40 protein-coding genes, 2 tRNA genes and 1 pseudogene (2 of these 43 only partly in view) are annotated in these 57,671 nt (G+C 46.3%); 22 read left to right on the top strand and 21 right to left on the bottom strand.

Annotated elements, in window-relative coordinates; genetic code table 11:
• On the bottom strand, positions 1 to 640 hold the 5' portion of the coding sequence (locus tag ACMVP2_RS27880) for a D-alanyl-D-alanine carboxypeptidase/D-alanyl-D-alanine-endopeptidase (RefSeq protein ID WP_416866050.1). 722 nt of this gene lie to the left of the window's left edge; only the first 640 of its 1,362 coding nucleotides appear in the window; it begins with the start codon at positions 638 to 640; its stop codon lies off the left edge, out of view.
• Between the two features lie 288 nt (positions 641 to 928).
• Here ACMVP2_RS27880 and ACMVP2_RS27875 point away from each other — a divergent pair, with 288 nt between their 5' ends.
• The 3 genes from ACMVP2_RS27875 (at position 929) to ACMVP2_RS27865 (ending at position 6,085) form a co-directional block, all read left to right on the top strand.
• Positions 929 to 2,005 (top strand): DUF1611 domain-containing protein, encoded by a 1,077-nt coding sequence (locus tag ACMVP2_RS27875; protein WP_416866049.1) that lies wholly within the window; start codon positions 929 to 931, stop codon positions 2,003 to 2,005.
• Entirely contained in the window at positions 1,986 to 3,053 is a 1,068-nt protein-coding gene (locus ACMVP2_RS27870) for a mandelate racemase/muconate lactonizing enzyme family protein (protein WP_416866048.1), read from the top strand. Before ACMVP2_RS27875 ends, ACMVP2_RS27870 begins: the two co-directional genes overlap by 20 nt.
• Positions 3,054 to 3,115: 62 nt before the next feature.
• Positions 3,116 to 6,085, top strand: coding sequence for a glycoside hydrolase family 3 N-terminal domain-containing protein (locus tag ACMVP2_RS27865; protein ID WP_416866047.1), 2,970 nt, complete (start codon positions 3,116 to 3,118; stop codon positions 6,083 to 6,085).
• Between the two features lie 69 nt (positions 6,086 to 6,154).
• Here the strand turns inward: ACMVP2_RS27865 and ACMVP2_RS27860 are convergent, their stop codons facing one another.
• From ACMVP2_RS27860 to ACMVP2_RS27835, 6 genes are all read right to left on the bottom strand, one after another.
• Positions 6,155 to 8,764, bottom strand: coding sequence for an NB-ARC domain-containing protein (locus ACMVP2_RS27860; protein ID WP_416866046.1), 2,610 nt, complete (start codon positions 8,762 to 8,764; stop codon positions 6,155 to 6,157).
• Positions 8,765 to 9,325: 561 nt separating this feature from the next.
• Positions 9,326 to 10,147: a CPBP family intramembrane glutamic endopeptidase gene (locus tag ACMVP2_RS27855; protein WP_416866045.1), complete on the bottom strand. Its 822-nt coding sequence runs from the start codon at positions 10,145 to 10,147 to the stop codon at positions 9,326 to 9,328.
• A gap of 197 nt (positions 10,148 to 10,344) precedes the next feature.
• The gene (locus ACMVP2_RS27850) at positions 10,345 to 11,253 is read right to left on the bottom strand and encodes a PorP/SprF family type IX secretion system membrane protein (RefSeq protein WP_416866044.1); all 909 of its coding nucleotides are present in this window, start codon (positions 11,251 to 11,253) and stop codon (positions 10,345 to 10,347) included.
• A 1-nt stretch (position 11,254) separates the two neighbouring features.
• Entirely contained in the window at positions 11,255 to 17,212 is a 5,958-nt protein-coding gene (locus tag ACMVP2_RS27845) for a gliding motility-associated C-terminal domain-containing protein (protein WP_416866043.1), read from the bottom strand.
• A gap of 189 nt (positions 17,213 to 17,401) precedes the next feature.
• Complete coding sequence (locus ACMVP2_RS27840; RefSeq protein ID WP_416866042.1) at positions 17,402 to 18,031, bottom strand: response regulator; 630 nt, start codon at positions 18,029 to 18,031, stop codon at positions 17,402 to 17,404.
• Positions 18,032 to 18,099: 68 nt separating this feature from the next.
• Entirely contained in the window at positions 18,100 to 20,112 is a 2,013-nt protein-coding gene (locus ACMVP2_RS27835; protein ID WP_416866041.1) for a tetratricopeptide repeat protein, read from the bottom strand.
• A gap of 318 nt (positions 20,113 to 20,430) precedes the next feature.
• Between ACMVP2_RS27835 and ACMVP2_RS27830 the strand changes: the two genes are divergently transcribed.
• The gene (locus ACMVP2_RS27830; protein WP_339793767.1) at positions 20,431 to 21,192 is read left to right on the top strand and encodes a ThuA domain-containing protein; all 762 of its coding nucleotides are present in this window, start codon (positions 20,431 to 20,433) and stop codon (positions 21,190 to 21,192) included.
• Between the two features lie 134 nt (positions 21,193 to 21,326).
• Here ACMVP2_RS27830 and ACMVP2_RS27825 read toward each other — a convergent pair whose 3' ends face one another.
• Positions 21,327 to 21,932, bottom strand: coding sequence for a hypothetical protein (locus ACMVP2_RS27825; RefSeq protein ID WP_416866040.1), 606 nt, complete (start codon positions 21,930 to 21,932; stop codon positions 21,327 to 21,329).
• Between the two features lie 175 nt (positions 21,933 to 22,107).
• On the opposite strand from ACMVP2_RS27825, the gene ACMVP2_RS27820 reads away from it, so the two are divergent.
• Positions 22,108 to 22,950, top strand: a complete 843-nt coding sequence (locus ACMVP2_RS27820) for a DUF3750 domain-containing protein (protein ID WP_416866039.1) — start codon at positions 22,108 to 22,110, stop codon at positions 22,948 to 22,950.
• Between the two features lie 290 nt (positions 22,951 to 23,240).
• Here ACMVP2_RS27820 and ACMVP2_RS27815 read toward each other — a convergent pair whose 3' ends face one another.
• From ACMVP2_RS27815 to hemN, 3 genes are all read right to left on the bottom strand, one after another.
• Positions 23,241 to 26,345, bottom strand: a complete 3,105-nt coding sequence (locus tag ACMVP2_RS27815) for a PQQ-dependent sugar dehydrogenase (RefSeq protein ID WP_416866038.1) — start codon at positions 26,343 to 26,345, stop codon at positions 23,241 to 23,243.
• 163 nt (positions 26,346 to 26,508) lie between these two features.
• A complete protein-coding gene (locus ACMVP2_RS27810; protein ID WP_416866037.1) occupies positions 26,509 to 27,408 on the bottom strand; it encodes a serine hydrolase in 900 nt (299 codons plus the stop codon).
• 62 nt (positions 27,409 to 27,470) lie between these two features.
• Positions 27,471 to 28,832, bottom strand: coding sequence for an oxygen-independent coproporphyrinogen III oxidase (gene hemN, locus ACMVP2_RS27805; RefSeq protein ID WP_416866036.1), 1,362 nt, complete (start codon positions 28,830 to 28,832; stop codon positions 27,471 to 27,473).
• 282 nt (positions 28,833 to 29,114) lie between these two features.
• On the opposite strand from hemN, the gene ACMVP2_RS27800 reads away from it, so the two are divergent.
• The 3 genes from ACMVP2_RS27800 to ACMVP2_RS27790 all read left to right on the top strand — a co-directional run bounded on the left by ACMVP2_RS27800 (position 29,115) and on the right by ACMVP2_RS27790 (position 33,338).
• Positions 29,115 to 31,184, top strand: a complete 2,070-nt coding sequence (locus ACMVP2_RS27800; RefSeq protein ID WP_416866035.1) for an alpha/beta hydrolase — start codon at positions 29,115 to 29,117, stop codon at positions 31,182 to 31,184.
• Positions 31,185 to 31,246: 62 nt separating this feature from the next.
• Positions 31,247 to 32,263 (top strand): NAD-dependent epimerase/dehydratase family protein, encoded by a 1,017-nt coding sequence (locus ACMVP2_RS27795; protein WP_416866034.1) that lies wholly within the window; start codon positions 31,247 to 31,249, stop codon positions 32,261 to 32,263.
• A 4-nt stretch (positions 32,264 to 32,267) separates the two neighbouring features.
• Entirely contained in the window at positions 32,268 to 33,338 is a 1,071-nt protein-coding gene (locus tag ACMVP2_RS27790; protein ID WP_416866033.1) for a dihydrodipicolinate synthase family protein, read from the top strand.
• A gap of 546 nt (positions 33,339 to 33,884) precedes the next feature.
• On the opposite strand, the gene ACMVP2_RS27785 is transcribed toward ACMVP2_RS27790, so the two are convergent.
• From ACMVP2_RS27785 to ACMVP2_RS27755, 7 genes and pseudogenes are all read right to left on the bottom strand, one after another.
• Positions 33,885 to 34,748 carry a GNAT family N-acetyltransferase gene (locus tag ACMVP2_RS27785; RefSeq protein ID WP_416866032.1) on the bottom strand — a complete coding sequence of 288 codons (864 nt, stop codon included), beginning with the start codon at positions 34,746 to 34,748 and terminating at the stop codon, positions 33,885 to 33,887.
• 1 nt (position 34,749) lies between these two features.
• A complete protein-coding gene (locus ACMVP2_RS27780) occupies positions 34,750 to 35,988 on the bottom strand; it encodes an MFS transporter (RefSeq protein ID WP_416866031.1) in 1,239 nt (412 codons plus the stop codon).
• Between the two features lie 243 nt (positions 35,989 to 36,231).
• A pseudogene (locus ACMVP2_RS27775) lies at positions 36,232 to 36,510 on the bottom strand (GIY-YIG nuclease family protein); the annotation flags it as partial.
• Between the two features lie 117 nt (positions 36,511 to 36,627).
• A complete protein-coding gene (locus ACMVP2_RS27770) occupies positions 36,628 to 36,993 on the bottom strand; it encodes a GIY-YIG nuclease family protein (protein ID WP_416866030.1) in 366 nt (121 codons plus the stop codon).
• The gene (locus ACMVP2_RS27765) at positions 36,986 to 37,351 is read right to left on the bottom strand and encodes a GIY-YIG nuclease family protein (protein ID WP_416866029.1); all 366 of its coding nucleotides are present in this window, start codon (positions 37,349 to 37,351) and stop codon (positions 36,986 to 36,988) included. Before ACMVP2_RS27765 ends, ACMVP2_RS27770 begins: the two co-directional genes overlap by 8 nt.
• Positions 37,344 to 37,601 carry a GIY-YIG nuclease family protein gene (locus ACMVP2_RS27760; RefSeq protein WP_416866028.1) on the bottom strand — a complete coding sequence of 86 codons (258 nt, stop codon included), beginning with the start codon at positions 37,599 to 37,601 and terminating at the stop codon, positions 37,344 to 37,346. The genes ACMVP2_RS27765 and ACMVP2_RS27760 overlap by 8 nt, the downstream gene beginning before the upstream one ends.
• Before the next feature lie 43 nt (positions 37,602 to 37,644).
• Positions 37,645 to 37,718: transfer RNA gene (locus ACMVP2_RS27755), tRNA-Met, on the bottom strand.
• Positions 37,719 to 38,038: 320 nt separating this feature from the next.
• Between ACMVP2_RS27755 and ACMVP2_RS27750 the strand changes: the two genes are divergently transcribed.
• The 8 genes from ACMVP2_RS27750 (at position 38,039) to bshB1 (ending at position 46,758) form a co-directional block, all read left to right on the top strand.
• The gene (locus ACMVP2_RS27750; protein WP_317492121.1) at positions 38,039 to 38,443 is read left to right on the top strand and encodes an START-like domain-containing protein; all 405 of its coding nucleotides are present in this window, start codon (positions 38,039 to 38,041) and stop codon (positions 38,441 to 38,443) included.
• Between the two features lie 79 nt (positions 38,444 to 38,522).
• Positions 38,523 to 40,262, top strand: coding sequence for an LptF/LptG family permease (locus ACMVP2_RS27745; protein WP_416866027.1), 1,740 nt, complete (start codon positions 38,523 to 38,525; stop codon positions 40,260 to 40,262).
• Between the two features lie 97 nt (positions 40,263 to 40,359).
• Entirely contained in the window at positions 40,360 to 40,635 is a 276-nt protein-coding gene (gene rpsO / locus ACMVP2_RS27740) for a 30S ribosomal protein S15 (protein WP_151996977.1), read from the top strand.
• 109 nt (positions 40,636 to 40,744) lie between these two features.
• Positions 40,745 to 42,895 carry a polyribonucleotide nucleotidyltransferase gene (gene pnp / locus ACMVP2_RS27735; RefSeq protein WP_416866026.1) on the top strand — a complete coding sequence of 717 codons (2,151 nt, stop codon included), beginning with the start codon at positions 40,745 to 40,747 and terminating at the stop codon, positions 42,893 to 42,895.
• Positions 42,896 to 42,990: 95 nt separating this feature from the next.
• Positions 42,991 to 43,854, top strand: a complete 864-nt coding sequence (locus tag ACMVP2_RS27730; protein ID WP_151996975.1) for a sigma-70 family RNA polymerase sigma factor — start codon at positions 42,991 to 42,993, stop codon at positions 43,852 to 43,854.
• 111 nt (positions 43,855 to 43,965) lie between these two features.
• Positions 43,966 to 44,910: a thioredoxin-disulfide reductase gene (gene trxB, locus ACMVP2_RS27725; RefSeq protein WP_317492118.1), complete on the top strand. Its 945-nt coding sequence runs from the start codon at positions 43,966 to 43,968 to the stop codon at positions 44,908 to 44,910.
• A gap of 5 nt (positions 44,911 to 44,915) precedes the next feature.
• Positions 44,916 to 45,947, top strand: a complete 1,032-nt coding sequence (locus tag ACMVP2_RS27720; protein WP_317492117.1) for a peptidoglycan DD-metalloendopeptidase family protein — start codon at positions 44,916 to 44,918, stop codon at positions 45,945 to 45,947.
• A 94-nt stretch (positions 45,948 to 46,041) separates the two neighbouring features.
• Positions 46,042 to 46,758, top strand: coding sequence for a bacillithiol biosynthesis deacetylase BshB1 (gene bshB1, locus ACMVP2_RS27715; protein WP_416866025.1), 717 nt, complete (start codon positions 46,042 to 46,044; stop codon positions 46,756 to 46,758).
• A 20-nt stretch (positions 46,759 to 46,778) separates the two neighbouring features.
• Here the strand turns inward: bshB1 and pdxH are convergent, their stop codons facing one another.
• Positions 46,779 to 47,420 carry a pyridoxamine 5'-phosphate oxidase gene (gene pdxH / locus ACMVP2_RS27710; protein ID WP_416866024.1) on the bottom strand — a complete coding sequence of 214 codons (642 nt, stop codon included), beginning with the start codon at positions 47,418 to 47,420 and terminating at the stop codon, positions 46,779 to 46,781.
• A gap of 209 nt (positions 47,421 to 47,629) precedes the next feature.
• Here pdxH and ACMVP2_RS27705 point away from each other — a divergent pair, with 209 nt between their 5' ends.
• The 5 genes from ACMVP2_RS27705 (at position 47,630) to ACMVP2_RS27685 (ending at position 54,197) form a co-directional block, all read left to right on the top strand.
• Positions 47,630 to 48,208, top strand: coding sequence for a YqgE/AlgH family protein (locus ACMVP2_RS27705; protein ID WP_339792287.1), 579 nt, complete (start codon positions 47,630 to 47,632; stop codon positions 48,206 to 48,208).
• Positions 48,209 to 48,391: 183 nt separating this feature from the next.
• Entirely contained in the window at positions 48,392 to 50,650 is a 2,259-nt protein-coding gene (locus ACMVP2_RS27700) for a DUF349 domain-containing protein (RefSeq protein WP_416866023.1), read from the top strand.
• Between the two features lie 66 nt (positions 50,651 to 50,716).
• Positions 50,717 to 50,789, top strand: a tRNA-Thr gene (locus ACMVP2_RS27695).
• Positions 50,790 to 51,467: 678 nt separating this feature from the next.
• Complete coding sequence (locus ACMVP2_RS27690) at positions 51,468 to 53,126, top strand: glycoside hydrolase family 28 protein (protein WP_416866022.1); 1,659 nt, start codon at positions 51,468 to 51,470, stop codon at positions 53,124 to 53,126.
• Between the two features lie 69 nt (positions 53,127 to 53,195).
• Positions 53,196 to 54,197 (top strand): LLM class flavin-dependent oxidoreductase, encoded by a 1,002-nt coding sequence (locus tag ACMVP2_RS27685; protein ID WP_339792281.1) that lies wholly within the window; start codon positions 53,196 to 53,198, stop codon positions 54,195 to 54,197.
• A 107-nt stretch (positions 54,198 to 54,304) separates the two neighbouring features.
• Here the strand turns inward: ACMVP2_RS27685 and ACMVP2_RS27680 are convergent, their stop codons facing one another.
• On the bottom strand, positions 54,305 to 56,524 hold the full coding sequence (locus ACMVP2_RS27680) for an ATP-binding protein (protein WP_416866021.1): 2,220 nt from the start codon (positions 56,522 to 56,524) through the stop codon (positions 54,305 to 54,307).
• Positions 56,525 to 56,813: 289 nt separating this feature from the next.
• Between ACMVP2_RS27680 and ACMVP2_RS27675 the strand changes: the two genes are divergently transcribed.
• Entirely contained in the window at positions 56,814 to 57,518 is a 705-nt protein-coding gene (locus ACMVP2_RS27675; protein ID WP_416866020.1) for a spheroidene monooxygenase, read from the top strand.
• 39 nt (positions 57,519 to 57,557) lie between these two features.
• On the opposite strand, the gene ACMVP2_RS27670 is transcribed toward ACMVP2_RS27675, so the two are convergent.
• Positions 57,558 to 57,671: the final stretch of a 2-hydroxyacid dehydrogenase gene (locus ACMVP2_RS27670; RefSeq protein ID WP_416866019.1), read on the bottom strand. Its footprint extends 849 nt past the window's final position; 114 of the gene's 963 nt are visible here — the last part of the coding sequence; the start codon falls outside the window, past its right edge — the gene reads right to left on this strand; it ends in the stop codon at positions 57,558 to 57,560.

The following is a 57,671-nucleotide window of genomic DNA, read 5'->3' as shown; positions in this document are numbered from 1 at the left end:
AAGGTCTCGCTTCCACAAACTGTTGGAAGAAGGGAGGGTTTACCTTGGGCGTCGTATCTCCCGGAAGCATGCTAAACCTCACGAAGTTGCCGTAGATAGGAAGGCCGGCTCTTTCTGGCTGATAATAATACAGGTAGTCGTCCCACGACCAGCCTGGGCCGAAGACAGGGTCTTTGTAGTTTTCGGGCTGCCATATCAGTGCTTTGGTGGTGTCTGATAGCAAGTCAAACGCCGGTTGGTATTCAAAGTCGGGATGCAGAAAAGTAGGATCGCCGGTCCCGGTAAAGAAAAGCGTGTCGTTGGCTTCGGCATATTTCAGGGCTGGGATGGAATCGCCGAGCAACCTGAGGCCGGAGTAGTAGGTGAATAGTTTGGTGTTGGAGGCAGGTGTGAAATACTTGTCGCCATTCTGCTCTGCGAGGTAAGTCTTCGTGTCGGGGTCATACAGCACAAAGCCAGTAAAATGATCGGCGAAATCCGGCGACTTGCTGACCATTTGTTTCAATACTATTTTTTTGCTGATCACAAGTTGCGGCGAGCAGGAAAACTGAGCGACCAGGAGCACTACTGTCAACGTAAGCCACAGGTAGTCAAGAGACTTCGACCTATCAGCAGGGAACGCTGTACTTTTTCTTTTCATATGGTTTATTGTAGCTGCTATCCTTACCATTGCCCGAATAAATAATGCTTCAATGAAAAATTCTAATTTATGAACGAAGAGTGTGGAATTTTAGTAAAATTTACACCGAAGACCGGAAACGCCAAATAACGAAAGACAAATGTCAAATAGGCGCCAATTCCGAAGCAATCGAACCATCTGCTGACCGCATGTGGCTGATTTACCTCGGATGTGCCATTTGGGTTTTTAAACTTTGGCTTTTGGAATTTCTTTGTGCTTTGGAGTTTGTTATTTGTCTTTTCACAATCTATGCAATTAAAATCAATCGTATTGTCCAATGGCAGCTTCGATACGAAGTCGGCCAAAACTGCCCACGGGCTTATCAGAGGATCTGTCAGATATGATATCCTCGCTGTCATCGATCCAGTGTTTTTTGGCCAGGATGCCGGCACGGTGCTGGACGGTAGAGAAAGAGGAATTCCTATTTACAAAACCGTTAAAGACTTCATAGCTGCAGGCGGCAAGGCCGAAAACTGTGTGGTGGGCGTGGCTCCCAAGGGCGGGCAGCTACCAAAACCCATGGAGGAAGACGTGGTGACGGCCATAGAGAATGGCATGGATGTCGTTAGTGGTTTGCATTCGTTCCTCAACGACAACGAAAGGCTGGCCACACTTGCCAAGGAAAAAGGCGTGACAATACACGACATCAGGCAACCAAGGGAACGGAAATACCTGAAGTTCTGGACGGGTGACGTATACAAAGTTAAATCGGCCAAAATTGCAGTGATGGGCACGGACTGCGGGCTTGGAAAGCGCACTACTTCCAAATTCATTGTGGAAGCCATCCGTAAGGAGGGTATGATTTCAGAAATGATTTACACGGGGCAAACGGGGTGGATGCAAGGCTGGAAGTACGGCTTTATCCTGGACTCCACCTACAACGACTATGTGTCGGGCGAGCTGGAAAATGCCCTCGTAACCTGTGACAGGGACCTGAATCCAGACCTGATGGTGATTGAAGGTCAGGCAGCCTTGCGCAACATTAGCGGGCCATGCGGTTCCGAGTTTTTGCTTTCTGGCGACGTGGACGGTGTGGTTTTGCAACATGCTCCCGCCAGGGTTCACTACGATGGGTTCGAGTACCTGGATGCCAAGATACCCCCAATTACTGAGGATATTGCTTTGATAAAAATGTATGGCAAGGAAGTCATTGGGGTGACGCTCAACACAAGAGGCCTTACTATTGATCAGGCGCTCCGGCACAAAGAGGAGTACGAGCAAAAATTGGGTATTCCGGTGGCTTTGCCGGTAGAAAGAGGAGTGGATGACATTTTAGGACCAATAAGAGAGTTGATCAAACGAAAGAATGCGAATAAAGGAAATTAATATCCGCAAGGAAAATCTGGAACTGGCTAAGCCGTACTCCATTTCTTACAAAACAGTGGATTCGGTAGAAAACGTGATTGTGGAGCTAGTGGCAGACAACGGTATGGTTGGCATGGGCGTGGCCAATCCCAGTAAGTATGTGGTGAATGAGGATGTAGGTGAATGTTATAAAACTTTAACCTCCAGTGATCTCTCCTTTCTGAAAGGTTCCGACGTTTCGTGCTTTTACGAACTGCTCAATGGAATACATACCCATTTTGCTTCCAGTGCGGGATGCAGAGTAGCACTCGACGTGGCCCTGCACGATCTATTCACACAATCCCTGGGTGTGCCATTGGTTCACTTTCTGGGTGTTCACCACAAATCGATGGCTACTTCGGTTACCATTGGTATTATGGGTATTGAAGAGACGATCAAAGAGGCAGATGATTTTATTAAAGGTGGTTTCAAAATTCTCAAGGTCAAACTTGGTAAGACGATAGAGGAGGACATCGAGCGAACAATTGCCCTTCGCAAGCATATTGGGAATAAGGCGCTGATAAGGATCGACGCCAACCAGGGATGGAATTTTGACGAAACGATCTCTTATGTAAGTGCGACAAAGGACCTTGACATTGAGCTGATAGAGCAGCCGCTGAAACAGTCGGCCATTGCTGAGTACCGGAAGTTTCCCGATTATGTAAAGAACCTGGTGGCTGCCGATGAATCACTGGTGGGCCCGGCAGATGCTTTTCATCTCGCTAATAATCCCAAGGCAGCAGGTATTTATAATATCAAGCTGATGAAATGTGGTGGCATTCGGCCAGCAAGGGAGATTGCTACGATTGCCAAGCAAGCGGGCATTGACCTGATGTGGGGCTGCAACGACGAAAGCATCATCAGCATTGCAGCTGGTTTGCATGTGGCCTTTTCGTGCCCTCACACAAAGTATATAGACCTCGATGGCAGCCTCGATCTGGCCAAAGATGTGGTGTCAGGCGGCTTTACCATCAAAGATGGCATGATGAGTTTGACTGATAAGCCCGGATTGGGCGTTAAGAAGCTTTAGTTAATGGGTTTTGCCTGCTGACTAACTTCTAAGTAGAATTATATTTTTAGTAAACCTGATCGATGATGTTTAAAACCTACCTGCGAGCTACCTTTTTCTTTTCTCTTGTCTTTTTTCATTTCACTTCGACTTATGCTCAGACTGCCATTCCCCGGCCCTTTGAGCAACTCAACGAAGTAGATAAAGCCAGGGCGTGGGTAGATTCGGTTTATTCCTACCTGACACTTGATGAGAAAATTGGGCAGCTACTCATGATAGCGGCATATTCGAACAGAGACGAAGCCCACACCCAGGAACTTATCCGACTTATCAAAGAGCGCCATGTTGGAGGCTTGGTGGTTTTTCAGGGTGGCCCGGTCAGGCAAATCAACTTGATCAACAAACTACAGCAAGAAGCCAAACTTCCTTTGTCCATCGCTATGGATGCGGAGTGGGGCGTAGGCATGCGGCTCGACAGCACTATGTCGTTCCCCTATCAAATGACGCTGGGCGCTATTGAAGACGTTACATTGATAGAGCAAATGGGGCAGGCGATTGCCCGGCAGCTAAAAAGAGTAGGGACGCAGGTCAATTTTGCGCCAGTGGTGGATGTGAACAATAACCCCAACAACCCAGTGATCAACTATCGCTCTTTTGGAGAGAACAGGGAGGAAGTAGCCAAAAGAGGGGTGGCTTATGTGAAGGGGCTCGAAAGCCAGGGAGTGTTGGCATCGGCGAAACATTTTCCCGGGCACGGCGACACAGGCACCGACTCTCACTACGACCTTCCGGTGGTGAAGCACGATATGCAGCGGCTTGACAGCGTCGAACTCTATCCCTTCAGAAAGCTGATTGAGGCCAATGTGTCGGGCATTATGGTGGCGCACATGTCAATTCCGACGCTCGACGACACGCCCAATTTGCCGACTACACTATCGAAACCAGTGGTCACGGACTTGCTGAAAAACAAGCTGGGGTACAAGGGAATCATTTACACTGATGCGCTCAATATGAAAGGTGTGACGAAGTATCATGCCTCTGGGGAACTCGAGAAAAAGGCTTTTCTGGCAGGTAACGATGCCCTTGAATTTTCTGAAGATGTAGATGCAGCGTTTGAGTATTTGAAGGCAGCTGTGACCCGGAAGGAAATCACAGAGCAGCGGCTTGCAGAGAGCGTGAAAAAGATTTTAATGGGCAAGTATGCCACGGGTATGACCAGGTGGATGCCAGTAAGTACTGAAGGGGTTTTTGAAGATTTGCACCAACCAAATGATGAGCTATTGAATAGAAGGCTTTTTGAGGAGTCGGTTACGCTTCTGGAAAACCGCAATAGTCTGTTGCCGCTAAAGCGCCTGGATACGCTGAAGCTTGCCAGTCTAAGCATAGGAGTAGAGTCCCTTTCCCCATTTCAGCAGCGCCTGAATGATTATACCGAAATGACGCACCTGACACTGCCCAACGAGGCCACGCCGGAAGAGATCGGGAGGGTGAAAGACAGCCTTAGCAGCTACAACATGGTACTCATTGGGTTGCACTCCGGGCTCCGGGCTAATAACCGGGAAGGGATGTCAGCCGACGTGCAGGCGTTTTTGAAAGAGCTTGTCGAAGGCAAAGTAACCGTGGTAGCGGCCATGAGGAATCCTTATACGCTTTCCAAACTCGACTGGATAGCAGAGGCAGATGCTGTATTTACGACCTATCAGGAGCACGCTATAGCCGAAGACATGGCAGCTCAGCTAATTTTCGGAGGCATTGGAGCCAAAGGACGCTTGCCTGTAACGGTGAACGACCGCTGGCCTGCTGGTTACGGATTGACGACAGAGGGTGGCGGGCGTTTTAAGTTTACATTGCCGGAAGAACTTGGGATCAACAGCAGGACGCTGGAAACCCGAATTGATAGCGCCATGACACTGGCTATTGAGAAAAAAGCCTTTCCCGGAGGACAAGTGATGCTGGCCAAAGAGGGGAAAGTATTCTTCCACAAAACTTACGGTTTTCACACCTACGACAGTCTGCTGGAAGTGAAGAAAACGGACATATACGACCTGGCCTCGGTAACAAAGATTACGGCGGCTTTGGCTGCGATCATGAAGCTGCACGATGATGGCAAGTTTGATTTGTATGCCAGACTCAAAGACTACTATCCGTACTTCGGCTGGTCAAACAAAGCCAAGCTGGAGTTCATTGATATTCTTACGCACCAGGCGAAGCTAAAGTCGTGGATTCCGTTCTATCAATCAGCGTACAAAAAAGATAGTAGCTACAAACGGCATACGTTGTCACTCACACCCTCTGCCGATTATCCGATCAAGCTCACAGATAATTTGTATGAGTACAAAGACTACAAAAAAACACTGCTGAAGAAGATCAAAAAGTCGAAGCTCAATCCAGAGCCCGGCTATGTCTATTCCGACATGAGCTTCTACCTGTATCCGGATATCGTAAAAACGTTGACTGGCACTGACTTTCAGGAATACCTGAATGCGAATTTTTATGATAGAATAGGAGGGACAACACTCGGTTACAATGCGGGAAGGAAGTACTCCCTGGATCGTATTATACCGACAGAGAACGACAACTACTTCCGCATGACACAGTTGCATGGCGTGGTGCATGACGAGGGTGCTGCCATGCTCGATGGTGTTTCGGGCCACGCCGGGCTATTCGCCCGCTCCTACGACCTGGCGGCCATGTGGCAGATGTACCTCAATGAGGGTACGTATGGAGGCGAGCGCTATATTTCGCCTCAAACCATCGAGAAGTTTTCTGTTTGTCAGTTCTGCGAGGAGGGCAACCGCCGGGCCATCGGCTTCGACAAGCCGCTGATTGAATACAACAAAAGAAGCAGCAGCGTCGCCCGCCAGGCATCTCCAAGCAGCTTCGGGCATTCCGGCTACACAGGCACTTTCGTTTGGCTTGATCCGGAATACGACTTTATGTATGTGTTCCTGTCCAACCGGGTGTACCCAACTAGAAACAGCACGGCCATCTACGACCTGGCCGTAAGACCAACGATCCATACGATAGTGTATGAGGAGATGGGGGTGAGGTAGGTTTTTTTATTTTTACCATTGTGTGCTGTTTAGTTTGCAAGGACAAAAATGTCTCCTGAACGGAAAAGGTCAGTCAATAATTTTGATTTTGAGCTTTAGTGTTTTTGCTAGATTAATTGCGTGACGATTTATTGGGTCTTTTTCAAGAGCCATTTTGGTTAGTTGGGTTGCTGTTTTCTTATCTTTACAATAAAGACTAACTCTTGCAAGTCTAGTGTAATCACTACTGGTTCCTTCGCCGGTACGAACTCTCTTGTAGGCTGAGTTTGTAACTTTTTTCAATAAAAAAATGCGTTCAGCCTCATGCAACGTGCTCGGTTGCCCTAGCCTAAGAATGTCATAGATTCTTTGAATCGCATTGTTTAAATCCGAGAACTGGACGCCGTCTAAGTCACAAATCTCAGCTAGAGCATGAAATTCACCGTTAAAGTCATTTTTGTTGCAACATAGATTCGCAAGTCTACTCCAGATCGATAATTTCTGATTGGCGGAAAGTGGAAGTTGAAGATAATTTTGCAAAGCCGACTTAGCTTTTTCAAATTCATTTAGTTCTTCAAATAAGTCAGCCAGAAGAACCCAGCCAGGAGCATATCTTCTGCAAAGAAACTCAAGAACAGGAGAGGTTTCATTTAGTGAATATTTGCTGAATCTGAGTTTGGTGGCAATTTCTTTAAAGAATCTTTCAACTCTAGGTTTTAGTCCATATTTTGTATCAATATTGTTTCCGGGGCCGAACAAATATAAGAGTTGTGTATCAACTTCAATTTTTGCTTTTAAATCACTCACACTTAGTTTTGTTTTTCCAAAAACGTATGCCGTCAATGGAACCGATACAAAAATACTGCCATCACTATTTGATTTTATGAGCTCTATAAAGGAGAATCTATGCAACTCTTCAATAGCCTTTTCAATATCTAGAGGAGCTTCTTCTTCCCGTTTCAGGACAGATTCAATGGCAACTTGCGGAAGTGTAGTTCGCCAATTGGTTAGCGTAAGAAAAACTCGCTTAGAAATTAGGGAAAGTTGATTGTAGGTGCGCTCAAATAGCGCAATCAGTATGTCATCTTTCCCAGCCAATACACGTTTAACCTTACCTATTTTTCCTTCTTTTGCGACTTCGCCAAGCATAATTTTGACCACGTATGGATGCCCGTCAGACTCCTTAAAAAGTTCATTAAGATATTCGTTAGTCAATAGTTTAGAAATTTCAAGTTTAGCGGTTGTCTTCTCCACTAATTGATCAAATTCATCTCTTCCCATTCCAGTTACCTCAATATGATAGTCCCCTTTAAATTCCCTAAATCTTGAAGTAATTAGAACCTTATTCGGATCCCGAATGTATGTATCCAACCATTGGTAGACTTGAAGAGGGTTTTTTACTGTTTCAAAATTGTCCATCACAAACAACGTTGGTCCGAAACTACTTTTTGTTAGTTCCGATTCTAAGAAAGCTTTAGTGTCATTGCTTTGCAAGTCCTTTTGCCCCAATAACCTCGAATACTCTAATGCAATGTCCTTTTCGTCTAGTACTTTTGGTGTAACTATTTTGGGCCCTTGATCAAGTAAATCAATGTCCCTAGCGCTAAACCATACAATTGCCGCATACCTCATGGTAAGGCATATTTTGTTCAGAACATTGATTGTTAAGCAAGTCTTCCCTATGCCTCCTCTTCCCAAAAGGGTCACGACCGGGTGCCGATCTTGCATTAACAGAACTCTTTCTAGCTCTTGTTCGAGTGTGACCCTATTGATATATATACCTGCATATGAGGGGATGTTCGAAAAAGTGTTTCCGATAATCTCTAGGTCTCCGTGACCTTCTGTCTCACTGCTTGGAAGCTTACCAGGAGGCCTCAGGAATGGCTTACAATCAATATATTCAATATTTCCTGTTATATAAGACAAGATTTCAAAAGTGTTGCCATTGAATCCTCCATTGGGAAGAAAAAAGTCAATAGCTTCTATACTGGAGTAAAGAAGTTCAATATGAAAAGGTTCATCAAGAAACAGGTATACTCCGTCTTTGAGCTCAGAGTTTTTAGTAGTAGCAAGATATTCTTCCATCTTGCTTTGCTTGTTGGAAATTGAGGTAATTCTGTACGTTCCCGATAGGTTTTGTTTTAGAATAAAATGATCCAGTCTGAATAAGATAAAATTTTCTGTTATAAGTTTTAATGACTTTTCAAGGTTGACTGATATTTTAGATAGTTTATCAACCTGAAGCGCCCCGTGCCCTTTTGTTTTATTCCTTATTCTTGCGAAATGAGAAAACCAATTTTTCAGTTGAATTTTAGTCCCAATTGATGGTGAATTTTCTGTTATTTCATTGTGGCATAGCTGCAACGCATATAGCGCTCCAAATTGCCATGACGGATTACTTAACTTTTGCGAAAGCTCTTTCTTAATTTCTGCAGCCTTGGGGCTAAGGAGGTGAGACGAGGGACCATTTATTATCTGTTCAATAATGTCGGCCCATTCACCAATCCCGTTAGCCCTTACCGCTTTATGTATTAGCGAGTACTTAATATCTTGGGGATCGACTTCGAGCAAAGAAATCAACGTGACCCCAACAAGTTTAGTGATTTGTTCACCACTATATAACAAATTACTGAAGAAGTCGGAATCTGATCCTTGTTTGGCAACATCAACTCTTTCAGCTAGTTTTTTTAAGGGTAACATATTTGTGACATATTTATATCATTTTCGTACTTTTTTATGTAAAAGGTATGACCATAAATATATGAAATATTGATATTTTATCTACGAAGCGATTCTGAAACATCCACTAGTAGAGATTAAGCGACGTAAGAAGCTTGTGGCTTGAGTCGGATTTGACAATTCGAAAAACCATTACGGACCGAGAGAGGGGTATTGGGAACCAATAACGACTTAAAGACGAAGGTACATTCAGCATCTACAATCAAAAAAAAGCCAGTTTCCTCCACAACTTTCCAAAGCGCATACGCAAATAAATTGACTGAAGAATCGGGAGTTTTTTCTTCGTCATGTCCACCTTTTTCTCTGACACCCTTTGATTTTGCTTGGGGGTGATGCCAATGCAGAGTAGTCAAAGTCAGTGCTTCATTCTTGCAGTCTTTATACAATTACTGTTAGGATGGTCGTCCGTTTCCAAGGCTTGGTTTTGGGGTCTCACACAAATTAAATTGGGTCATTGAGTACCCAGATGAACTAGTCGATCCAGCTATCATATCCTTGCAAGTGAAGTGATTTTAAGTCTGATCATTGTTTATTCTTGGTTCTTTTCATTTCACTCCACTTCTCAATAAAGCGATAGCCAACTACAAGTGTTGCCAGGGCAATAGCAAGTATGGCCAGGTATACCACATCATTCCCGATCAAATTAGGCAATGTCATGTCCTCTACATCACCGCTAATGAATGCCATCAGGGCGAAGGCAAACAGGTTGTTGAAAAAGTGTATGATGATACCAGGGATTAAGGAGTTTGTTCTGACATAAGCCCAACCAATCAAGACGCCTGCTGCTGTGGCGCCAATTGCCTGCCAGGGGTTGAAGTGTGCGATTCCAAAAATAAGTGCGGACCAAATGATGGCTTTTTGTGGGCTGTAGTTTTTAAGAAGTCCTTCAAGAATAATACCTCTGAAAAGAAGCTCTTCGAGAATAGGCGCAGCAACAACTAATGTGAGAAAGCTAGTCAGATCCGGCTTCATAAGCTCTTCGAAAAGCCGTTTGAAGTATTCCGGCATGGGAATAAGCTCTATAATTGGATCGACAATGATGATCGTGGCAATCGTCATTGTGAGTAGTACTGCAATTATTTCCATGCCAACCATTTGCCGTTTAGGAGTTGGATCCCAAAGCCCTTGTTTCCGAATCTTTTTCCAGGCCAATTCGATAACAAGAGCAAACGAAATCACATACATAGCCAGTTGGGCTACCTGCTCATAAACACCGTTGTTCAAATGCATTCCTTTGATAATGATCATCGGAATAGCTCCGGCCAGAGAAAAAAGCAGGAGGAGGCCTATTAATCCAAACGATTGCTTGAGGGTGGGATAGTAGGTTTGGGTGGTCGATTCCAATATATCAAGGGTATTAATGAGGAAAAGTTGTCTGTTTATGAAAATAATTTGATCTCCTTATTAAGTCTGATTTACTGAAGATAGTGAATTAGGTGCAATTATATTTTAATAGTAAACGAAGATAATAACTCCGTTGGCAATGAGTTTGCTTAGAAGTGATAATTCATGATAAACAGTCTGTCGGCTTTTTTAATTTCCTAATAATACCTCACCTTTGGCACCTGCTTAGCAAACAGACTGAGGTCATAGCCAAGTGTGATTTCATGAGTGCTGAAGCTCGAGGGTGCCAAACTGTTGGTGGCGAGTTCTCCCGAATAGCCCAGCCTGATGCCACCCTCGGCCATAAAGAAGACATTCAAGCCAACTGTATTAAAGCTCCTTGTGTAGAGGCCGGCCCACACTACATCCAGCATCAGTACGCTGGCTCCAAGATCAAGGGAGAGGGGAGTGTCGGCACTATAGCGTACGAGCGTCCATGCTTTTAGCTTTACCGCCTGTATTTTGTCGAAGATGAGTCCGCTGGAGGCATACAGCTGCCTGTGGTACCGTTGGTCGCCACCGTCAAGGTCTTCGGTTACCTTGAGGAGCCTTGGGGCAGAAAGCCCCAGATAAAAATTTTTGGAGGAAAGAAAGATGCCGGTACCAAAATTGGGCTTGGAGTAGGACTGGCCACTGAAAACAAAATCCTCGTCAGAAGGATCATCCAGATTTAGTTTGCCAAAATTATAGTTGAGCGCATTCACACCACCTTGCAAACCAAACGACAAACTGTAAGTGCTGTCCAGCTTGATTTTATAGCCCAGCGCCAGGTTGATGTCGGACTTTTCGATCACACCAATATTGTCGTGCTGCAACGACACACCCAACCCTACCTGGTTGTCGACCAAGGAGGTATTCCCTGAAAAAAGCAATGTTCTTGGGGCTCCTTTCAAGTTGCCCCACTGGCTGCGGTAATGCAAATCGAAGCTGGTGATATCGTTCACTCCAGCGTACGATGGATTAATAAATAGCTGGTTCAGCTGATAGGTGCTCATGAGCGCATCCTGCTGGGCAAGGCAGCATTGAACAACAAATAAAAGGCCGGATAAGCAGAGGAGGTTCTTCATTTTATCTTCTTAGGTGTAAAAAGCCTGTCAGTTTTTGCCCTGAGGCCTGAACAAGATAGAAATAGGTGCCTTCAACCAGATTGAGACTGCTCCCAACATTGGAGCGTCCCTCAAACCTGGCATTTGAGTCCTGGTTATCGTAGTTGGATACCTCAAACACCTTCACGCCCCAGCGATCGTAGATTTCTACGGAATTACCCGGGTGACTTTCGATGTTGGCTATTTTGAGAAATTCGTTTTTGTTGTTGCCATTGGGTGCTACAGCATTGTAGACGATGATCTCATCCCCGTTTTGGCCTACAACGGGCTCCAATACCGTTAAAATGGCCGCCTCGCTGACCAGACTGCCGCAATCATTTGAAATAATACATAAATAGCTTCCCTCACTCTCGAGACTTACTGCTGGCAAAGCAAGGTCGGCGCTTGTTTCTCCTTCCAGATTCACCAGGTCTTTTTGCCACTGGTAGGTTAGGTTACTGCCTGAAGCAGTGACCGAGAAGGAGGCAGGCTCACCCACTTCCACCGTCTGGTCGGCAGGCTGGTCAGTGATTGCTACTTCCTGTAGCAGCGAAATCGCCACTGGCACCCGGGTACTCTCACACGTGCCATCGTTAATGGCGACATAGTAAGTAGCATCGGAAGACAGGGCAGGAGTGACCAACGTACTATTGACTTGATTGGGTACACCAGTGCCACCAGTGGCCACCTCATACCATCGGTAGCTTCCGTCGGTTCCTCCGGTAGCCGTAAGGGTCGCACTTTCGTCAGGGCATGTGCTTACTTGGGCAGCGGTTGGTGGCGTGACGTCAGAGCCAATCTCGACGGTAACAGGTGTTCGGCTGCTTTCGCAAGTGCCGTTGGTGATAGCGACGTAATAGCTAGTGGTCGCTGATAAGACGGGAGTTGTGAGAGTGCTGTTTACCTCGCCGGAAATAGCAGTTCCCGCTGTTTCGACGTCATACCAACGGTACTCACCATCCGCACCACCGGAGGCAGTAAGGGTGACACTTTCCGGCGCACAGATAGAAACATCCGTCGTTGTCGGGGGCGTCACGTCTGGGCTTATACTAGCAGTTACGGCCGTTCTGGCGCTTTCGCAAAAACCATCATTGATGGAAACATAATAAGTTGTTGTGGCTGTTAAGATAGGAGTGGTGTAGGTGCCGTTCACTTCATCCACAATGGCAGTTCCACCCGTTTCTGTGTCATACCAACGGTATTGCCCGTCTGAGGCTCCCGAGGCAGTTACGGCAGCGGAACCTGATCCACAAATCACCGCATCGGTTGTGGAAGGTGCGGAAGGAGGCGAGTTTACCGTGGCGACAACCGCCGTCCTTGTACTTTCGCAGTTTCCATCGTTTAGAGCTACATAATAAGTGGAAGTGGCTGAAAGAGCAGGAGTGGTGTAGATGCCATTTGTTTCTCCACTGATGGCAATACCGCCACTTTCAACGTCATACCATCGGTATTGCCCGTCGGCACCACCCGAGGCCGTTAGCACGGCAGCCTCATTGGCACATACTGTGACATCAGATGCTGAAGGTGGAGCCAGCGCAGCATTGAGTGTAGCGGTTACCGGAACCCTTTCGCTTTCACAAGAGCCGTTGTTGATCGCTACATAAAATATGGTCGTTTCTGAAAGCTCAGGCGTGACGAATGAGCTGCTCACTTCTCCCTCAATGGCTGTGCCACCCGTTTCAACATCGTACCATCTATACTGGCCGGCGGTGGCGCCGGAGGCAGTGAGCGTTACGCTTTCGGGCGTGCAGGTGCTTGCGTCGGTAGCTGTTGGGGTCGCCAAAGGGCCGATGGTCAGCACAGCACTGGTTGAAAAGTCATCGATGGTTGTATTGCCCGATACTTTACATCGGTAGGTACCAGCACCAAAGTCTCCTGTGGTATTAATGGAAAGCGTGGAAGTAGTTACTCCTGAATACCCACCGGCGTTGGAAATGTCTTCGTAGATCGAAGTTGAGGTATTCAACTTCTGCCACTGGAAGTTATATGGGTCGGTACCAAGTACCGTGGTGGCAAATGTGGCAGTCGAGCCGGTGCAAGCAAATTTATTAACAGGTTCTGCGTCAAAACAAACAGTGGGCACAGCCGGGCTTACTTTCCTGACAAAGAAGTCGGTGCCGTTTACGTTATTCATTTCGAAGACGCACTCACTTGGATCAAAATCGATGTGGCGGGCGAAACCACCCACCAGGTAAATATCGCCTTCGGGGCTTAGCGCTAATGGGCCGGTACTCGTTGAAGTAAAACCCCCGTCGATTTTCCGCATGTCAATCACCCATTTGAAGTTGACATCTTTGTCCAGTTTCAGAGTGAAAGTGTTGAGAAAAAGGCCGTTACTTCCCCTGCTTTCCACCAGATCAGAGGGGTCAAAATCAGTGGTGCTTTGGAAATACCCCGAGGCGAAAATGTTGTCGTCAGCATCGATCATAATATTACCCATTGCAAACGAGTTGTATTGACCGCCGAATGACAAGCCCCACACAAAATTCCCGGCAGAGTTCAATTTTACCAGGTACGAGCTTACATCTCCTGTCCCCGTCACTTCGAAGGTGGCGGGGCCAGGGTCAATATCGATGGTTCCAGCGAACTGGCCGCAAACATATATATTGCTTTCGCTGTCGATACCAATGGAACCTGAAGCACCACTGTTTTCGATTACCTGGTGGCTTTGATAGATTCCGTCGGAATTCAGCTTCAAAATAAAAGTGGTGCCTGATGTTAACGTGTAGTTAGCGGTTCCAGCACCCGGATCAAAGTCAACAACGCCACTGCCGTGTAGCCTCCCGGTTATGTAAAGGCTGGAGCCGTCCAGCGCAACCCCGGAAGCATTGTCGCTGTAAAGATTACCAGCAGTAGTGGCGTCCGACCCAATGCTTTTGGCCCATAAAAAGTTGCCATCTGTGTCAAGCTTGGAAAACAGTGCATCGGTACTACCGCTCCCCCTGGCCGTTAGCGTGAAAACGCCGCCAACACTGGTGGTGCCCCGGAAGGCTCCTGTTACATAGGCATTTCCATCTGCATCGGTTGTAATTTCACCTCCAAATTCGTCGCTATTTCCGCCAATTTGCCGCACCCAGATAAAGTTGCCGTCGGCATCGTACTTCCCTATGGCCAGGTCACTTTTATTGTTGGGAGAGCTTGTCACGCTTGTGAGAAAGGCTTCCCCTGCACCCGGGTCAAAATCCGTGGTACCATAGAACCTGAACTGGACATACAGATTTCCCACTTCGTCTTCGGATGCAGCAGCCACACTGGTTACTCCGGTTCCCTGGGCGGTTTTTACCCAAAGGAGATTACCATCAGGGTCTAATTTGAACATATATGCATCGCTGCCTGTAGCTGTAACGATAGCTTCCCCGGGTCCGGTATCAAAATCGATGGTGCCTCCGTATGACCCAAATACAAGAAGGTTGCCATCGGATGTGTAGATAGTTTCTGAAGCAGCCGATGTACCTCCACCAGAGCCAGCGCCAAGTGCCCAAACAAACCCAGGTTCAGGCTCACAGGTGCTAATGCCAGCCTGGATTTCGCTTCGTTCGCTTTCGCATGTGCCGTCGTTAATAGCAACGTAGTAATAAGCTGTGCTGGTAAGGGGAGGTGTGGTGTACGTACTGCTCGTCTCTCCGATAATAGGTGAGCCTCCGGTCGAGGTTGTATACCACCGGAATTGCCCTTCAGCACCTCCAGATGCTGTGAGCGTAAAAGAAGTCGGCCCGCAATTGACCACGTTAGAAGCAGCAGGTTTATCTGGTCCGATCTCGAGATATACCTCATCAGCGAATGCATTAGATGAGAGGTCTCCAGAAACCATGCACCGGTAATAATTTTGACCAAAATATGCTGCAGTATTCACTGAAAGAACAGAAGTGCTGGTGCCAGAAAAACCATCGGCATCAGTCAAATCATACCAGCCACCTTCGTAGTCTGACTCCTGCCACTGATAGGTGAGGTTGGTTGTACCGCTCGCTGCGACCCCAAAAGTGGCTATGTCACCTACGCAACCAGTGTAGTTCAGAGGTTGGGTATCGATGGTAATCTGGTCGGTTACACACGAAACCAGTGCTTCCCATCCAGGTCTTTCGCCATCGTTGTCGGAGTGAAAGTAAAAAGTGACCTCACCAGTAGCACTCGTTGCTATGATTTCCTTTGGTACAGTGGATCCACTCATATAGCTCAGGAATGGAGAGGATGTATCTGGCCCGTCGTAGGCGATTAAATATTCGCTGGTTTCCGTATCAAAAGACAAAAAGGAGACTTTAATTTTCTCCCCGGGATTTTCAGGGGCGAAAGTATAGGTGAAATCCTCGCTCGATCCGTAATCGTCTTGCCCGCCAGAGTCTGTAAATTGAAAATCACAACCCTGGGAATTTCCATCGCCCATGGCAATGGATGCTGCGGTGACATAAAAATCGCCGTCTGATGCCACGGTATTGCCTGCTACTGTCACCGTTATGGGGCCGCTGCTGGCCCCGGCGGGTACCGATGTGGTGATGGTCGTGGCTGTGCTTGCAGTTACGATGGCCGTCGTTCCATTAAAAGCGACTGCATTGTCGGCTGGGGTTGTGCTAAACCCGGTTCCTGTGATAGTAACCTCAGTGCCAACAACGCCCGATAGGGGATAGAAGCTTGTAATCGATTGGTCGATGACAGCAATGTAACGGGCGAGCGCCATGTCCCAGGTTGAGGCGTTGGTTCTCCCGGCAAGGACGATTTTTTTATCACTTTGAATGCCTATGGCATAGGCATGGTCGTTGGATGCGCCGAAAGGGGTAATTACTTTTCCCGCAGTACCAAAGCTGCCATCCAGCGAGCCGTCGGTGTTATAGCGAACCAATGCGAAATCGTAGTTGGAGCCATTGTTACTCCAGCCCGCCAGTAGTATTTTACCATCGGCTTGAATAGCAACGCTACGTCCGGTTTCGTGTGAGATACCGACAGCGGTAATGACCTTTCCGGCTGTGCCAAACCCGGTATCAAGAGAGCCGTCGCTATTTAAACGAGTCAGAGCGAAATCCAGGTTTCCGGAATTGTGGGATCCGCCCACCACTATTTTGCCATCAGTTTGCAAGGCAACAGAATAGGCCTGGTCATCTGCAGTCCCTGATCCAATGTTCACCGTCACCTTTCCGTCGGTATCGAAGCCAGTATCTAAGGAGCCGTTTGTGTTGTATCTCACCACGGTAAAGTCCGCCTGTAAATTGGTGCTTGTACCGGCCAGAACAATCTTGCCATCCGGCTGAATAGCAATCGACCAGGCCTCGTCACCGACACTCCCATTGGGGGTTGTCAGTTTGCCATCGGTGTCAAACGAAGTGTCCAGGGAACCATCGGTATTGTAACGCACCAGCGCAAAGTCAAAATTTGAACCATTGTGGCTCCTCCCGGCTGCCAGTATTTTGCCGTCGCTTTGAATAGCTACGGCAAAAGCCTGGTCATCGCCTGTACCAATAGCCGTTGTCAGAATTCCGTCGGTATCGAATGAAGTATCCAGGGCACCGTTGCTTGTGTAGCGCACCAACGCAAAGTCTTCGTTGGAACCATTAAATGAATAGCCACCCACTATTATCTTATCGTCCGACTGAATGGCCAACGACCACCCATAGTCGTCAAAACTTCCAATAGGAGTGATCACCTTTCCCGCAGTACCAAAAGTGGCATCCAGCGACCCGTCGGTATTGTAGCGGGCAACCGCAAAATCGTCGGTGGTGACGAAAGAATAGCCTGCAACGATAATTTTTCCATCGCTTTGAAAACCGACAGCATAAGCCTCGTCGCTAAAACCCCCAAAATCCGTCGTTTGCTTTCCATCTGCTGAAAAACCTGGATCGAGGGAGCCTGGTTGGGCAAGTAAATTTTTTGAGCATAGGGTCAGAAGAGAAAACAACAAGATACTGAGGGACAGTGACTTGCAGATAGTGAGCTTTCCGGTAGCACTTTTCATAAAAAGTTATCGGTTTTTACTTACTTGAAAAAATGTATTAGTCCTCTGATAACCAGAGAACTAACTTCAATCAAAACTCACCAAAACAGAGAAGGAAGTAAATCGCATGATGATGTGACGGGATTGTGAAGGTAGTTTGCAGAAAATTGAGCAGGCAGTTCTAACAGGGGACAACAGGTAATAATAAGCCTAGACCAGCCCCTCATTGATAGCCTTACTCACAGCTTCGGTTTGGGAATGCACCTGAAGTTTTTCGTAGATTCTTTTGATGTGGGTTCGAACGGTATCAAGGCTGATGTCGAACTCAGCGGCAATCATCTTGTAGCTGTTGCCCTGGCTAAGGGACGTAAGAATCTCTTTTTCCCGTGAAGTGAGCTTGTAATTGTTTTCAGCTGGCTTTTGCCTCATCGAGTCAATCACCATTCGTGCAATGCTGGGCGACATGGGAGCGCCCCCGTCCAACACCTCTTCCACTGCCTCGAACAGACGGGTTGAAATGTGTTTTTTCAATAAATAACCCGATGCACCCGCAGAAATGGCGTCCAGTACGTGGATGTTATCGTCAAACACTGTCAGCATAATGATCGGTAAATCCGGGTTCGAACTCCGTACTTTTTTCAACGCCTCAATGCCTGTCATATCTGGCATATCGATGTCCATAAAAACTAAATCGGGCCGATGCCGTTCTATCTGCTCCACTGCCTGCAATACGTTCCCATAAGCACCTACACAGCGAAAATTCTCATTCAGACCGATCATGCTTTGCAGGCTGCTGCGAAGGAGCTCGTCATCTTCATATAGCAGCACAGATAAGGGCATAATGACTGCGGGCGATTATTAGTAAATGATAAATGTCGGTTAATATCGAAATTGAAACAATACCCTGATCATGTGATAGGGAATTCAAAACTGATTTGCGTGCCACTTCCAACGGCACTGGTGCGGCTAAGTTCGCCGAACAAATTCTTTGCCCGAACTTCCATGTTCTTCAGCCCGTTTCCAGGCTTCACCTTCTCAGGGTCAAAGCCTTTGCCATTGTCGCTAATGGAGAAAATAATATTCCCATTTTGTCCTGCCACCTGAATGACAATTTCTGAAGCGTTACTGTACTTGGCGGCGTTGTTAATGGCTTCCTTGAAGATGAGAAACACATTTTTTCTCTTTTCAGAAGCCAGCTCTATGTTTTTTACTTCATCAATCCCCTGAAATAAAAAAGCGATCCCTTTTGGCTCGAGTATTTCGGCAGCGAACTCCTTCATTTTCACCAGAACCTGCTCCAGTGAGTCATTGTTGGGGTTGATAGACCAAACAATGTCCGACATGCTCTCCATGATCTTGGACGAGTGCTCATGGATACTTTGAAAGTATTGCCCGGCGTGCCCGTTATTTTCTTTGAGGGCAAGTTGGCTCATAATATTGATGCTGGATAGCGTTGAACCAATGTCATCGTGAAGGTCTCTGGCAATGGCATTGCGCATCCTTTCCATTTCTATAGTTCTTTTTGCCAGGGCTACCACCCTGTACCTATTGACAAGCAAAAAGCCGGTCAGCACTACAGATGCCAGTACAACTGCTATAATGATCACATTGGCACGTTCCCGATCCAGCGCCAGCGCCTGGAGCTCCTGATCTTTTTTCAAAAGCTCAATTTCCCGCTCCTTTTTTTCGGTTTGGTATTGCCCTTCGAGTTCTCTCAGCTCAAGCAATACTTCCACGCCTTCAATCTCATCTTTGAGCTGGTCATACTTTTTAACGTATTCAAATGCTTTTTTGTACTGCCCGTTCAAAGCATAGTACTCACTTAACCGGCCATATTCCACCATTTCCCCGTTTCTGTCGCCGGCCTCGGTCACCGTTTTTAAGCTAGCAACTAGGGTGTTTTCGTCGTCCTTTTGAGACTGTTCAACCAGAGTAATTCCTACCAACTCCGACCTGGCTTTGGCGCTTCCTGTACTGTCGCCCATGTGCATCGCCAGAACGAGGCTCTGATCAATATTTTGACGAGCTATGTCAAATTTTTTCATTCTTTTATAAAGCAACCCTATTTGGTAGAGTGCCCTCATTTCTTCGCTTGGCAGCTTCATTTCTCTGGAAGCGGATATTGCCTGCAGATAGTATTTTTCAGAAAGCCCATACTGCATCAGCTCTTTGTACACGTCGCCAGCGCCAGACCAGGTAGTGATCAGCCCCCGTTTATCGTTGAGCTGCTCCTTTAGTTTCATCGCTTGCTGGTAGTATTTTTTTGATAGCTCGAACTGACCGAGATGAAAGAGATCGTTGCCCAGACTTTGCAAACAAAATGATTGCCCTCTTAAACTGTTGACTTTCTCAAAGGTGACCAGGCCCTCCAAATGATAATGCATGGCGTTGCGGTAGTCGGAGAGATTGAAATAGGCATTTCCAATATTAAGATAAAGACCAGCTGTACCTTCACTATTTAGCTTCGCAAATTTGAGATTCTCCAGAAGGTAAGGAAGGGCCTTCTTAACGTCACCCTGATTTTTGTAGTACAGTCCTGCCGATTGATTATAGTTAGCTGTCAGTTTCCAGTTCGAGGGGTTGGCTTCTGCCAGCATTTGCAGTTGACCCAGGTAGTGCCGGGCGCTGTCCTGGCGGCCAGAATTCTGATAGAGGGCTACCAGGTACAGATAGGAGGCACTTATGCCACTAAGATGGTGAAGGGAGTCAGTAAGAGAAATTGCTTGAAAGGCATATAGTTTGGCTTTGTCAAAATCAACTCTTAAAAATTCGCTGACTAGCCCAAGCAAGGCATTCGAACCAATAGTGTCATTCGGGTGAAGCTTCACAATTTGAACAAGGCTGTCTACCCTGGAGCTCTGTGCAAAGGAGCAAAAGGCACCAGTGATCCATAGACAGCAGATGATGATCGCCTTCTTCAAAATGAGACTTTCTTGTGAATTTAGTGAATAAAATGATAGATAGGCTGCAACAAATGACGGGAATTTAGCAGCAATACTTCAAAATGGCAGGTTTCTCAGGGAGCTGTAGCAGGAGGGAGGCCATTCATCCCTTTCATGGGTGTCTGCTGCACACCATTGTAGGTAAATTCATAGTTTCTGGCGTAATTACAGTCGATACTTAAGCTTTGTTTGAGCAGGAGCCTGAGCACTTTTCATAGCCTGAAATGTGCAGGCGTGATATACTCGCATGTTTACTTACTATCAATTATTTACGAAGACCTAAAACCCCTAAAAACCATGTTGAAAAACATACTTTCATTGCTTTTTGCCATTTGCATTGTGTCTGTTTCGCAGGCTCAGCAATTCAAGGTACTCCTTTTTACCAAAACAGCCGGTTTCCATCATGTGTCTATTCACGAAGGAGTAGATGGCGTCCGTGCCCTGGCAGCTCGCCACAATTTCAGTGTCGACTGGCAGGAAAATGCTTCTGTTTTTAACGACAAGCAGCTGGCCAACTACGATGTCGTGATCTTCCTCAGCACTACCAGCGACATCCTTAATGATGAGCAGCAGGCGGCCTTCGAAAAGTACATCAAATCCGGTAAGGGCTGGGTAGGCATTCATGCCGCAGCCGACACCGAATACGAATGGGAATGGTACACCAAAATGGTCGGGATGATGTTTCAGGTTCACCCCCAGCAGCAAACTGCCTATTTGGATGTGGTAGATAGTAATTTTCCGGGAATGGAGCGCTTTCCCAAAAGATTACTATGGACTGATGAATGGTATGAGTACCAAAAGCCATTTAAATCTGATGACCTGAAGTTTCTGCTCACTGTTGATGAAAAAAGCTATGATGCGTCAACCAATTGGGGTGGCACAGCAAGAAAGGGCATGGGCGATTTCCATCCAATTGCCTGGTACCACAACTACGATGGAGGCAGGGCTTTCTACACAGGCCTGGGCCATATTGGCGCTATTTACTCTGATCAAACCTTCCTTGATCACTTATATGGTGGTATTTATTGGGCCGCTACTGGAAAAGGGATAAAAAAATAAGGCTTAGCATATTGAATACACAAAGCAGCTTTCGGATACGAGGGCTGCTTTTTTATGTTCATAACAAAGCCTTCAACTTGGCTGCAAACTGGACGGATGACTCATTTGTGCGAGGAGTGCCTGGAGTCCATTGGCTATCTTTTGCCGAATGAGTATTCCAGCGTAAGTCTGTTCAGGTGTTTGCTGGCAGAGATGTCTATTCCGAAGCCAACAATGGAAAACAACCCACCTGCAATAACCATGGAACTGGCGATATTCGAGTCTGACCCATGTTTTGCATAAACCAATGCTGAGCCAAGACTCAAAACGATTCCAGCCGTTTGAAGAAACTTTCCAGTCAAGCGTGTATTGTTAAACCTTGTCAGATGGTAAACAATCAGATCGTCTTTGCTCAATAAATCTGATGAAGCCAGCTTTTCCCTACTGACTACTTGGGACTGTCCCTCTGGCTTCCTGAAAGTAACTGAACTAGGATCGGCATTCGGATTAATGAACCTCACAATGATCCCTCTGTTGGCATATTCAGAATAATCTTTTGACCGCTGATCATCCTTTGTCGGAAAGACCATCATCGTCAGGTCACCGTATTTATAATCTCCCCTATCAGTCTGAATTTTGTAAGTGTTGTGAGATAGAATTCTTACTGTGTCTACATTTGTGTTTTTTAAATAGAAAAAAGCCGGTTGGGCAAACGAGCACGTTGTTAGCAACATGAAAGAGATGAAGAGAACTTTTTTCATGATTTGATATTTATTGGAGCCATACTAGCCAACAATATACCATCATTCACCAAATATTAGGCCAGTCCCAATCTGAAAGGGCACTTTGACGATAAATCTCCCTTAGTAAATAGGTTAGATTTAGCCTAATGTCACTTTTTGTTCGTTTAACCGTAAGCAGACTATATTGAAACCTATGGATCGTCAACTCAATGTCAAGCCAAAGAAAAAATTCCGCTTATCGAAAGTGGCCTGGTTGGTATTTGGGCTATGCTATGTTTATGGTATCTACCTGATCGAACCTTTTAAGATTAGGCGGGAGCCCCTCGCTGCCTCTGATATTGGTGGCTCGGCTTACAGCTATGGTTTGGCTCCTAAACCCGAGCAGTATGAAGGTGCGGTGATCCAGGTGTATGCCGCTCGCACCTGGGGCGCCAAAAAAATACTTGCTGTACACTCCTGGATTGCGACAAAATGGCACGGTGCGGATCACTATCAGGTCAGCCAGATCATTGGTTGGGCGCTAAACAGAAATGGAACGGCTCTGTTTACAGAGGCTGGCATTCCCGACAAAAGCTGGTATGGCAATGAACCCACATTGCTGCTGGATAAAAGGGGAAGCGAAGCAGAAATGCTCATCGGCCAGGTGGAAGAGGCTATTGAGAGATACCCATACGCTGATACTTATACAGTTTGGCCAGGGCCTAATAGCAATACGTTTATCGCATGGCTTGGTCTTGAAGTACCCGGACTTGGTCTCGACCTTCCATCTACAGCCATTGGAAAGGACTGGCGGCCATGGAAAGAAACGTTTGGGTGGTCGGCAAGTGGAACAGGTATGCAGGCTTCCGTATATGGCTTACTGGGTCTGACAGCAGGTTTTCAGGAAGGATTGGAGGTGAATGTACTGGGTTTAAGCATGGAGCTTGATGTGTTTGATTTGGCGCTTGAACTGCCCGCTGTGGGAAGAGTAGGGACAGCCCCTGTGGATGTGGATTTGAGCTCTTCGCTCTCAGAACCAGATGCTGCCGGGCGGTGACAGTAGCAGTAAAGTCAAATTTAATTGGGCCCTTAATCGGTTTTCTGAATTTGGGTGGTGCATAAATGAAAAGCCTTATTTCATGTGTATATAATTGTTTTTCAATGGCCACATGGAATAGCTGAACCGTTTTGGAATTGAACATTTCTCGTGTTAGAGGTATATTCATTCTGTTGGGTAAGGTATTCCTTATGGCTATTTCACCAGGTCAATATCATTTGTTAGAAACAAAAAAGCACCCATCTCATTAAGACAGGTGCTTTCCTATTCGACGATGACTTACTTGCTATTTATTTAAAAAAGCTGATTTTATCCAGACTCATCAGATTAGTTTCCTTGTCTGGGTGAGAGACAACAAAATACAAATCGCCAATCTGATCCGCTTTATCAATAGTGATGTCAGCATTTGTCCACTTGCGGTCTCTCCACGAACCTTCAAACGCAGGTACATCCACACTGCCTATTACCTTGCCTGTGGGGCTACCTGAAACAATATTGATCGTTCCGCCTTTCACTGCCATCAAGGTCACGGAAATTTTGCTGATTCCCTTCAAGTCAATGTTTTTGTAGCCAATATATGACCCATCATTGATATTGCTCAGGAAGGCAAAGTCACCACCGTTGGGCCGCTGCTGTTGCACGTCGTTGAAGAAATTGTAGTTTTCAGCCTCAAGTACGGGCGTCTTGATCATAATTATCTTTGACGACTCGATGGCGGGAATGGTGCCGTTTCCTTTGTCGGTATACCGAATGCCGACAACATAAGCGCCTTGGTTTTCAGCGGTCTGTTTATTCAGCGTAACACTGCCCGCCAAAGGCAAACTTGTCGTTGGGCTTTCCTTCACCAGCGACAGGATATAATCCACCATTACCCTTGTTTCGTCGAGTGTAAGTTGTGGGTGGGCTGCCATCAGGCTGTGGCCCCAGTTGCCATTGCCGCCTTCAATGATTTTGCCTGCCAGCATGTCTCGTGATGATGGATCATCGGCGTATCTTTTCGCAATTTCGATATAGGCCGGACCAATCGACTTCTGATCGACGGAGTGGCACGACAAACAATCGCTGTTGGCGATCATGTTTTTTCCTTTCATATTGATAGCCGGATTTTTGAAGAAATCCTCACCCAGGTTGGCCTGGTCATAGCCGCCTTCGAGGTAGCTGAAGTTGACGCTTACTGCCTCGCTGGTGATACTGCCGTCCTCTGTGCTGCCGTCTTCTTTGTCGGTGACGATTACTTTGTAAGAATTGGTTTCCTTACCAAAATAGAAGGATTGGTTACCGCTGTAGTCAAATACGATATTGGAAGGCTCATTACCGGCTATGATCTTGGCAAAGGCTGATGCAGTTTCGCCTTTGGAGTCGGTAACAGTAAGCTCCACTTCTTGTTCACCGGGCTGATCAAAAGTAATGCTCACTTCACGGCCCTCATACTTCTTGCCGTCTTTGGTTGTCCAGCTAAATACCAAAGCATCGTCTTTGTCGTAGTCAAAAGAGCCCTGGGCTGAAAAGTTGACGGCGAGGGGCACAGCGCCTCTCGTTTTGTCCGACGCTATTGCTGGCACAGGCGCTCTGTTGCCTTCGGCGTACTCAATCCTTACCAACCTTGCGTCCACATTATTGGCAAAGTAGTTGGATCCGTACTCCAGCAGGTACATCACGCCATTTTTATCGAACTCCATGTCGATCGGCTTCACGAATGTTTCGTCAGGCAGAAAAGACTCAATTTGCGTCGGGTTCCAGTCCTCGTCAAACGACACCACCTTGATCCAGCTACGTGCCCACTCATAAATGAAGAGCTTGCCATTGTAGTACTCAGGAAACCCAGCTTTGGAAGCGCCAGCTGGCTTGTAGTACATGGGGCCAGACATCGCACTTCTGGAGCCAGTGCCCAGCATAGGCCAAATGTCCGACTGGCCGTAAGGATACCAAATCATGGCAGGCCTTGCAGGAGGCAATTCTCTTGAGCCGGTATTATTGGGCGATTCATTAATAGGGTGGGCAGGATCCTGCTTGGGGCCAATTTCATCCGTGGCGAAATCAACCATAGGGAAAGCAATGTTGTTCGCTTCGAAGTAAGGCCAGCCATAAAAGCCAGGTGTTTTTGCCTGGTTCCATTCGTCGTAGCTCTGAGGACCTTTTTCGCTGTCTCTGCCAGAGTCGGGCCCCACATCGCCCCAATACACGTAGCCGGTTTTCATGTCCACCGTGAACCGAAATGGGTTTCTGCAACCCATCACGTAAATCTCGGGTCGTCCCTGCGAACCGTCCTTCGGAAATAGATTGCCATCGGGAATGGTGTAGGAGCCGTCCGCTGTAGGTTTGATCCTTAGAATTTTACCACGAAGATCATGCGTATTGGAAGAGCCCTTCTGTGAATCGAAAGGCCCACGGCCAGGGCGTTCGTCAAGAGGGGAGTAGCCGCTCGATTCCTTCGAGCTGGTGTTGTCACCGGTGCTGAGGTAAAGATGGCCGTTAGGCCCAAACACAATACCACCACCTGAATGGCAGCAGGTTTCCCGTTGCACGCCTACCTCAAGCACAATTTTTTCACTGCCCACTATCAGGCTGTCGGCCAGCAGTGTGAACCTGGACAGGTTTTGCCGGGAGGCACCACCCAGTGGAGAGTAGTAGATGTAAATCCAGTTGTTTTGATCATAGTTCGGGTCTACTGCCAGGCCAAGCATGCCGTCTTCGTAGTTACCTTCTGTGTTTACTTTGAAGGTGTGAAGTATCTTTGTTTCGTTCGATTCGGGGTCAAACATTTTCAGGTTGCCTTCTCTCTCGATAAATAGCAGCTTGCCATCAGGCAGTATATCCAACTCCATGGGTTCGTTGACCTCAGCGTCGAGAATGATTTTTGTAAACCGACTCACGTCAGGTGCTGGCAGGCTCCTTACACTTTTTTTATTGATAGCGTTGTCCGCTAACGAGGAAGCGATCATTTCACTAGTCAAGTCGCTTGCTGTGAAAAAGGTAACTTTGCCACCATCATAGTTTTTTGACCCGGTTCCTCCTGCCGCAAATAACCAGGGCCATTGATATTGGTTAACTGTGTCGCTGGGGGCGAGGAGTGCTCCACCGGTTTGCACATAGCGTTCAATATCGGTTTGCCACTGTAGAGTAAGGTGATTTGTATTGGCCAGTAAAAGCACGCCCTTGTTCTTCCAAAGATTGTCGCCAGGGCGGTCGCTTGTGATGGACACACTATCGGTTTTTATGCCCTTTGTAGTGGCATCGGCCATCAGTTGGCTAATTGATGCTGTCAACGCATGATTTTTTTCGTAGACAACCAAAAGCGAGCTGTCACGTGATTCGCTGCAAGAAAATCCGATGAGGGTGATAAAGACGAAAGGCAGAAGCTTCAACGATGCCTTTTCAAGTAGGTGTTGTTTCATCAATATATGTCAAATTAATTTCAGCAAGCAAAATAGGTAGATACCCGGCAACACTGGTAGACAAATGTCTCAAAGGAGGGCGGTAAATATGTTAACCTGGAGACAGATTGCTTTTGCCCGAGCGATTCGGTTGCAGTCTTTTTGAAACTAAAGCTGTTGCCGACTATTGATTCAAATAGCTGTATACCTTCTCCGACACCCTTGCCAGCACCTCAGTACCTTCTTCCATGGTATTCAGGTTCTTAGACAGCAGTACCAGCACATATTTCCGTCCATCGGGTAGATAAACAATGCCAGAATCGTGATGCAATTTGGCAATGGAGCCTGTTTTATGCGCCACAGAAACTGAATCTGGCAAATAGGCTGGGATGATGTCATTGAACTGCTGGTCTTTCAGAATTTTAATCATTGCTGAGCAGTCTTCCGGGGCACCGGCCTTGTCTGTTGCAATCATTTCCATCACAATGGCCAGGTCTTTAGCTGTTGTCGTGTTGTTCATGCCCAGCTCATAGGCCTTTTGGTCTTCCACGCCACGCAGCACCTGGATGTCGTTAGCTCCGAATGCTTTCATGGTTGTCATTACGTTCGGCGCACCTACCAATTCTATAAGGATATTGGTGGCCAGATTGCTACTCACAGTGATCATTTCATAGGTCAGATCATAAATGGTAAGCTTTTGGCCAACAAAGCTGTAAAGTCCTTCGCCACTATCTTCGCCTATATCCATGGTATAGGCCGATGAGTCGACAATACTTTTAAAATCATTGACAACCAGAATGGAGTCGGAAAGACTGAACTTACCGGCACGGGCTTGCTTAAATAGCTCAATCATTACCGGCGTTTTCATGGTACTGGCGGCATGAAAAGTCTCCTTTTCGTTGATGTAAAGTTGATTGTCAGGATTGCTGAGATCCTTGAAGGCAATGGCATAGTCGCCGGTGTTGGCTTCAAAAGCTGCTGCAATGCTTTGCTTCAGGTCGTCCAGCGTTTGCTTTTTTGCCCGGGGTTGGCAAGCGGCCAACGTGAGTGCCAAAGCGAATAATAGGTAGGTAGGTTTTTTCATTGGGTAAAAGGCTTTGTTCAAAGTAAAGCACAAACCTTTTAGCCGCCAAACCACTCATACCATCAAATAGTGGATGAAAAAAGTTGTGTTTCGGGCTGTTTTCGCCAAAGTCGTTTATCGAACGCCATGCAAATGTTTCGGATAAACGCACGTCCTTTTTCAGTGATGCGGACATCGTCTCCTCTCAACTCGATTAGCTCGTCCTGCATCGGCTCAGCCAGCCTTTCCAGTATGGAGCGGTACGACATTTGTGTCTCACGTAGCGTTGTGGAGAACCTGCACATAAGATCGAGAATGTGCTGCCTGATGATGAGGTCTTCCTGATTGAGCATATGCCCTCTGAAAACGGGCAAAAAGCCACTTTCGACCGACTCTTGATAGGTCTCAATGTCTTTGTGGTTCTGCGCAAAGCCATACCACGAGTCGCTAATGGAAGAAACTCCCAGGCCAATCAGTAGTTTGGTGGAGGAGGCGGTATAGCCCATGAAATTACGGTGAAGCTGTCCGTTAATTGATGATTCATAAAGCTCATCCTGTTTGGTGGCGAAATGATCCATGCCTATCTCCACCAAATCGATGTCCAGCAACATGTCTCTTCCAAGTTCATACAAAGCTCGTTTTTCGTCATCCTTTGGTAAATCAGCTTCCGAGAACTTCCTTTGCCCATTCCCCTTGATCCATGGCACATGGGCATAACTATAAAATGCTATGCGATCCGGCTTCAATTCTTTTACTTTCTCAATCGTATCAATGATGGAGTTTGATGTTTGGAAAGGCAAGCCGTAAACCAGATCGTAGTTGATAGATGTATAGCCCAATTCCCTTGACCACTCTGTCACCTCCTTCACTTTGTCAAACGTCTGATGGCGATGGATGGCCTCCTGCACTACCGGATCAAAATCCTGAATACCATAGCTTACCCTGTTAAAACCCAGTTCCCTGAGTGTTTTCAAATGCTCATATGAGGTGTTGTTAGGGTGCCCCTCAAAGCTGAAAGATGCTTTGGGGTGCTTATGGGCCTTTGAAAGTATCCCGATAATCAGCCACTGCAGGCTGACAGGAGAAAAAAAAGTGGGTGTTCCGCCTCCCAGGTGTATCTCTTTAATCACTGGTTTTTTTGGAAGCCGTGCCACGTAAAAGTCCCATTCCTTCAGCAAAGTGCTGATGTACGGTGTCTCCACTCCATGGTTCTTGGTAATCCGTTTGTTGCACCCGCAAAATGTGCACAGGCTTTCGCAGTAGGGTAGGTGAATGTACAGGCTAATTCCCTCTTCATCAGTTGTTTCAGCAAATGCTTGCTGGAAGCTTCGAGTCCATTGTTTGCAGGTGAAATCGTCCGACTCCCAGTAGGGCACGGTGGGGTAACTGGTATAGCGAGGTCCTGGTATATTGTATTTGGAAAGAAGGGATGACTGCTGCTGCATGTTTTACTTGATTTACACGCAAAGAAAGGCCATCCGTCTCCAGTAGGAAATGATAAAAATCAGCAAATAACTTGAAGAGACTCAGTTAAGATAAATGCTGGTGTCAATCGCAAAGTGAAGTTCAGCTCGCTCTTTCTCCATTTTCAGTGCTCAGATCGAGTATTAATATTTAAATCCCATCGATCCGAAAGAATGGTAATGGTAATAATTGCTAATTTTATTGATGCTGTTGCGACCAAATGAATGCAGGCCTGCAACTCAAAACAACTTTACCTCTTTTCAATGGATCATCAAACTAGAATCAGGTATGTGGCTTTTAATGTTATCAGCATCCTTTGTCTATGTAGCAGCCTCTTTATTTCATCATGTTCTGATCGTTCAACTTCCCGAGTCGACAGCGAGATTGCACGCCCGTCGGTCGAGAATAATATTCGGAGCTACCTGAACAAAGTATCGGCTGATATTACCGACAATTTCCATTCGGATATCCACTCGCTAGGTGATTGGGAGAAAATAAGGCGCCAGCGCTACGTGGAGTTTATAGAAATGATGGGCATTGATCACCTGCCCCTGAATGGAGAAAAATCGGCATTGAACGTAAAGGTGACGGGTACCATCCAGAAAGAGGGCTACCGAATTGAAAAGCTGTATTTTGAGCCGCTGCCTGGCTTATACGTAAGGGCAAACCTGTACATTCCTGATAGCATCAAAGAGCCCCGACCTGCCATCCTTTATGTATGTGGGCACTCTCCAACCCAAAAGGCGCACTACCAGGCCCACCCCATAAAATTTGCGCAGCTGGGCTTTGTATGCCTGATCACCGAAACCATTCAGTTTGGTGAGGTGCCAGGGCATCATTGGGGGCCCTATTCAAAAGGGTGGTTTAATTGGTACAGCCGGGGATATAATCCTGCCGGAGTGGAACTTTGGAATGCTATTCGGGCCATTGACCTTCTTTCGGAAAGGCCGGAGGTGGATGCAGATAAAATCGGGGTGACTGGCATTTCAGGCGGTGGCTCTCAGTCGTGGTACATTGCTGCTGCCGATCCTCGCATAAAGGCCGTTGCTCCTGTTTGTGGGGGAGCCACATTAAAGGATCATGTATTCAACAGAACCGTTGACGGACACTGCGATTGCATGATGCCTAATAACCTCTATGGTCGTGATTTTGCCGACATAGGCGCTTTGATTGCCCCACGGCCATTGCTCATCGCCCAGGCCAACCAGGATGAGATGTATAAGATTGAATCGGTGCGTGAGCTTGAATCTGAAGCCCAGAAAATGTATGAGATGTACGGGAAGCCCGACAACATATCTCTTGTTGAAACACCCGGTGGCCACTCTTACCATCAAGTATCTCGTCAAGAGATTTTCTCTTTTTTCCTTGATAAACTTATGGGAAAGAAAATTACTCCGAATCAGGTGGGAGATATTGATGAGAACCCTGAAAATCAGCTTTCTTTTGAAGAGCTGAAAGTGTACGTCGATGGCCCGCCGGAGGGAGACCGGACACGCACGATACAAGATTCTTTTATCCCACTAGCCAAAGCTCAGGAAATCACTACCGAAGAAGAGCTTTCTTCTCATCGTGATTCAGTAAAAAGATTTTTGCGTGAAAAAACATTTGGCCATTTTCCAGCAAAAGAGGCTGCATTTGATTCGCAACTCGAAATACAAAGTATGTTTAATGAAAACGCCGGAAACAGGATATTCAGCTTTGTTTCAGAGGAGGGATGGCGCTTAAAAATAGACGTCCGCTGGAGAGGCGACTCAAGCACGGTTAAGCCTTTAATGATTGTGCTACGCAATTATGATGAGGATCGGTGGGATTCTGAAAGCTTCGCTTCCAAATTGTCAAAAGACTGGAACATAGCCTATTTTGAGCCGAGAGGTGTTGGAGAAACAGGGTGGGATCCCGGGCTTCAATGGCACATCAGACGTGCCTCGGCCTGGACAGGAAGAACGATTGCCTCCATGCAGGTGTATGATGTTTTGCGGAGTCTTCAATTCTGTCGGACACTTCCTGGCATCGACCCAACAAAAATTGGCATTGCCGCCAGAGAGGAGATGACCGTGGTGTCATTATATGCGGCCTTGCTGGATGGGAAATGTGAAACTGTCATTTTGAAAAACCCACCTGCCACACAGGATGTAGTGAGCGACCCCGAAGGAAAAGGGCCAGCGATAGAAATGCTCAATTGCCTTCAGGCAACCGATGTCAATCAGATACCTGCACTGATCTGGCCTGCAAAAACGGAATTTGTCGGTGATGTTCCAGATGCTTATCAATGGTCAGAAAATATACTCAAGCGCTTAGGAAAGGGCGGATTCGCCAGGAATGACAGCAATTAATGTAAAGGTATGATCACCAACTGCCTTTTGGGAAAAATTAGAAATACGGAAGCCAACAGAATATGAACGATCTGGAAAAACGATACCAGCACCTATTGAAGCCTTCAGAAGCACTTATTTCTGAAATCTCAGCACTGACGGGCGACATTATTATCTTAGGTGCGGGCGGGAAAATGGGGCCGGCGCTTGCACTATTAGCAAAGCAGGCGGTGGATCAGGCAGGATTAAAAAAGCGGATTATTGGCGTCTCCCGTTTTTCTGAACCAGGTCTTCAGGCCAGACTGCATCAAAATGGTATTGAAACAATTACAGCTGATTTGCTGGACGAAAACCAGCTACAGGCGCTTCCCGAGGTGCCTAATGTCCTTTACCTGGCTGGAACAAAGTTTGGTACCACAGGGAATGAATCTTTTACCTGGGCCATGAATACCTACCTACCCGGAAGAGTAGCAGAGAAGTTCAAAAAATCCCGCATTGTCGTTTTCTCCACAGGAAATGTGTATCCGTTCGTTCCCGTAGTAAGTGGCGGGGCTACCGAATCGCTTCCACCAGAACCCATTGGCGAGTATGGCCAGTCATGCCTCGGCCGTGAACGCATTTTCCAATACTTCGCTGCCAAAAACAACACGCCCATTTTAATCTACCGGCTGAACTATGCCAACGACGTCTCGTATGGCGTGTTGCTGGAAATAGCCAAATCCGTGAAGGAGAGCAAACCGATTGACCTGGCCATGGGCACGGTAACCGTGATTTGGCAGGGCGATGCCAACGAAATAGCTTTACGAGCGCTTCACCATTGTGCCACGCCGGCAAAAATATTGAATGTCACCGGACCCGAAATTGTCTCAGTCCGATGGCTGGCTGAGGAATTTGGGAAAATACTGGGCGTAGCGCCTCAGTTTATCAACGAAGAGCAATCCACCTCATTATTATCGAATGCAGCCGAGTCCTTTCGTCTTTTTGGCTACCCCAAAGTGAGCTTGAAACAAATGATGGAGGCTATCCTTGAATGGTACATTGAGGGGGGTGAAATTTTAAATAAGCCCACTCACTTTTCAGAAAGAAAAGGAAAATTCTAAGCCCATGCCTAAACATATACAACTCGATTCCTCTGTGGCAAAGTTGTTAAACGAGGGGACGGTTATTCCGGCCCATCCTCTGGCGCTCACATCGGCACTTCACCTGGATGAAGCCAGGCAGCGACAGCTCACCCGTTATTATATGGCCAGTGGAGCAGGAGGGGTGGCAGTAGGCGTTCACACCACGCAGTTCGAAATCCGTAAACCAGAAATCAATTTGTTGGAGCCGGTACTCAAAATGGCTGCTGATGAAATTGCAATGGCGCAATTGACACGTCCTTTTATAAAAGTAGCGGGTATTTGCGGGCCGGTGGAGCAAGCGCTAAAAGAAGCTGAATTAGCACGAAAGTACGGATACCATCTTGGTTTGCTCAGCAATGGTGGGTTGAACAATTACACCGAAGCCGAACTCATCAAGCGCACAGAGGCGGTCGCTGAAATAATTCCGGTTTTCGGTTTTTATCTCCAACATGCCGTGGGAGGTCGCTACTTGAGTTATGATTTTTGGAAAGACTTCGCCGAAATCCCCAATGTGCAAGCCATCAAAGTCGCCGCCTTCAACCGGTACCAGACGCTGGACGTGGTCAGGGCGGTGTGTCACTCCTGCAGAAGAAACGAAATCGCACTCTACACGGGCAATGACGACAACATCGTTGCCGACTTACTCACACCTTACCAATTCCTGGTCAATGGAGAGCAAGTGGAAAAATCATTTGTTGGTGGGCTGTTGGGGCATTGGGCCGTTTGGACAAAGCAGGCGGTTGAGCTTTTCAAGGAAGTAAAAACATGTATTTCTAATGATTATGTTGGCGCAGAAAAACTCCTGGCAAAAGGGGTGGAGGTAACCGATATGAATGCCGTTATTTTTGATGCCGGGAACGCTTTCAAGGGATGTATTCCTGGCATTCATGAAGTGCTGCGCAGACAGGGCCTTTTACAGGCAGGGTTTTGTTTAAATGCAGAGGAAGTGCTTTCGGGCGGGCAGACGGAAGAGATTGATCGAATCTGCGAAAGCTACAGGCATTTGACTGATGATGAATTTGTGAGGAGGTTCTTGGTAGAGAAATTTGGCTAAGATTGGATTTTTCTTTGCTATTAAAAAGTGAGGTTTCTGTCTCGTTAAATTAGCCAGGGTTTCTTAGAATGAAATGGGCAATTGATATTATCACAAAAGCAAGCACGAGGCTTCCGCCTAATAAAGTGCTATTCTTTCTTTGGGAGAATTTTTCAACAATTGACAAGTACCTTTTTTTAAAGTAGAAAAGAAAATAAAAAACCGCTACTAGGATCAGCCATGCTGTTATGAATGTTGCATTATTTAAACTGATTTGAAAAATCGATACAATGTCTAGCAGCATTAACCCGGCTATTATGCTTATTGTAGACATTGCCCGTCGACTACTAGTCTGGGAAGGATATCCCCTCTCAATTTTTGCAATAAATGAATAAATCGAATAAAAAAGATAATCCATGGCTAACCCTCTGCAATGACACTTTTTGTCCGCCACATAAATGTATAATATACCACATATTCTTACAAAATGCTTCCCTTTAGTTCTGAGGGTTCTTTATACCAACGATCTGCTTGATTCATGTGGCGATTTTCAAACAAAGACTGGTTCTAGCCGAATTCAGGGCCGCAGATGCAGTAAGAATGCTCCGCAATTCCCGGAAAGTGATTTTCGCCTTTGTACATTCTCACAAAGTGCCTTTGTTTGGTGAATCCCATCGATTTTAACGAAGCAATCAAAGCTTGCTTGTCTTGCAACACATCTACCACCACGGGTTTTTGGACCAGCCCCTCGAGGGATTTTGCCAAAAGCGCCTGAGCAACCTCCATAGTTGAGGCAGACACCGGCCCCACATGATGATATTTGCTGCCACCCCTTCCCAGTACAAACCCCGTCACCCGATTTTTATGCCTTACAATCCATGCCTTATCTGGATATTCCTTTACAAGTGAGGTAATGAGGTGCTCTCTTTTTGTGCCGAAAACAGCGGCATCAAAAGCAACAATCTCTTTGATGTTCTCGGGCTTCACTGGCTCTGTTTCTATGCCGCTGTTGTCGAATGACGCAGAATTCGTCAACAATACATGCACCATTCTATCGATTAGGTACTCGTCTTTAAAGCCAAACTGTTGATACACCTGCTGCCCGGCGGGAGTAGCATCCAGTTTGATCGATATCTCGCTTGTATTCTTGAAAACATGATCGAGCAAGGCTTTGCTTACCCCCTGGCCTCGGTACGCTTTATCGACCAGCACCATACCAATCCATGCCAACTGATGTGAATAGTTGATAGCCGTGGTGGTGCCAATAACTTTTGAATCATGCTCCGCCAGCACACAAGCGCCTTCGCTCCCTTTAATTAGCAAGGCCCAATCGTTTTCTGTTTGGTTCCAGCCTTCAGCAGTTGATAAGGTCATTGCTGCACTGATGTCGATCAATTTCAGCGGCCGCAATATGAAATCACTTTTACTCATATCAGGCTTCTTCGACAAAGCTCATGTCTTTCTTAAAGGTTTCTTCGAGATAGTAAAGTGCTATCATGCCTGCTAAATACGTGAGGACTCCGGTAATCAGGGCACTGTTAATGGTTCCGATATAACCTTTCATTACCAGGAAAATGGACGTGAGTGGAATGATCGTTCCCCTCACAAAGTTAGGGGCGGTGGTAGCCACGGTTGCACGCAGGTTGGAGCCAAACAGCTCGGCTGCCACGGTGATGAAAAGCGTCCAATAACCACTGAAAAAGCCCAGACAACCACATAACAGGTAGAACAGGGTTGTGCTTGAGAAAGGTGCCAATAGAAGGATCAATACCAGTAAAAATGAGCCCATCATGAATGAAAAAATCACCTGTCTCCTGTTTTGTAAGTATTGACTGAGAAAACCACTTGCCAGATTGCCCGCCACCTGTGCCGCAAATGCAAAAAGCACTGCCCGTCCCGCATCTATAGGTTGGTCGAGATGCATCGCTTTGCCAATTTCAGGGGAGAAGGTAATCAGGATGCCGACCACAAACCATATAGGCATGCCGACAACAATGCTGGTCATATATTTTAAGAATCTCGCTTTATTATTGAACAGCATACGTACGTCTCCCCGCCTGACGTTTTGCTGTTTTAATTGCAGGAAGATACCAGATTCAAAAACTTTTAATCTTAATGCCATGAGCAACAGCCCAAGTCCACCTCCGATAAAATAGGAAACTCGCCACTCAAAAAACTGGACAATCAAAAAGGCAAGCAAGGCACCAAAAACGCCCATAGTAGCTACTAATGTCGTTCCATAACCCCGAATATTCTTAGGGAGGATTTCTACGACCAAAGTAATTCCCACTCCCAATTCGCCGGCAAGACCGAAACCTGCAATAAACCTTAACACGGCATACTGCTCAATAGTGGTTACCAGCCCATTCCCAATATTGGCAATCGAATAGATTAAAATGGACCCGAACAGAACAGACAACCTTCCTTTTTTGTCGCCAAGCACACCCCAAAACATCCCCCCAATGAGCATCCCCACCATCTGCAGGTTCAGCAGTAGAATTCCATCGCTTAACACCTGTTCATCTGTAAGACCAAGCGACTTTAAACTTGGCACCCTAACGATGCTAAACAAGAATAGATCGTACATATCGACAAGGTATCCCAGTGCAGCCACCATCACGGGAATACTTAGAAGCTGCTGAACAGTAGTTTTAGTAGGTGAGTCCTTCATTTGGATGTGTTTGAATAAATAATGACGTCAGTAAAAATATGTAATTAAACCCTAATGATATTCAGAGAATATGCTCAAGTCCCAACAGATGTCAAATAAATTTCGTACCCTGTGGGCATGACAAGGGCGGGGCGAAAACAGTAGTCATAGAAAAAAGGAAAAGTAGCCTTTTGAGCTGCTTTCTTACTGTAGCGGGGAGCAGGATTCACTGGCCGTCCGCCAACCGGCGGATCATTTGTCCGACTACTGGCGGAAGGAGTCCTGTGCTTTATTCCGGCCGGGTAGGCCATCTTGCCTGGAGTTGATTAAGTTCCAAATGAACTCTCTTCCTTTCGCCGACTTAAGTTGCCTCTCCCTGATCATCGCCTCTTTTTTTGTTGGATAGGATTCTGTATAAACTACAACCCATGGACGATACCGGAAAGTATAGCCCTTGGTTTGATAGATATTGTGGGCATCTAGTCGATTCTGCATATCGGATGAGTAGCCGATGTAAATTTTGTTGAATTTGGCGCTATGTAGTGCGTAAACGGTGACATAGTCGAAAAAGGAAAAGCAGCCTTTTGAGCTGCTTTCTTACTGTAGCGGGGAGCAGGATTCACTGGCCGTCCGCCAACCGGCGGATATGAATCCTGCACTCTAATCATCTTGTCTAGAGTTGATTAAGTTCCAAATGAATTCTCTTCCTTTCGCCGACTTAAGTTGCCTCTCCCTGATCATCGCCTCTTTTTTTGTCGGGTAGGATTCTGTATAAACTACAACCCATGGACGATACCGGAAAGTATAGCCCTTGGTTTGATAGATATTGTGGGCATCTAGTCGATTCTCCATATCGGACGAGTAGCCGATATAAATTTTGTTGAATTTGGCGCTATGTAGTGCGTAAACGGTGAACATAGTCGAAAAAGGAAAAGCAGCCTTTTGAGCTGCTTTCTTACTGTAGCGGGGAGCAGGATTCACTGGCCGTCCGCCAACCGGCGGATATGAATCCTGCACTCTAATCATCTTGCCTGGAGTTGATTAAGTTCCAAATGAACTCTCTTCCTTTCGCCGACTTAAGTTGCCTCTCCCTGATCATCGCCTCTTTTTTTGTTGGATAGGATTCTGTATAAACTACAACCCATGGACGATACCGGAAAGTATAGCCCTTGGTTTGATAGATGTTGTGGGCATCTAGTCGATTCTGCATATCGGATGAGTAGCCGATATAAATCTTATTGAATTTGGCGCTATGTAGTGCGTAAACGGTGAACATAGTCGAAAAAGGAAAAGCAGCCTTTTGAGCTGCTTTCTTACTGTAGCGGGGAGCAGGATTCACTGGCCGTCCGCCAACCGGCGGATATGAATCCTGCACTCTAATCATCTTGCCTGGAGTTGATTAAGTTCCAAATGAACTCTCTTCCTTTCGCCGACTTAAGTTGCCTCTCCCTGATCATCGCCTCTTTTTTTGTTGGATAGGATTCTGTATAAACTACAACCCATGGACGATACCGCAAAGTATAGCCCTTGGTTTGATAGATGTTGTGGGCATCTAGTCGATTCTGCATATCGGATGAGTAGCCGATATAAATCTTATTGAATTTGGCGCTATGTAGTGCGTAAACGGTGAACATAGTCGAAAAAGGAAAAGCAGCCTTTTGAGCTGCTTTCTTACTGTAGCGGGGAGCAGGATCGAACTGCCGACCTCAGGGTTATGAATCCTGCGCTCTAACCATCTGAGCTACCCCGCCAAATCAATTACTTCAAATATCTTCTTCGCAGTATCAAACTGCCGTCCGCTAACTAGCGGATATGAATCCTGCGCTCTATCCCGGCCGGGTAGGCCATCTGAGCTACCCCGCCATCAATCTCCCAAAAATGGGAGTGCAAATGTATGAAGATTGTTTTCTAATTGCCAACCATAATCTTCAACTTTTATTGGGGAAGAACATATCGATAAGATTGAAAGACCCTCTGGTTGGTTCGAATCGCAGTACTTAAGCACCTCATTTGGCTATTAAAAAATAAATTATGTTCACATCAATTTTATTTTTAATACATTAAGGCACTTTTGAAGAAGTTCGATATGGGTAACTACAAGTATATAGCAGAGTTTGAATTCAGGGCATCGAAAAAAATGCTTTTTCCATATGTGAGTTCAGCGAGTGGGTTGGCGCAGTGGTTTGCCGACGATGTAAACATCAACGAGGACAAGGACTACATATTCATTTGGGACGGGGAGAAAAACAAAGCTAAGATGACTTCACACCGGGCCAATAGCCTTGTTAAGTTCGTTTTTGAAGGCACTGAAGACAATGACGACCCCAATTACGTTGAGCTGAAGCTCGAGGAAAACGAAATGACGCAGTCAACCTATCTCAAGATCACCGATTATTCTGACATGGATGATCTTGAAGAATTGGAAGATCTTTGGGAATCAATGATCCACACCCTAAAAGAAATAGTCGGTGGTTAAGGAATACTTTTTGCCTACTTTTGCGGTTAATTAACAGGTGCTGCTCGCACCTTAATCTGCAAAGCACTTTTCCGCAGGCATGAAGAAACTTGATAAGCTCATACTAAAATCATTTTTCGGCCCCTTCTTCCTCACCTTTTTGGTGGTGGTGTTTATTCTGCTTGTGCAGTACATGCTCAAGTACTTCGACGATTTCGTGGGAAAGGATCTTGGTTTTAGCGTTTTTGCCGAGCTTATTTTTTACTTCAGCATTAATATGTCACAGGTGGCTTTGCCATTAGCCATCTTGCTGTCGTCTCTTATGACTTTCGGAAACCTGGGAGAGCACTTCGAGCTAACTGCCATCAAATCTGCTGGCATTTCGTTGGTCAGAACCCTCAGGCCACTCTTTATTGCCGTGTTGTTTTTGGTGGTGTTGGCCTTTATGAACAACAACTTCATTGTGCCCGAGGCCAATATCAATGCCTACAGCCTGCTTTATGACATCAGACAGAAAAAGCCCTCGCTGGATATCCGGGAAGGTCAGTTTTATAATGGCATTCCCAATTATAGCATCAAAGTCAATCAGAAGTATCCGGATGGCGTGTCGATGAAAGACGTGATCATTTACGACCACACCAGGGAAATGGGCAATAATAGCGTCACTGTGGCTGATTCATGCAGAATGTATACCATCCTTAATGACCGCTACCTCGTTTTTGAGCTCTATGATGGCAATTCTTACCAGGAATCAAGGCAAAATGAATTTAACAGAACAGCCAGCTTTGGTGGAGTAAACGACCTGGCAAGAAACGAGTTCAGTCAAATGAAAATGGTGCTCAGTCTGGCTTCATTTGACCTCAACCGTACCAAACAGGAGCTTTTTGCCGGCAACAGACTCATGAAAGACATGGGCGAGCTTGCCCATGACATTGACTCTATGCAGGGCGTGGTCAGCGAAGTCAGGCTCAACCTGCTCAATAATGCCGATGGAATGTACGACTACCACCTGAAGGAAAGAAGACAAAGGAAAATTGACTCTATCAGGGCTGCCACCAGCAAGGAAAGGGAGGCCGTGGCGGTGTCGCAGGGGGAAGTAAAGATCACCGTAGAAGACAGTATTTTATCTCCAAACACAGGGAATACCCCGGTTGCCCCCCGCATTGCGAGAGAGTCTGCCATTGAAGCGCTGGCGAAGACGCAGGCCAAAACTAGGGAGCAGGCGAAGGCAGATAGTATTAGAGCAGCCAGGGAATTGGTCATACAAAGAAAAAAGGCGGCAAGAGATACCATCACTTTCGAAAAACACTTTGCCGACAATAGCAGGAGAACCCGTGCAGTCAATGACGCCCTGGTAAAGGCCAGGTACATAAAGACCAACCTCGCTAATCAGGCTACCAGGATAGAAAACCTCAACTCCGAAATTTATCGCCACATTATCGAAAAACACAAAAAGGTAGCTCTGGCCTTTAGCTGTCTGGTCATGTTTTTCATTGGGGCTCCATTAGGCTCCATCATCAAAAAAGGAGGTTTCGGCTTGCCGGTGATTCTGTCCATTGGGTTTTTCATTATATTCTATGTAGTGAGCATCATGAGTGAAAAGTACGCCAGGGAAGGCTTACTCGATGGCGCTGTCGCCGCCTGGATGCCCAATATGGTGCTGTTGCCATTCGGAGCATTTTTCCTTCGGCAGGCCCGCAACGACTCACGGCTTTTTGATGCCGATGTTTACATTATGTTCATTGATCGGTTAAAGAAGAAATGGGCCGCCTTTGTGCAGAGGAAGCGCCAGGTTTCGCTAACGGAAAAAGCCTTATCAGATCAATCAGAAGGAGAATAAACCTGTCAGTATATTTTATACAGAGTTTTGTATTTCAATAAGCTTCTCTCTACCTTTGCACATTAATTTCAATTCATACAATTTATTTTAGCTAAGCATGTATTTATCAACAGACAAGAAGCAAGAGCTCTTCGAGAATCATGGTCGGTTAAAATCTAAGACAGATACCGGTTCACCGGAGTCTCAGATTTCATTATTCACCTTCCGCATCAATCACCTTACAGAACACCTCAAAATCAACAAGAAGGATCACTCTTCTCGTTTGGGGCTGTTGAAGCTGGTAGGTAAAAGAAGAAGATTATTGGATTACCTGGTTAAGGTAGACATTACGAGGTATAGAGCAATTGTAGCTGAACTGAATCTCAGAAAGTAAAAAGTTCAGGGAGGGGATTCATAAAACGGATTCCCTCTTTTTATTTTCCCCTTATCTGAAACAATCGAAATTAAAATTTGATTTACTTTTTATACGTTAACTAATATTTATGTATCCAAGCGTCATTACAAAAACCATAACCCTTGCTGACGGCAGAGAGATTACAATTGAGACTGGAAAATTAGCTAAGCAAGCGGATGGTTCAGTGGTGGTCAAAATGGGCAACACAATGCTACTGGCCACAGTAGTTTCCAACAAAGACGCAAAAGAAGGAGTGGATTTCCTTCCGATGTCTGTAGACTACCAGGAGAAATTTGCAGCGGCAGGTAAAATACCTGGCGGCTTTCTAAAGAGAGAAGGTAGACTGTCAGACTACGAAATACTCATTTCAAGACTTGTAGACAGGGCCATTCGTCCACTTTTCCCTGACGATTACCACGCAGAAACGCAAATCGCCATTTCATTAATTTCGGCAGGTGACGATGTAATGCCCGATGCTTTGGCAGCTCTTGCCGCCTCATCGGCGCTGGCTGTTTCCGATATTCCTTTTGGCGGACCAATCTCTGAAGTAAGGGTAGCCAAAATTGACGGTCAGTATGTGATTAGCCCTACAGCGGCACAAGCTAAGACTGCTACACTCGACCTTGTTGTCGCAGCATCTTACGACAATATTCTGATGGTGGAAGGCGAGTCGAAGGAAGTGTCTGAAGCAGAAATGCTTGAGGCGTTGAAAATTGCGCACGACACAATTAAAATACATTGCCAGGTGCAGAAGGAGCTGGAAGCAGCTGCCGGAAAAACTGTGAAGCGCACCTACAATCACGAAAACAACGATGAGGCCCTAAAAAAGGACATGCACGAAAAACTTTATGACAAATGTTATAAAGTTGCTGCCAAGCAGATGCCTTCTAAGTCTGATCGCAAGGAGCAGTTTGCTGCCATTGTCGACGAATATGTAGAATCGTTCACCGAAGAGCAGAAAGAAACTATTGATAAGGATCTTATAAAAAGATACTATCACGATATTGAGAAGGAAGCCGTTCGTAACTTCGTTCTCGACTCAAGAAAACGTTTGGATGGACGTAATCTTGACGAAATAAGATATATCTGGAGTGAGGTAAACTACCTTCCCGGAGCTCACGGTTCAGCTATTTTCACAAGAGGTGAAACGCAGGCCCTTGCGTCAGTTACACTTGGCACCAAGCTGGATGAACAGATGATTGACAGCGCTTTGATGAAGGGCTTCAATAAGTTCATACTCCACTACAATTTCCCGGCGTTTTCAACTGGCGAAGTAAAGCCCAACAGAGGCCCGGGACGTAGAGAAGTTGGTCATGGTAACCTGGCCATGAGAGCACTCAAGCAGGTTTTGCCCCCTGAGGAAGAAAACCCTTACACTATTCGTATTGTGTCTGACGTTCTGGAATCGAACGGTTCTTCGTCAATGGCAACCGTTTGTGCAGGCACGCTGGCCCTGATGGACGCTGGTATCAAAATCAAAGCGCCCGTAACAGGTATTGCTATGGGGATGATTTCTGATGGCAAAACTGGTAAATACGCCATTCTTTCCGATATCCTTGGCGACGAGGACCACCTTGGCGACATGGACTTCAAAGTGACCGGAACCCGTAATGGCATCACTGCTTGTCAGATGGACATCAAGGTTGACGGACTTTCCTATCAGGTGCTTGAAGAGGCGCTTAATCAGGCAAAAGCTGGTCGTTTGCACATCATGGACGAAATTGAGAAAACATTGTCTGTTCCGAATGCAGATTTGAAACCTCATGCACCAAGATCCGTGAGGATTAATATCGAACGGGAAATGATCGGTGCGGTGATCGGGCCTGGTGGAAAAATTGTTCAGGAAATCCAGAAGGAAACTGGCGCCACCGTTATCATTGAAGAAATTGCTACAGGAGGTGTTGTGAGCATTTTTGCCAATGACCAGGAGTCGATGGACAAGGCCGTGAAGCGTGTAAACGCTATTGTTGCCGTGCCAGTGGTTGGCGAAGTTTACGATGGAAAAGTGAAGTCAATTATGCCATTTGGTGCATTTGTTGAGTTTATGCCTGGCAAAGATGGCCTTCTGCATATCTCAGAAATCAAATGGGAGAAAATCGAAAAACTAGACGGTATTCTCGAGGTAGGAGAGGAAATTAAGGTGAAATTGACTGAAGTAGACAAGAAAACCGGTAAATATAGACTGTCAAGAAAGGTTTTGATACCTCGGCCTGAGCGAAACCAGGAAACAAGCAACTAACATTTGTCAAAAAAAAAGCGGGAACATTAGAGAAAGGAACTTTACCTTTTTATATTATTGTTTAGTCTATTAGGCTTTAAAAAGTCAGATATTGAATGAGACAGTTAAAGATAAGTAAGCAGATCACCAATCGTGAGAGTCAGTCGCTTGACAAGTATCTCCAGGAAATAGGTAAAGTAGACCTGCTTACCCCCGATGAAGAAGTAACACTAGCTAAACGAATAAGAGAAGGAGACCAAATGGCTTTGGAGAAACTGACCAAAGCCAACCTTCGATTTGTGGTGTCAGTAGCCAAACAATACCAAAACCAGGGGCTTTCGCTGGGTGATTTGATCAATGAAGGAAATCTGGGCCTTATTAAGGCAGCCCAGCGATTTGACGAAACCAGAGGTTTTAAGTTCATCTCTTATGCAGTTTGGTGGATTCGTCAGTCGATTCTTCAGGCATTGGCCGAGCAATCAAGGATTGTGCGCCTTCCCTTGAACAGGGTGGGGTCGTTGAATAAGATTTCAAAAACTTTTTCTGAGCTTGAGCAAAAATATGAACGTGAGCCATCCCCGGATGAACTTGCTGAAGTATTGGAGGTATCTACCAGTGAGGTTGTGGACACCATGAAGATTTCTGGTCGTCACGTGTCGATGGATGCACCTTTTGTTCAGGGCGAAGAGAACAGCCTGCTGGATGTGTTGGAAAACGACATGGAGGAGACTCCGGATTCGGGCCTTATCAATGACTCCCTTCGCAAAGAGGTACAGAGAGCACTTTCGACGCTTACAACCAGAGAAGCCGACGTTATTTCCCTTTACTTTGGACTTAACGGAGAGCATGCAATGACCCTCGAGGAGATAGGTGAGAAGTTTAATTTGACCAGGGAAAGGGTTCGTCAAATCAAGGAGAAAGCCATTAGACGACTGAGGCATACATCCCGCAGTAAGGCCCTTAAGCCGTACCTGGGGTAGTAAGACTCAAAAAATTTAGCAAAGGTCTCAAAGGAGACCTTTTTTCGTTGACGCCAAACGATCTTTTGCGTTTAAATTGGTGTTACTGTTGACAGCAAACAAAATTTCGAGATGACAAAAGAAGAAGTTAAAGTGTTGATTATCGGTTCTGGGCCTGCAGGATACACTGCAGCTATATACGCTGCTCGTGCTGGTCTGAAGCCGGTTTTGTATACTGGCGGCCAGCCCGGCGGTCAGCTAACAATTACAACTGACGTAGAAAACTACCCTGGCTACCCTGAAGGGATCATGGGGCCGCAGATGATGACCGACTTTCAAAAGCAAGCAGAGCGATTTGGAACGGATATTCGCTATGGACTGGCCACGTCTGTCGATTTCTCTTCCTATCCACACAAAGTAATAGTAGATGAAACACATGAGATTACTGCTGAGGCTGTGATTGTGTCAACCGGGGCGTCAGCCAAATGGCTGAACCTTCCGTCGGAGCAAAGGCTAAACGGCCATGGTGTGTCTGCTTGCGCTGTATGTGATGGTTTCTTTTTCCGTGGACAGGACGTAGCAATTGTCGGAGCTGGAGACACAGCTGCTGAAGAAGCCAGCTACCTGTCGAAAATATGTAGCAAGGTGTATATGATTGTGAGGAGAGATGAAATGCGGGCTTCTGTGATCATGCAGCAAAGGGTTAAAAACGCCAAAAACATAGAAATTCTTTGGAATACTGAGACGGAAGAGGTGCTTGGTGACAAGGAAGTAAATGCCGTAAGAGTGGTAAATACGCAAACGGGGGAGAAGAGGGAGCTTAAAGTCGGCGGATTTTTCGTTGCAATTGGACATAAACCCAATACGGACATTTTCAAAGAATGGCTTGATATGGACGAGAATGGCTATATAAAGACGATTCCAGGCTCATCCAAAACAAATATAGAAGGGGTTTTTGCTACCGGAGATGCCCAGGATCATATTTACAGGCAGGCCGTGACGGCAGCCGGCAGCGGATGTATGGGTGCATTGGATGCAGAAAGATTTTTGGCGGAGAAAGAATTGGCCGTATCTTAGCAGCCATGATTAAGAAAAGTTTACTACTAGCGGCCTGGGTAGTAATATTATTAGCTTTTGAATCACGAGCGCAGGAAAGCAAATCGTGGGTCAAAAGCTTTTTCTCTTTTAAGAAGAGAGAAACCCCGGCCCCAATACCTCCCGCACCGCTATTTGTGGTTTCCAACGATGCCTTTGCGGTTGATTTTGATTTTCTCGATAGCCTCATTACAGCAGAACTGGAAGCGATGGCTCCACCTGCCGAAGGAGGTCCGGCCACACCACCATTGATACTTTCCTATGGTCATGAGGTGGCTGTTTCCGACAAGCTGTCCCTTGACTCGGTATGGCTTTCCGCTGAAGACTACTACAATATTTGGGACTCGCAGAGAGTCAACCCTTACAAATTCAACGGCCTGGATTACAAAGACACTACTGAGCTGACATTGTTTTACCCGGAGGTAGGGTTAGTTTGGGAGAATCCCTTGAAAAAGTCGGTGATTACGTCTGATTTCGGCTTGCGCAGGTATCGCTGGCATTATGGTGTGGATTTGCGACTTACTACCGGCGACTCTGTGAAAGTGGCTTTCGATGGTGTAGTAAGAATGGCGAACTATGACAGACCCGGCTACGGCAACTATGTGCTTGTGAGGCACTACAATGGTGTGGAAACCCTCTACGGGCACTTATCCAAGCGCCTGGTGAATGTTGGTGACGAAATCAAGGCTGGAGATTTGGTAGGCTGGGGCGGAAGTACAGGAAGAAGCAGCGGCCCCCACCTTCACTTTGAGGTGAGGTATCAGGGCAATGCCATCGACCCAAAAGAGTTTTTTGATTTTGATACTAATTGCCTGATAGATCAAAAGTACACACTTACAAGAGCATCCTTTGCTTATCTTGAGGAGGCCAATAAGGTGATCGTACACCGAGTGAGGAGTGGCGACACCCTTAGCGGCATCGGCAACAGGTATGGAGTGTCGGTTACAAAGCTTTGCAGGCTCAACGGCATTTCAAGAAATTCGGTAATCAGAGTAGGCCAGAGGTTGCGAATTAATTAGATGAAATGAGCATGCTTTGGCTAAGCACGTTACGTAACAGAAATGGACGTGCATGCGAATTCCATGAGGCCGATAAAAAATAAGTTTTATTTTCATGAAACTCGATATTCTTGTTTTTACGGCGCACCCCGACGACGCCGAACTTGCCTGTGCAGGAACACTCATCTCTCACATTGAGATGGGCAAAAAAGTCGGCATTGTTGACCTTACCAGAGGGGAGCTTGGCACACGAGGCACGCCCGAAGCAAGGGCTGCCGAAGCCACTGAAGCAAGTAAAGTGATGGGTATTCATGTTAGGGAGAACCTGGGGTTTCGTGACGGGTTTTTTACCGAGGATGAACATCACAAGCTTGAGGTGGTGAAAATGATACGGAAGTATCAACCCGAAATCATTTTAGCAAACGCCATTCGTGACCGTCACCCTGACCATGGCAGGGCCTCCCGCCTGGTGTCAGAAGCAAGCTTTGTGTCGGGCCTTAGAATGGTCGAAACCAGTATTGATGGCAACCCTCAGCAACCATGGAGGGCGAAAAATGTATATCACTATATCCAGAGCAACTTCATTATGCCCGATTTTATTGTTGATGTATCAGCTGCATGGGGGAAGAAAATGCAGGCCATCAAGTGCTTTAAATCGCAATTTTACGATCCGGCCAGCAAAGAGCCGAGCACATTTATTTCCTCTCCCGAGTTTATGAAGATGCTGGAAAGCAGAGGAAAGGAGCTTGGACACTCAATTGGTGCTGCCTATGGAGAGGGATTTACCGTTGAGCGGCATTTGGGAGTAAAAGACCTGTTTCACTTACAATAGTAAGTCGCTTTTAGCCTCCATCAGGGAGAAAGACGCTCAGTTCGCCAGGAGCCGTCTACGCCTTTTTTGAACACGATCCTGTCATGCAGCCTGCTTGGGCGTCCCTGCCAGAATTCAACCAACACAGGCACCAGTCCATAGCCACCCCAGTAGTCCGGTTTTGGTATTTCTGCCAGCCCACTAAATTTCATCTTGAAATCTTCTGTTTTCTTTTCTAAAAATGCCCTGTCCGGTATCGACTCACTCTGCAAGCTTACCCAGGCACCGATTTGGCTACCCAAAGGCCTGGAGTGATAATATCTGGAGGACGTCGCCTCTGATAACTTCGTCACGCTACCCTCAATGCGCACTTGTCTTTCAAGGTCGGCCCAAAAAAATGTCAGAGACGCTCGGTTGTTTTGCGCAAGTTCTTTGCCCTTGTGGCTTTCGTAGTTGGTGAAGAATTGAAAAGCACCATCTTCCAGTCCTTTCAGAAGCACGATTCTGCCATGTGGTTGTCCATCGGGAGAAACAGTGGACAAGGTCATGGCATTAGGTTCTTTCACTTTTACTTCAAGCGCTTCCTGAAACCACTTGTTGAATTGAAGCACCGGGTCTTTCTCTACAGCCGCCTCGTTTAGAACCTGGCTGGAATATTCTTCTCTCAGATCTGCGATATTCATTTCCTTAGTATTTTTCAAATCCGACTCAAATTTATGAATAGCCCTTACAATTTGACTATTATTAATGTTATATATGCAATGTGGTCTTGCGGCTAAGTAAGGCAACAACGGGTGTTAGTTGTTCTCAATTTGAACAGTTCTTGGGTGTATAGCCGTCAGTTGTTGTCTTTTAAACAAAGGAGTAGTCAAAAGGACTTTGAATAAACCGAATGGAGCATTTCGACGCATTTAAACGGGTAAATCCCAACAAAGGAGACTTACTCATCTCAGAGCCCTATCTCTCAGACCCAAATTTTGAGAGATCGGTGATCTTGCTATGTGAGCATGACGTCAATGGTTCAATTGGTTTTGTACTTAACAGGCTTTCTGAACTATCGCTCGCCGAGGTGATTGAGGATGCGCCTGATGACGAAATTCCACTGTTTATCGGAGGACCCGTTCAGCAGGATACGCTTCATTTTGTACACTGTTCGCCGCATTTGATGGAAGAGGGACGGGAAATTGCCAGAGGAATTTATTGGGGTGGTGATTTTGAGAAGCTGATGGAACTGATGAGTGCAGGGTTAGTCACTGCTGATGAAGTGAGGTTTTTTATTGGCTATTCAGGCTGGGGAGCAGGGCAGCTTTCGGAAGAGTTGGATGCCAATAGCTGGATTGTAAATAAAAAAACGGCACCGCAGTATATTTTTGAGTATTCACATGAGGAACTATGGCGGCAGGTGCTCAAAGATATGGGCGGCAAATTCAGAGCGTTTTCCAATTTCCCTGCGGATCCAAGGCTTAATTAGACCTACCACAGGAATGCAATATTGAGAGCCAAAATTATCCAACGGAGCAAAATCACGTTTAAATGATATCCGCAACGTAGTTTTGTCCAAATCCAATCGTCAATGCAATAAAATCAAATATTAGACACATGAATTAATATTATTAAATTGCAGAGACTATAGAACCTGATCAAGGAGCGCACGATGAACAATGAGAAAGAAGTGTCTGAAGGTGATGAGAAGTTGAGCAAAACTGCTTCGGAGGAAATTAACTCCGGTGATAGTGTTGCCAATGACGACTCTCAGCCCTCGGTAGATGTCCGTGATGAAGACGGAAAGAAAGAAACAGAAGCTGAAACACCTGCTGCCAAAGTACCGGTAGAATCGGATGAATCTGAGCAACTTCCTGTAGACGCAGTTCCCGAGGCTACACCAGAGCTGGATGGTCCCGATGAAGCGGTGGCGTCTGAAACAGAAGAAAGCCAGCCGAAGCCCGAAGTTGCCGCTGTGGAAGAAGTGAAGGCGGAAGAATCCACAAAGGATGCGACGGAGGCCGAAGCACCGGCGCAAGTGGAAGCAGGAACACAAAGCAAAGAGCCAACGCCTGAATCAAAACAGGAAGCTGTTGCTGGCGAAGAAGCCTCTGATGACAAAAAAGAGAAGAAAGAAGAGCGTAAGGTAGTAGCCGAGGCAACTGATGCTTCAGGCGATGACGAAGCGGAAGAGGAGGACAGCGAGGAACACGAAGAAGCAGAGGACTATAGCCATTATTCGCCTGAGCAGTTGGTAGATAAGTTTACCGAGGTGCTTCACTGGGACGACGTGCGGAAAGCAGATCGGATAGTAAGGGAACTAAAGGCGGTTCACGATGAGCTGGTTGCCCATGATAGGGAAGAAGCGCTGAAAAAATACCTGGCAGATGGGGGAGAAGAAGACTCGTTTGAGTTTAGGTTAAATGATTTCGCCTATCGTTTCGAAGAGAACTTTAAATTGTTCCGTGAGAAAAAGCACAAGCTTTTTCAGAATCTGGAGCAGCAAAAAGAAGATAATTACAAGAAGAAGATAGATGTTTTGGAGAAGCTTCGTCATTTGGTAGATGGCGAGGAGAATACAACCTCTATTACCGCTCTGAAGAAAATTCAGGATGAGTGGAAGGTGATAGGGCAGGTGCCAGGCAAGTACGCAAAAACCCTTTGGGCCAACTACAATGCCCTCATTGATCGTTTCTATGACAACCGAAGCATTTATTTTGAACTCAAGGAACTCGACCGGAAGAAAAACCTCGAATCAAAACTTGAGCTTTGTGATAAAGCAGAAGCGCTTACCAAAGAAGAGAACATCAAGCATGCGGTAAAAGAGTTGAATGTTCTTCACGAAGAGTTCAAACACCTGGGGCCGGTGCCAAAAGAATCTCAGGAAGAGATTTGGCAACGTTTCAAGGCCGCTTCTGATCTCATCTATTCCAAGCGCCGTGAGATGGTGGATGAACTGAAGGTGGAGCTGAAAGCCAACATGGAGGTGAAGACAAGGCTATGTGAGGAAGCTGAGACATTTGTGGCGTTCACTTCTGACAAGATCAATGAGTGGAATAAGAAGACCAAAGAAGTATTGGAGCTTCAAAAGAGATGGGAAGCTGTTGGTGGTGTGCCAAAGGAAAGCGCCAAGAAGATAAATAAGAGATTCTGGGGAGCGTTCAAAACGTTCTTTAGCAACAAGAGCGGCTTCTTCAAGACTCTGGAAGGAAAACGCCACGAAAACTTGAAACTGAAGGAAGAGCTCGTAGCAAAGGCGGATGCTCTCAAAGATAGTGAGGAATGGGATTCTGCTGCCAATCAGCTCAAGCAATTGCAGCAGCAGTGGAGAGAGGTAGGGCCTGTGCCCGAAAAAGTAAAGGAGGAGATCTTCCATAAGTTCAAGGCTGCATGTGATCATTTCTTTGAAAGGAAGCGTTCGCAAAGCAAGGGGGCAGAGAAGGAGTACTATGACAACCTGAAAAAGAAAGAAGACATTTGCGAGCAGTTGCTGAAACTGGCAGGTGAGAAAAGCCTCGATCTGGATATCATTAGTGGCTTTCAGGAGAAGTACAGCCAGATTGGTTTCGTGCCGAGAAATGCGATGAAGACCATCCAGAAAAAATATCAGGAGGCCATCGACGCCCTCAACAAGGCGGCGGAGTCACTACCCGAGGATGAGCAGCGTAAGTTCAAGACGGCCATGCAGGTGGGTAAGATCAAGAGCGAGCCACATGGTGAACGCAAAATCTACCAAAAAGAGGGACAGGTAAGGCGCCAAATTGCTACGTTGGAAAATGATATAGCCGTTTGGAGAAACAACCTGGAGTTTCTGGCGTCATCCAGAAAAGCTGACAAGCTGAAGGCTGACTTTGACGAAAAAATCGTTAAAGCAGAAGAGGAATTGGATGGCTTGAAGGAGCAACTCAAGGTGATTCACGAAACCTCTTAAAAAAATCACAATAAGTGTTTGCAATAATTAATCAGCCGATTAGTTTTGCAGTCCCAAATAAGGAATGCCTCCTTAGCTCAGCTGGTAGAGCAACTGACTTGTAATCAGTAGGTCGCTGGTTCGATCCCGGCAGGGGGCTCAAAAACCGAAGCACAACGCTTCGGTTTTTTGTTTTACGGCAGGTAAAGTAATTGGCTAGGGTGCCAAGACTGGATCAAGTGGAAAATTTGGTGATTACCCTTTAAACTCAATGTCCCGAGTGGTCATAAAAAAACAAAAGGTCCAAGCCTAACCGACTGGAGAAGCCCGGCCGGGCGAGACGCATTGAACCAGTTTTGCTTTTTTATTTAACCACAAACGAAACAGTCAATCCCCAGAAATACAGGTTGATCCCGGAAAATCTGTCGAGTATCGTGAAAGAGTTAGATGAGACCTCAAAATCCCCACAGTTAATAGAATAAACAGATAAAAAAAACCTCCATAGCTCAGTTGGAAGAGCCACTGACGGGGGCGCCCTGCCTTGTAATCAGTAGGTCGCTGGACTGGGCGTCCCCGTTCAATCCCGGGCGGGCGGCCAGTCCAGGGGGCTCAAAACAGAAGCACAGCGCTTCGTTTTTTTTGTTTATATTCTTCTCCATTTCGGAGCAGCCACATGTGGGTGACTTTGCCCCTAAATTCGTCTTCACTCAGAGCTGTTTGTACCAGGCGGAGGGCTTGACTTTTCATTTACTTGCGACGATTAGCAAGTACACGATGGTTACTCTTTTACGTTTGTTGAGAGCAGACCTTTTCAGCATTATTTTAATCGATTGAACTTATGAAACTGAAAATAGCCAGTCTTTTCTTCTTCATTTCCCATCTTGTGTCAGGCCAGGGAGCAACTCCTTTTCCCAAGCTCGAATTCGACATGCCGAAAATGGCAGAGCCTGTTATTCCGACCTATCGGGTGAGCCTGCTGGATTTCGGGGGTGTGCCTGATGGAGCTACACTCAACACAGAAGCGTTTGCAAAGGCCATTGATGCCATTGTGAGCAAAGGAGGGGGACACCTGGTAGTTCCGAGAGGTATTTGGCTGACAGGCCCGATCACGCTTAAAAGCAACCTCGATTTACATGTGGAGGAGGGAGCCCTGATTCTTTTCTCAGAGGACAAAACGCTGTATCCGATAGTGGCCACGAGTTTTGAGGGGCTTGATACCTATAGATGCATATCGCCGATTAATGCCTTTGAAGTGGAAAACATTTCTATTACTGGAAAAGGTGTGATTGACGGCAACGGCGATTCCTGGCGGTTGGTGAAGAGAAGCAAAGTGTCGAGCCAGCAGTGGAAAGAGATCGTTGCCAGTGGAGGACTAGTAGGCGACGATGGCAATACGTGGTATCCGTCAGAAAGCTTTAAGAAAGGAGTGGAGGCGACCAGTAATTTCAATGTCCCTGACAATGCATCAATGGATGAACTGAAGGAGTACAAAGACTTTTTGAGACCGGTGATGATCAGCCTTCGGAACTCCAGGAATGTAATGCTCGATGGGCCGACTTTTCAAAATTCACCCGCTTGGAACATACATCCGCTCATGTGCGAGAACCTGATTGTAAGAAACCTGACTGTGCGTAACCCGTGGTATTCGCAAAACGGAGATGGTATTGACATCGAATCGTGTAAAAATACCTGGGTGTACAACAACTCCTTTGATGTGGGTGATGACGCCATTTGCATCAAATCAGGGAAAGATGCCGACGGCAGAAAGCGGGGAACCCCTACCGAAAACCTGGTGGTGTTCAATAACATCGTGTACCATGGTCATGGTGGATTTACCGTTGGTAGTGAAATGTCGGGTGGGGTAAAGAACGTTCACGTGTCAAAATGCACCTTCATTGGTACTGACTGTGGCTTGCGATTCAAAAGCACCAGAGGACGTGGTGGCGTGGTGGAGAACGTGTACATCTCCGATATTGATATGTACAACATCGCGGCCGAGCCCATTCGCTTCAATCTTTTTTACGGTGGGCAGTCGCCTATTCTGGAGGACGATCAGGTGGCACCGTTGATCGACGATACGCCCGTACCCGTAACCGAGGAAACCCCTTCGTTCAAAGACATTTACATGAAGAATATCCGATCGGTTAATTCTGGTGTGGCGGGCTTTTTTCAGGGACTCCCTGAAATGAACCTCAAAAACGTGAACCTTGATAATGTTTATCTGTCGGGCAAGAAGGGAGTTTCTATCATTGATGCAGATGGAATGAGTTTTAAGAATGTCACGGTTGTGGCAGCAGAGGGAAACCCCTTCACCATCTACAACGCCCATAACCTTACCTTCTCAGGATTCAAAGTGGTGTCCCATGAGGGAAGGCCAGTTTCCATTCAGGGCAAGAAAACTAGTAACCTCACTTTTTTAAAGGCCGACTTTTCCGGCCCGGCTAAGCAAATGCTGATCGGGGAGGGTGTTGATCCAAAGACGGTTAAAATGAAATAGTAACCAATCATGTGAACCATCCCGATCCTTTTTTCATTTGCCTATTGGTACAATTGGTCTGATGTGAATATGAAGAAAGGAAAAGTGCCCTACTCCATTCTGGAGTTGGCGTCGGTGCCTGCGGGTTCCTCCACAGGTGAAGTTTTTACAAACAGTTTGTTGTTGGCGCAGAATGCTGAAAAATGGGGATACACCCGCTTTTGGCTGGCAGAACACCATAACATGATCAGCATAGCCAGCTCAGCTACGCCTGTGCTCATAGGGCATATTGCAGGTGGGACAAAATCCATCAGGGTTGGTTCTGGGGGTGTTATGCTGCCAAATCATGCCCCACTGATTGTGGCGGAACAGTTTGGCACGCTGGGTTCATTGTTTCCTCACAGAATTGACCTCGGCCTGGGCAGAGCACCTGGCACCGATCAGGAAACAGCCTACGCCATTCGTCGGGAACGAATGCACGCTGCTTACCGGTTTCCCGAGGAAGTAGGGGAGATTCAACAATATTTCGCTGACGACAACGCAGACGAAAAGGTGAGGGCCTATGTAGCTGAAGGGGTGGATGTCCCTTTGTACATTCTCGGTTCCAGCACCGATAGTGCCCACCTGGCGGCCAGAAAAGGCCTTCCTTATGCTTTTGCCAGCCATTTTGCGCCCACGCATTTGTTTGAGGCGCTCAATGTCTATTACAACGAGTTTCAGCCCTCTACAGCCCTTCAGGAGCCTTATACAATCGCCTGCGTGAATGTGGTTGCCGCCGATACCGACGAGCAAGCCGAGTTGCTGGCGTCTTCGCTGGTGAGGATGGTGTTGGGGATATTGACCAACAAACGTGATCAGCTAAGGCCACCTGCACCATTGGAACCTCAAATGAAAGCATTTATGAACGAGCCTGCCTTTCAGCGGTTTCTTCAGTATGCTTTTGTGGGGAGCAAGGACACGGTGAAACAAAAAGCCAGTGACTTCCTGCAAAAGACAGGAGTAGACGAAATTATGGTAGCCAGCCACATGTACAGTAGTCAAGATCGGCTAAGGTCGTATGAGCTTTTTGCAGAGTTGATGGGGGAGGTGTAGCAAATGGTAATAGACAACATAGTTCTCAGGTTAGATTTCTGAAGCCACTGCTCTCCGAACAACCCTTCATCATCTGCTGTAGGCAGCTAACGCTCTACATTGTTGCCTTACAATAGACTAGTTGTCGGTTTTGGCCTCATTTTGGGTTCGTTGACCTTGAAGGAAAGGGTAGCCGAACTGACCGATACAAGTGTTCCTTTGGCGTATTCTGACTCTATATTGATTGTTCCTCCTAACTTGCCAACCATCTTTTTAACCAAAAACAGCCCAAGACCCGATCCCTTGGAGTTTGCATTTGCCCGGAAAAACATGTCATATACACGGGGTAACAATTCTGAGGCTATTCCTTGTCCATTGTCTTCTACTTTCAAAGTAAATACGTTGTTGTCGATGGTATGCCATACACGTACGAACGAGCTTTCTTTGCGACCATCGTGGTATTTAATTGCGTTAATCAGAAGATTGTGGATGATCATTTTCCAGAGTCCAGGATCAGATTCTATTTCAAGATCACGGTTGACTTCATTCTTGAATGTGAGCTTGTCGGCATGTTCAATAAACTCAATATCTGCCCAGACCTCATTGACCAGGCTATGGAGCCGAATATTTGTCGCTAGTGGTTCACTTTTGCTGTTTTTTACATAGCTATTAATTTCTAGCAAGGTGTTTTCTAATCTTAAGATTCTGTTCTCCATCAAGTCCAGATATTGAGGAAGTTCATCTTTGGATACCTTCAAGAGGTAAAGAAGGCCTCTGATGGATTTTACCGGTGCTATGAGATCGTGCGACGACCGGTAAAGAAAGGTATCCAATTCCTCGTTCACTGCCATCAGTTCACGGTTGCTGCGGAGTAGTTGTTGCTCGTGCCTGGTCACCTCTTCCGTTTTTTTTGCTACCAGCATGGCCAGCGTTTTGCGCATGCTCTTTGCCCTGTAAATAATGCCTATAATGGTTAGTCCGAGAACTAACATAGCTAAAAATGCATACCCCAATGGCCCTTTTACAAAGGCCAGCAGAGGCACTGCCACAATTATAACGAGTTCAGCTGGCTCCAAATTGCTGCTCCCATCCTTTACCTGAAAGACATAGTTTCCGTCTGGCAGGTAGTCAAAAACGGCCATTGGCTCGGTTGTTGAATGCCAGACTGTGTCATAGTTGAGCAGTCGGTATTGATAGGTCTGAGGCGTGTAGTAATCGGCTCCCGGGTTGTTGAAGTTGATCTTTATTCTTGTTGCAGGTCTGGACAGTTTGGCTGTGTCATACTTTTGTGTGGTGTAGGTAATGGAGTCATAATTGTATACGAACGACGAAATTTGCGTTGGAAACGGATTAATGCGTTCGAACACTGTGTCGGGGAACGCCTTTGTCATGTAGATCATCGAGATGCCGTACGACGTGGCCAGCCACAGATTTCCCTGTGGCCCCTTCTTCATTTCGTAAACTTCATTTGACATGAGTCGATCCTCGGTTGTGAACTTGCGAAGGACCTGCCCTTTTTCGTCAGTAATAAACACTCCGTCTGCCCAGGTAGCAATAGCCAGTAAATTGTTCGAAAGGCTGATGGCATTGTACAACCAGTGCTCATTAATAAAAGAAGTCAGGGGCTGTTCGTAAACTGAAATACTCCCATTTTGTGTGTTTCTTACCAATGGTGGGGACTGCGGGTAAAGGATCAAATCGTGCTGTTGGTCAAGTGAGAGCACCTGGAAAGCAGGAGTTTTCGAATATGGTTTTTGATCCCACGTTTGCACAAGTACGCCATTCTGAAATATGCTCAATGCTCCGTTTGTTTCGGATAAATAAACAGTTGACCCTACCTGAAAGAAATAAGATTCGGGGAAGTTTAGATAAGTAACTGAATCGGAATTGTAAAGAAAACGCCCCTCCGGCGTCATGAAGTAGATGTTATTGTTGAATCGGAAAATTTGCCAGACGTCTTTAAAGGCATGTGTTTCTGAGATTTCCGTCGACAATTCGACGTATGAAAAGCGAGTGGTTCTGTCTCTTTTCAGGTAGCCGAAATACTTGGTGCCGCCAATATAGATTCTGTCAGTTAGGCTGTCATAAGTGATGCTGTGGGTGTTTCCTTTTCCGCCAAGGTCAATTTCCTGCCACACTTCTCCATCATAAACAACTACCCCCCTGGACGTGCCAAAATACATCACTCCATCATTGTCGGTCTCAATGGCAGCTACAGCACCGCCCGAGCGATCTGCTTCTCTTCCAAAATTTACCACAGGGCTGCCTTGCTGCCAGCCAACAGCGTCTATGCTCGTCAACAAAAAAGATGCAAAGAAGAAAATCCCAACAGTCCTAGACGGTGACATAAGAAAGAAAAGTATCTAGTAGAGTAAAAGCTAAGAACGAGGGATAAGCTTTCAAAGGAGCTGGAGGAGAGGCAAATATAAGGGAATATTTCTGGCAACCGACACAAAATAATTGATACTTGTGGTGAAGAGATCAGCTGCAACGCTTGAAAGTTTCAGTTATGGCAGGACAGCCTGGAATCATATCGTTTGGGTACCGTTGTTGAGGTATGTTGATCATCCAGATAGACCTGTTGAGATCATATTTTGCTGTTTTTAACATAATACGTGTAAAACATGTTAGGATTCTATGTCACAGGTCACTACCATCACATGTTTTCGCTTCAGTAGTTTTGCCGATAAATTTTGGGCGCTTTCAATGATGCAACTCGCTCACCTCCAGCTTTCTAGCATAGAAGGAAGTACATTCTACAAACTCATGGGTACAGGGAGGGGGGACAGTTTCAATGCATTTCCAGATTTTTCCACATACATTCTTTTGCAGGTTTGGCAAAGTGAACATGTTGCTATGGGTTTCTTCGCCAGATCGCCAATTGTTGATCGCTATCGGAAGCGGGCCAGCGAGGTGTGGACAACCTACATGGTGAATCTCAGTTCACATGGCCTTTGGAGTGGGGTTAACCCATTTGAGCCTACTCCCAGAGACAAGTCGGCTGGCCCTGTGATTGCCATTACCCGGGCAACGATCAAATGGCAAAAGCTGATCCATTTTTGGCGCTATGTACCCAAATCCCAAAAAGACTTGAAGGCTAACGGCGGGCTTGTCTATACAAAAGGCATGGGAGAGGTGCCGATTGTACACATGGCTACCTACAGCGTTTGGGAGGATGCGGCGTCGCTGCGAAGATTCGCTTATGAAAGCGAGCATCATCGTGTGGCTATTGCCAAGACAAAGGCGTTAAAATGGTACAAGGAAGAATTGTTTGCCAGGTTTCAGCCAATTTGTTCGGAAGGCACATGGGAGGGACGTAGTCCACTGGAGGGCATGTTATGAAGTGGCATCTTTAGAAACCATTCTCTGACTTTGCCCAAATTAGCTAGTACCTAACTCCTTCCTGTTAAAAACACACCCCTCCATTGGTTGCTGGCCTCTCACAATGGCCAGCACATTATTCACAGTGTCTACGCACATTTTGGTGTAGGTGCG

The sequence above is a fragment of the Imperialibacter sp. genome, assembly GCF_048007035.1.
Taxonomy (GTDB): domain Bacteria; phylum Bacteroidota; class Bacteroidia; order Cytophagales; family Cyclobacteriaceae; genus Imperialibacter.
This window is presented reverse-complemented; position numbering and strand designations above follow the sequence as displayed.

Excerpts from the sequence above, each read along its gene's own strand:
- ACMVP2_RS27875 (WP_416866049.1), top strand. The coding sequence starts at position 929 with ATGCAATTAAAATCAATCGTATTGTCCAATGGCAGCTTCGATACGAAG.
- ACMVP2_RS27870 (WP_416866048.1), top strand. The coding sequence starts at position 1,986 with ATGCGAATAAAGGAAATTAATATCCGCAAGGAAAATCTGGAACTGGCT.
- ACMVP2_RS27865 (WP_416866047.1), top strand. The coding sequence starts at position 3,116 with ATGATGTTTAAAACCTACCTGCGAGCTACCTTTTTCTTTTCTCTTGTC.
- ACMVP2_RS27860 (WP_416866046.1), bottom strand. The coding sequence starts at position 8,764 with ATGTTACCCTTAAAAAAACTAGCTGAAAGAGTTGATGTTGCCAAACAA.
- ACMVP2_RS27850 (WP_416866044.1), bottom strand. The coding sequence starts at position 11,253 with ATGAAGAACCTCCTCTGCTTATCCGGCCTTTTATTTGTTGTTCAATGC.
- ACMVP2_RS27845 (WP_416866043.1), bottom strand. The coding sequence starts at position 17,212 with ATGAAAAGTGCTACCGGAAAGCTCACTATCTGCAAGTCACTGTCCCTC.
- ACMVP2_RS27840 (WP_416866042.1), bottom strand. The coding sequence starts at position 18,031 with ATGCCCTTATCTGTGCTGCTATATGAAGATGACGAGCTCCTTCGCAGC.
- ACMVP2_RS27830 (WP_339793767.1), top strand. The coding sequence starts at position 20,431 with ATGTTGAAAAACATACTTTCATTGCTTTTTGCCATTTGCATTGTGTCT.
- ACMVP2_RS27825 (WP_416866040.1), bottom strand. The coding sequence starts at position 21,932 with ATGAAAAAAGTTCTCTTCATCTCTTTCATGTTGCTAACAACGTGCTCG.
- ACMVP2_RS27820 (WP_416866039.1), top strand. The coding sequence starts at position 22,108 with ATGGATCGTCAACTCAATGTCAAGCCAAAGAAAAAATTCCGCTTATCG.
- ACMVP2_RS27815 (WP_416866038.1), bottom strand. The coding sequence starts at position 26,345 with ATGAAACAACACCTACTTGAAAAGGCATCGTTGAAGCTTCTGCCTTTC.
- ACMVP2_RS27810 (WP_416866037.1), bottom strand. The coding sequence starts at position 27,408 with ATGAAAAAACCTACCTACCTATTATTCGCTTTGGCACTCACGTTGGCC.
- hemN (WP_416866036.1), bottom strand. The coding sequence starts at position 28,832 with ATGCAGCAGCAGTCATCCCTTCTTTCCAAATACAATATACCAGGACCT.
- ACMVP2_RS27800 (WP_416866035.1), top strand. The coding sequence starts at position 29,115 with ATGGATCATCAAACTAGAATCAGGTATGTGGCTTTTAATGTTATCAGC.
- ACMVP2_RS27795 (WP_416866034.1), top strand. The coding sequence starts at position 31,247 with ATGAACGATCTGGAAAAACGATACCAGCACCTATTGAAGCCTTCAGAA.
- ACMVP2_RS27790 (WP_416866033.1), top strand. The coding sequence starts at position 32,268 with ATGCCTAAACATATACAACTCGATTCCTCTGTGGCAAAGTTGTTAAAC.
- ACMVP2_RS27785 (WP_416866032.1), bottom strand. The coding sequence starts at position 34,748 with ATGAGTAAAAGTGATTTCATATTGCGGCCGCTGAAATTGATCGACATC.
- ACMVP2_RS27780 (WP_416866031.1), bottom strand. The coding sequence starts at position 35,988 with ATGAAGGACTCACCTACTAAAACTACTGTTCAGCAGCTTCTAAGTATT.
- ACMVP2_RS27770 (WP_416866030.1), bottom strand. The coding sequence starts at position 36,993 with ATGATTAGAGTGCAGGATTCATATCCGCCGGTTGGCGGACGGCCAGTG.
- ACMVP2_RS27765 (WP_416866029.1), bottom strand. The coding sequence starts at position 37,351 with ATGATTAGAGTGCAGGATTCATATCCGCCGGTTGGCGGACGGCCAGTG.
- ACMVP2_RS27760 (WP_416866028.1), bottom strand. The coding sequence starts at position 37,601 with ATGTTCACCGTTTACGCACTACATAGCGCCAAATTCAATAAGATTTAT.
- ACMVP2_RS27745 (WP_416866027.1), top strand. The coding sequence starts at position 38,523 with ATGAAGAAACTTGATAAGCTCATACTAAAATCATTTTTCGGCCCCTTC.
- rpsO (WP_151996977.1), top strand. The coding sequence starts at position 40,360 with ATGTATTTATCAACAGACAAGAAGCAAGAGCTCTTCGAGAATCATGGT.
- pnp (WP_416866026.1), top strand. The coding sequence starts at position 40,745 with ATGTATCCAAGCGTCATTACAAAAACCATAACCCTTGCTGACGGCAGA.
- ACMVP2_RS27730 (WP_151996975.1), top strand. The coding sequence starts at position 42,991 with ATGAGACAGTTAAAGATAAGTAAGCAGATCACCAATCGTGAGAGTCAG.
- trxB (WP_317492118.1), top strand. The coding sequence starts at position 43,966 with ATGACAAAAGAAGAAGTTAAAGTGTTGATTATCGGTTCTGGGCCTGCA.
- ACMVP2_RS27720 (WP_317492117.1), top strand. The coding sequence starts at position 44,916 with ATGATTAAGAAAAGTTTACTACTAGCGGCCTGGGTAGTAATATTATTA.
- bshB1 (WP_416866025.1), top strand. The coding sequence starts at position 46,042 with ATGAAACTCGATATTCTTGTTTTTACGGCGCACCCCGACGACGCCGAA.
- pdxH (WP_416866024.1), bottom strand. The coding sequence starts at position 47,420 with ATGAATATCGCAGATCTGAGAGAAGAATATTCCAGCCAGGTTCTAAAC.
- ACMVP2_RS27705 (WP_339792287.1), top strand. The coding sequence starts at position 47,630 with ATGGAGCATTTCGACGCATTTAAACGGGTAAATCCCAACAAAGGAGAC.
- ACMVP2_RS27700 (WP_416866023.1), top strand. The coding sequence starts at position 48,392 with ATGAACAATGAGAAAGAAGTGTCTGAAGGTGATGAGAAGTTGAGCAAA.
- ACMVP2_RS27690 (WP_416866022.1), top strand. The coding sequence starts at position 51,468 with ATGAAACTGAAAATAGCCAGTCTTTTCTTCTTCATTTCCCATCTTGTG.
- ACMVP2_RS27685 (WP_339792281.1), top strand. The coding sequence starts at position 53,196 with ATGAAGAAAGGAAAAGTGCCCTACTCCATTCTGGAGTTGGCGTCGGTG.
- ACMVP2_RS27680 (WP_416866021.1), bottom strand. The coding sequence starts at position 56,524 with ATGTCACCGTCTAGGACTGTTGGGATTTTCTTCTTTGCATCTTTTTTG.
- ACMVP2_RS27675 (WP_416866020.1), top strand. The coding sequence starts at position 56,814 with ATGTCACAGGTCACTACCATCACATGTTTTCGCTTCAGTAGTTTTGCC.